Below are 57,671 nucleotides of genomic sequence, written 5' to 3' on the forward strand. Positions count from 1 at the left end.
AACAGGGTTAGTGTCGGCATCTGCTACATAGTAGCGAAGGTGGAATAGCTTGCTCTTCTCGTCGCGGTAGATAACCTCCTCGGTAGAGAGAACTGTCTGAGCCTTCGGATCCCAGTTTACCATGCGCAGACCGCGGTAGATGAGTCCTTTGTCGTAAAGGTCAACGAACACCTTCATAACGCTTTCCGAACGCTTCTCGTCCATTGTGAAGGCTGTTCTGTCCCAGTCGCATGATGCTCCGAGTTTGCGCAACTGCTTCAGGATGATGCCGCCGTGCTCGTTTGTCCAGTCCCAAGCGTGTTTCAGGAACTCGTCGCGAGTAAGGTCGCGTTTCTTGATGCCCTGCTCTGCCAATCGGTTTACGACCTTAGCCTCTGTTGCGATAGATGCGTGGTCTGTTCCCGGAACCCAGCAGGCATTCTTGCCGTCGAGACGTGCCTTGCGGATAAGGATATCTTGGATAGTATTGTTAAGCATGTGTCCCATGTGAAGCACACCTGTAACATTTGGTGGAGGGATAACGATGGTGTAAGGTTTGCGACCATCGGGCTTGCTGCTGAAAAGCTTGTTGTCAAGCCAGTACTGATACCATTTTTCCTCTACTTCAGAGGGATCGTATTTGCTTGCTAATTCCATATATAATTAAGTTTTTTATTTGCAAATTTCAAAACGCGGCAAAGTTAGTAAAAAAAAGCGTATCTTTGTACCTGAAAAACCAAATATATGCACAAAAAGATTCTGCAGATTGCCGTTCCGGCGATAATAAGTAACATAACCGTACCGCTTTTGGGGTTGGTCGATGTGGTTATTGTCGGTCATCTGGGCGCGGCGTCGTATATAGGAGCCATTGCCGTTGGGGGCATGATGTTCAGCCTGATATACTGGATTTTTGCCTTCCTGCGCATGGGAACGAGCGGCATGACGGCTCAGGCGTGGGGCAGGCGAGACCTTGGCGAGGTGGCACGACTTTTTGTGCGCTCTATGGCAATAGCCTTTGCCATCGGGCTGATTCTCATTGCGTTGCAGAAACCCATCGTCGGCTTGGTGTTCCGCTTTATCTCGGCATCCGACGAGGTGAGGCTTCTTGCCTGCCGCTATTTTGGCATCTGCATCTGGGGCGCGCCGGCGGCTCTGGGCTTGTTTAGTCTGTCGGGCTGGTACATCGGCGTGCAGAATTCGCGCCTGCCAATGTGGGTTGCCATCATTCAGAACGTGGTGAACATAGTGGTGAGTACGGTTCTCGTCATCTTCTTCGGAATGAAGATTGAGGGCGTTGCCATTGGCACTCTTGTGGCTCAGTATGCCGCTCTTCTGCTGGCTCTGGGCTTATGCCGGAAATACTACGGAAGGGTGGTGCGCAGGGCTGAAATCATGAGGTCGTTCGGGCGTGGCGAGATGATGCGCTTCTTCAGCGTAAACGGCGACATCTTTCTGCGTATGCTCTGCCTCGTTGCCGTAACGGTCTACTTTACCTCGGCGGGGGCGAGGAACGGCGATGTGGTTCTTGCCGTAAATACCCTTATAATGCAGTTCTTCACCCTGTTCTCGTACTTTATGGACGGCTTTGCATACGCCGGCGAGGCTCTCTGCGGAAAGAGCAAGGGCAGCGGCGATTATCCTCAGTTCCGTGCCACGGTAAGAGCCTTGTTCGGGTGGGGCGTTGCGCTTGCCGGCATCGTGTCTTTCGTGTATCTTCTTGGTGGCGAGGCGTTTGTTGGTGTGATGACCGACGACGCATCGGTCGTAGCCGAGTCGGCACATTATATTATGTGGGCGGGCGTGATTCCCGTAGCCAGTTTTGCGGCTTTTCTGTTCGACGGCATCTTCATCGGGATAACCGCCACAAAGGGCATGCTGGTGTCTATGTTTACCGCCATGCTTTGTTTCTTCGGCGTTGTTACATTATGTAATGATTACAATAACCATGTCTTGCTTTTTGCCTTCGTGCTTTATCTGTTTGTGAGGGGTGTTATTCAGTATGTAATATACAAGTTGTATATTATCCGCAAATTTATCTAATTTTGCAAAGTGGACTTTGAAAAATAAACCGACTTTCGTTAAAGACTTAAATTTTTGGGGCGTTTATGCTTCGTTTTTGTAAAAAAAGAAAAGCGTAATGTTTCTTATTTGATATAATGGGTTAATTTTGGCAACGCTAAAAATAGACTTAATATTATATAAAAAAACAACTTGTATTACGTAGTTAAATAAAGAAATGTTTAAAAACTTTCATGGATTCCATTTAGTAGAATCTTATCACAACAGTAAAGGCCAGAAACGATTCAGGGTAGTAGGCTATACCAAGGCTGTAATTGCAGCTATAATTTCGATTGTTATTGCATGTCTGCCGACAGAGGTTTTTGGCATTCCGAATCTTAATCCGGTACAGCAGAGAGTTATCGCGGTATTTTGCTTTGCCGCCATCATGTGGCTTTCAGAGGCTATCCCGTCGTGGTGTACCTCGGTGCTCATCATCGTGGTTATGCTCTTTACCATATCCGACAAGTCGCTGACCTGTTTCATGGCAGCAAAGGAGCAAGGCGCGCTGTATGTTCCTTACAAGAGCCTTATGCATTGCTTTGCCGACCCAACAATCCTTCTGTTCATCGGCGGTTTTGTGCTTGCCATCGGTATGACAAAGACTAAGCTCGACGTGGTGCTTGCCAAGAAACTGCTTGCTCCGTTCGGCACAAAGCCAACAACAATCCTTCTCGGATTCATTCTTGTAACAGCCATCTTCTCGGCATTCGTCAGCAACACGGCAACGGCGGCTATGATGCTTGCCTTCCTTGCTCCGGTATTGCGTGCAATGCCCGAGGGCAGCAAGGACCGTACGGCTCTGGCTCTTGCCATTCCTATCGGTGCAAACATAGGCGGTATAGCAACGCCTATCGGTACGCCTCCAAACACCATCGTTCTGGGCTACATGAACGAGACTCTCGGCATGAGCATCAGTTTCGGCGAGTGGATGCTGAAGATGGTTCCGCTGGTGGTTGCCCTTCTGCTTTGCGGTTGGATAATGCTTCGCTTCCTGTTCCCATTCTCTCAGAAGGAGATTAAACTCGAGATTGAGGGCGAGTTCAAGCCCGACACACATACATGGATTGTTATTGCTACGTTCATCGTTACCATCTTCCTGTGGTGCTTCAGCGACCTCTTGAAGTGGGGCTTGAACAGTAATATCGTTGCCATGCTTCCGATTGCGATTTTCGCCATTTCGGGAATCCTTACAAAGCGCGACCTCGAAGAAATCAACTGGGCTGTGCTGTGGATGGTTGCCGGAGGTTTCGCCCTTGGCGTTGCCCTCAACACAACCGAGCTGAGCAAGGTTTTGGTAGATGCCATTCCGTTCTCTCAGTGGAGTGCGCTGCTCGTTATGATTGTTTCGGGCATCGTATGTTTCGGATTCTCTAACTTCATCAGCCACTCGGCTGCCGCATCTCTTCTCACACCAGTCCTCGGCGTTGTTGCCGGAGCCATGGTTTCGGGCGGAGTGCTCGATATGGGCGGCGTGGCTCAGATGCTCATAGGCATCGCAATAGCAGCCAGCGTTTCTATGATTCTGCCAATCTCTACTCCTCCTAACGCCATTGCCCACTCAACGGGCTTCATCAAGCAGAACGATATGATGCTTGTCGGCGTTATCATGGGTGTGCTTGGCTTGGTAATAGGCTATTGCTGGATGTTCCTTGTGTTCTGAACATAAGTAATAAAAATAGATTTTTTTTCAGGCTCGCGTCTTTGTGAAAAGGTGCGGGTCTTTTTTTTGTGTGCCGTTTCTTTGATTTTTTACATAACCTCATCCCGAACGAATCCCGAAGGCATCCCGAAGAATCTATTTTTAGTGTGAAAAATAAATAGACAAGGTATAAAAATACCATAAAATATATTTTCTCGAATAAAAAAATATCGCTAATTTTGCAAACGAAAATTAAGGGTTGTATTCTTTGTACTTTTTTGTGCCATTCTTTTAGGGTGGTGTGACTAAGTTACTGATAGATAATTACTTTTATTTTCTGCTCCTCTGAGGGCATTTTCCATTAAAACAAGGATTAAGACTCACCAAACTCATTGTAATGTCCCTGCATCGTCCAGCCTCTGAGAGCATTTTCCATTAAAACAAGGATTAAGACAAGGAAGCAATGCGAGTTAGCAAGTGAATTGAGGTGTTTTCTCTGATAGCATTATCCATTAAAACAAGGATTAAGACACCATAAGGGTCAATATCATCAAAATCTCTGTCACTCTGAGAGCATCATCCATTAAAACAAGGTTTAAATCATCTTTTTTATCTGGCTTTATTTGTAGCTTTGCTATGTCGAGAATGGTTTTGCTTATCAACGCCAAGGATGAGTGAAAACTAACACATGGTAAGGCTATGGGGATTTTTTTGTTGCTTAGAAACATATAAAGGATGTTAACTAAACAGTAGCGTATTTTGCTTAAATATTTTATATTTGCCGTTGTTTATAATTGATAAAATCGTTAAATATGGGAAAACATTACACTTATACAATGAAAGTTGGCGATAAAAAATTAACTTTAAAAGACTTTAAACCAATATTCGATGAATATAACAAAAAATATTTTTATGGGAAATTAGGCGATTGCCGATTTATGTGGCTTCACCCTAAAGCCGCTTTAGGAAAATATATGTATGATAATGGAGTTTCAACAATTGGTTTTAATCGCAAACCAAACCATCCTGTCACAGATGAATATCTTGAAGAGGTCATGATACACGAAATGATACACATGTATGTCAGAACGATTGAAAACGTGAAGATTGATGGCGTGTGGGGTCATGGTTTTTATTTTAAAAAGCATTGCTTGCGTTTATATAAAAATTATAGAATAAAAATTGATATTATTTATATGGAAAAACGAAATAGTTGGTGGCGTAGAATATTAATGTATTTGTTCTGTTGGTAAAAATATGGTCGGAAACGACTGCATTTTTTGTCTAACGCTATGAATTCCAGAAAGAAAATTCCCATTGTAAATTGTTAATTGTCAACTGTTAATTCTCCAAAAAGTCCTCTTTTTTTTGATTTTTGAAAAATATTGTTATATTTGCATCCGAAAACTATCTCGATAATAGACTGGAATAAGTAAATATCTGACTTTCAATCTTATTAGTGATGCAAAAACTTTTTTAACATTTAATTCTAAAATCAAAAAGATGAAAACATTTTTTACAATGTTGATTGCCGTGCTGATGCTAAGCGTTCAGCCAGTTTCGGCAAAGGAAAAGGGCGTGGTGTGGGATCGTCCTGTGGTTACCGAGAAGAACGATAATATTGATGGGTATTTCAACACGCTTCTTGACATAAAGCGCGTTGAGTTTGCCGACGACGAAACGCGCGTGATGATGCACGTTGCCTTGCGTCCCGACAATTGGTTGCAGTTTGCCTCTGCCACTCGTCTGGAGTGCGACGGCAAACGATATGCCTTGAAAAAGTGCGACGGCATGGAACTCGACAAGCACGTCTATCTTAAAGGGCGTGGCGAAACAGATGTCGTGTTCCACTTCGAGCCGCTGCCATCATCTGCCACAAAATTCGATTTTGTAGAGGGCGATGCAGAGAGAGCGTTCGTAATCCGTGGCGTGCAGAACTTTGGTTCGGTGGCGCACCAGATGTATCCTACAAGCTGGCGAAACGAACAGACGGGCGACTGGGAGATTGGCTTCTACGAGGATTTTGCAATATACGACTGCAAGTTCTGGAACTATAAGCAGAAGCAGCAGAAGGGCGACAAATACATGTTTGTGCTCGAAAATGACGGCAAGGAAATCGTGGTGAATGCCGACAAGATAAAGGACGGCAAGCGCACAATTGCCATAGATGGCAAGAAAGCCATTTATTCGCTCCTTACATCTATTACTTTGCCCGACTATCCTACGAAAGACACGAATCCAACCTTCAAAAACACACATTTCAAGACCGATACCGTAACGCTTGTGGGCTGGCTCAGAAACAGACCGCGCGCCGAACGGTATGATGACAATTCGTACAATGTTAATTTTACCAATCCAATAACGGGCGAGGACGTAAATGTTTTCGGCAAAATGGATTCGCTTGGCAGATTTGTAGTAAAAGTGCCGATGCCAAACTCTTTCGAGGCGTTTTTCGATTGGGACAGAACATTCATCCGCACAATCCTTGAGCCGGGCGAGACTTACTTTCTGTTCTACGACTTCAAGTGCGGACACAAGTTCTTTATGGGCAAAAACTGCTGTCTGCAAAACGAGACGCTCGCTCATCCGTTCAGATGGCTGAACTTTAATCCTACGCGCGACATGACCGAGGACAATGTGAGAAAAATGTTTGACGGCCTGAAAAATTCTCTCTCAAAAAACATGGCAGAACTGAAGGAGATTGCCGAGAAGCACCCAACGGTTTCCGACCGCTTTTTTGCCTATCGCACCAAGTGCTACGAGGCAGAGGCAGCTTTTTATAATTTTGTTGCCAATTCATATTCTAGAAACTCCGGTATCGCTAAAGATATTATGGCGGAAAATGTCCGCGATTTGTGGGCAAAGCGCAACGAAAACAGCCTTATGTGCCGTGCGTTCTGGAATTTTCAGGGCTATTATGTATGGAGATTGATGGATTACAGCAAGTATGTTGTTAGGTCCGACAAAGGTAACGAATCGATTTACGAATATTTATATCCGCAGATTCTGCGACGCTATCGCGATGCCGGAAAGGTAAAGATTACAGACGACGAACTGGCTCAACTCGAGCGTAACGCCGCAGAGTGGAGAAGTACTTTGGAGGCTGATTACGACAAACGGAATGAGAAGCCGAACGATTATATGAAGAAGAGTGCCAAGATTCTGGAGCGCGAAGACATAAAGAAGGTTCTCGACGACGAAAATTCTTTGTTCGACTTATACATATTTCTTGAAATTGCCGAGTCTTTGAATATTGACAAGGAAACGCGCGACATTCTTGTTTCAAGATTTTTGTACGGCAGCATGACGGATACAGGCGAGCCGCTTAACGAAACGGCTGCGCGTTATGTAGACGAACTGGTGTCGCAGCCATCTGCCAAGGCCGCTATCAACACTTTGCAGAACAAGTATCTGGTTCTTGCCAAGAAAGATGTGTCTAAATACACAAAGTCGGCATCAGATGTTGCCGGAATGAGCGACGGCGAGAAGATTCTGCGCAAGATAATAGAGCCTTACAAGGGCAAGATTATTCTGCTCGATGTGTGGGGAACTTGGTGCGTGCCTTGCCGAATGGCTCTGCAACAAAGCAAGCAGGAGTATGAGAGTCTGAAGGATTACGACCTTGTGTATCTCTATCTTGCCAACCGCAGCCCCGAAGATGCTTGGAAGAATGTGATAAAGCAGTATGATGTAACGGGCGACAACGTGGTTCACTACAACCTGCCAGCCGACCAGCAGAGTGCCGTTGAACAGTTCGTTGGCGTAAATGGCTATCCAACCTACCGTCTGATAGACCGCAATGGCAACTTGGTTGACGTGAATGTTGATGCGCGCAGCATCGATGTCCTCAAAAAGGTGCTCAACAAGATTAAGTAACGGGCTGCCTTGATACAAAAAAAGTGCCGCGGCAATCAGTCTTTGCCGCGGCACTTTCTATAACCGTAAATAATTCTGTCTAAGACTCTCTGGCTGTCTGTTCTTTCATCATCTTCAGCCATTTAAGATAGCCGAAGACGGCGAAAGCCGTATATATTCCGTAGATACATGCCTTAAACGGAATGCCCTTGTGAATGTAGAGCGCAAAGCTGATGGCATCTACCACAAACCACAACAGCCATTGCTCAACATACTTGTGTGCCAAAGCCCACAGAGCCACTATGCTGAGTGCCGTGGTAAAGGCATCGCTCACCGGAACGGTACTGTTGGTGTAGTTGGCAAGAAACCACCATATAGCCAGCCAGATAACCAGCGTACAAACCGTAACAGGCAGATAATACGATTTTTTAAGATGCGTAATCGGCATGTCGCCTGCTCCGTGTTTGTCGTCCTTTCGCCCAAGTTTCCAGATGGCTACGCCGTAGACCGACGTAAGGCAGTAGTAGACAGCCATTCCGAAGTCGGCATACAGCCCTGCCTCGAAATATAGCACCATGTCTATTGCCGGCATCACTATGCTTGCAAGCCACAGCCAGATGTTTGCCTTGTATTCGAGATAAAGGTAAACAAGACCTACGACGAAGCCCAGAATGTCGAGGAATCTAAGTGTATCCATCTTTATGTCAGAATTTTAGGGTGATGTTGCCCATCATCGTAAAGCCAGCCATCGGAACGAATCCAAGCTCATAGTATCGGTTGTCGTTTGGATGTCCGTAGCTTTCGCAAATGGCAGAATAAACCCATCCGCTTGTGGCGTATCGTGCGTTGAACACGTTGTTGAGGTCAAGTCCGAAGGCTGCCTCCTTGATGTGCAACGGCTTTATCGGCATGGTGTAGCCCAAGTGAATGTTCGATACGCTGAACGCCGGCAGAGAACGGTCTTTGTTCGCGGTATTGTCGAGATACTGACGACCAACGGCAGATGTGTGCCAAACCGCCGTCATTCCCTTGTGGTGGAAACTAAGGAAGGCGTTGCCCGTAAAGGCTGGTGAGAAGGCGAGGGTAGAGTTGTCGTAGTGTATTGTTCTGAACTCATCCTTGCTGTCCCAGTCTTCAACCACCTCGTCGAAATCCTTAATCTTGTTCCGGCTAACCGCCATGTTAAGGTCGAGGCTCAGCCAAGGCGTGAAGTCGGCTCCGCATTGCAGTTCAATTCCGGCGCGATAACTGTCCTTGATGTTCGTTGTCAGCTTTTCGCCAATCTCATTCTCCTGTCCCGTCTGTACAAACTGGTCGGTATAGTCCATGTAATACAGGTTTATTCCGAGGCGGCATTTCTTGTTGCTCAGGGTGTAGCCCAGTTCGTAGTCCAAGAGCGATTCGGCTTTCGGAGCAGGATATGAGCCGTTGTCAGTAAAGTTGTTGCGCTCAGGCTCGCGGTGGCTCAAGGCTGCCGAACCGTAGACGCGGTGTTCGCCCAGAGTCCACGAGAATCCGGCTTTCGGATTGAAAAAGTCGTATTTCTTGTCGATGTCCAGTTTCTGGTTGTAGAAACCGCTCTCGTTGTCGTAGAACTTGTCGTTTATTCCGTCGGTCTTGTAGCCAACGTGGCGATACTGAATGTCGGCAAACACGTTCCAGTTGTCGGTTATGCTGAATGCCGCCTTTGCAAACGCGCTTCCGTCGGTCTTTGTCGCGTCAGAATCGTAATAGTCGTATCTGCCGTTTTTCAGGAATGTGGCAGCAATATCCTTGTCGGCAATATAAGTGATGTAGCCGAAGTGGTTTCCGCTGAAATACTGCATAGCCACGCCGCCTACGATGTCCCAGCGGTTGCGCTTGTAGCTTGTGTTCCATACAAGTCCGTAGGTGTTCTGTTCCAGACCTTTCTTGCGCACAAAGTCGCTTCTCTTAACTGCGTTGCCGTCGGCATCAGTATATTTCAGACCGAACTTGGCAAGTTTGTAGTTGTAGCGGAACTGGTCGTAATAGCCGTAGCCGTAGGTGTAGCGTGCCGATGCCGTTGTGCTCCAGTAGTTGTTTATGTCCCACGCAAACGACAGAATGTTGTGGTCTTGCCAGAAGTTGTCGGTCGTTCTGCTCCATAGCGAGCCGTCGTTCATCTCGTAACGCTTGGTTATGTATTTTCCGTTGGCATCCTTTGCAAAGTTTCCGCTTTCGTCGTAAACAAGACGTTCGTACAGAGAGTTGAAGCGTCCCAGTCCTACTTCGTACATGTCTTTGTATGTCTTTATGCCTGTGTTTGCGCCGTATGTTCCGTCCATCAGACTAAGGTCGTCGTCGCCGGCGGTAATGCCGCTCCAAGCTTGTCCGGTTTTCTCAAAGTTGCCTATGTTCTTGTATCTAATCTGAATACGGTCGTTCATCCATGTAATACCGCCGTAGTATGAGCCTGAGCGTCCGGCTGTTCCGTGAATGAATCCGTCGGTATTCGTCTCGTGGTATGCGCCGTCTATGATAAGGTGCTTGAACAGCAAGCCCGATGACAGCGAGACTCCGGCGTTCCAAGTGTTGTAAGAGCCGTATGAGCCCGAAACCTCGACTGTAGGTGTTGGCGAAGGCGCGGCCGTAGAGAGAGCCACCGTTCCGCCGAATGCGCCGTCGCCGTTGGTAGATGTACCAACGCCTCGCTGAATCTGTACCGAGCCGAGCATTGCTCCGTAACTGTTCATATTAGCCCAGAATACGCATTGGTCTTCGGGCGAGTTTAGCGGCATTCCGTCGAGCGTTACGTTTATGCGCGAGTCGCCAGCGCCGCGGATTCTCATATACGATGTTCCTGTTCCAACGCCGTTGTCGCTCCATGCAATAACGCCCGGAGTCTGCGAAAACAGCATTGGCAGTTCCTTTCCAGTTCGTGCAAAACTCTGCAACTCAGTCTTTCTGATATTCGTAATGGCATAGGGGGCATTTTTCTGCGCTCTTACGCCGTTAACAACAACCTCTTGCATCTGTTCAATCTTCAGCGAGTCGTACTGCGCATGTGCAGCCGTCGCCACGGACATTGTTGAAATGCCCAGCAATACAATCTTTTTCATGTTCATCTAAAAAAACGGGGGGGAGTCGTGTCCGAAAAACAACCTATCCATACCTACGTCGGCATTATCCGATTCAGGTTCGAGGGTATCATCTCAGCCAACAAACGGTTAGCACCCCTTGATAATCTGTTAAAAACGATGCAAAAGTACAAATTTTCTGCCAATCAAAAAACAAAAACTGTTCCGATTATTTTTTTCTAGTTGTGGAATTACATCGCAGGAATTCTGTTATCCGGCTTTTTCTGATGGCTTGTACAAAAAAAGAGGATTCCATTTTCTGGAATCCCCCTTTTTGAAAAATATGGTCAAATGTGATTCTATTACAGAATTGTCTTGACAGCCTCAAGCATACCCTTTGACTGGATAAGGTCGAGGTACTCTTTAACAAGAGCAGTAAGACCAGGAACCTCGTTGAGGTTCTGCTTGCTCTCCTTCCAAATAACGTCTGTTGCGCCAAGAACGCCCTCTGCAACCTTCTGAGTGTCGCCTGTAGCCCAAAGTTGAGTAAGAAGATCCATAATCTCCTGTGCATCGTTTGGCTGGATAGGAGCACCGTCCTCGCGAACGCCACCCTTGTAGTAAGTGATGATTGCTGCCAAACCGAATACCAAGCCCTTTGGAAGCTCGCCCTTGCGCTCAAGATAAATCTTAAGGCCTGGAAGGTCGCGAGTCTCGAACTTAGGGAATGAGTTAAGCATGATAGAAGTAACCTGATGGTCAACGTATGGGTTCTTGAAACGCTCAACAACATCGGCTGCAAACTTCTGAAGCTCGTCCTTTGGAAGGTCGAGAGTCTCCATCAACTCGCCAAACTGAACCTTCTCGATGTACTTGCCAAGAACAGGGTGGTTGCAAGCATCGCGTACGATGTTTACGCCGCTGAGGTAAGTAACAGGAGAGAGAACTGTGTGAGGGCCGTTGAGCAATGTAACCTTACGAGCGTGGTAAGGAGCCTCGCTCTCGGCAATAAGAACGTGAAGACCTGCCTTCTCTGCTGGGAACTCAGCACGAAGCTCGTCGCAAGTCATGTTGCTAGCCTTCTCGATAACCCACAAGTGGAAGATTTCAGCCTGAACAACCAAGTTGTCGGCATAGCCAATCTTCTCCTGAATGTCCTTGATTTCGTTGCGTGGGAAGCCCGGAACGATACGGTCAACCAATGTAGCGCATACATAGTTGTACTTCTCGAACCACTCCTTGAATGCTGCGTAGTCAGCACCGAAGTCAGCCTTCCAAAGCTCGATGTACTGCTCGATGCACTCCTTCAGGTGGTGACCGTTAAGGAAGATAAGCTCGCAAGGCATGATGATGAGACCCTTCTTAGGATCGCCGTTGAATGTCTTGAAACGACGGTAGAGAAGCTGTGTAAGCTTGCCCGGATATGATGATGCAGGAGCATCTGAGAACTTGCAGTTAGCATCGAAAGTGATACCAGCCTCAGTTGTGTTAGAGATAACGAAGCGGATTTCTGGCTGGTCTGCAAGAGCCATGAATGCTGCGTTCTGTGAGTATGGGTTAAGAGCGCGGCTGATTACGTCGATACGAGTAAGGCTATTTACTGCCTTGCCCTCGTCAAGACCCTGAAGATTAACGTGATACATACAGTCCTGACCGTTAAGCCACTCAACCATACCTTTCTCGATAGGCTGCACAACTACTACGCTACTGTTGAAGTTTGTCTTCTGATTCATATTGTAGATAATCCAATCTACAAAAGCACGAAGGAAGTTACCCTCACCAAACTGAATGATTCTTTCAGGCGCGCACGATTTTGGCGCTGTTCTTTTGTTTAATGCCTGCAACATAATAATATCTGTTTTTTTGTTAATAAATTTCTTAAATGTTTCTGATAAACACCACAAAAGTACGAATAAATTTTGTAATACCAAATTTATTTTATACTTTTGTGTGCGATAACACTAAAAAACGACGAATTTGGTGCTGTTTAACATTTAACGACATTTTAATCAAAAAAATATATAAAAATAATGAAACAGTTTATGGACGAAAACTTCTTGTTGCAGACTGAAACTGCGCAGAAGTTGTATCACGAGCATGCTGCAAAGATGCCTATCATTGATTACCACTGTCACCTTATTCCACAGATGGTTGCAGAGAACAAGCGTTTTGAGTCTATCGCACAGATTTGGCTTATGGGCGACCACTACAAGTGGAGAGCAATGCGCTCTAACGGTGTTGATGAGCGTTTCTGCACAGGCAAGGATACTACCGACTGGGAGAAGTTTGAAAAGTGGGCAGAGACTGTTCCTTACACATTCCGCAACCCTCTTTATCACTGGACTCACCTCGAGTTGAAGACTGCTTTCGGAATCAACGAAACTTTGAATCCTACTAACGCTAAGGCAATCTACGACAAGTGTAACGACCTCATCAAGAACGACCCTAAGTTTACTCCACGCGGCTTGATGGCTCACTATAATGTAGAGACTGTTTGTACTACCGACGATCCTGTTGACACTCTTGAGTGGCACAAGATTGTTGCTGCCGACCCAACTTGCAAGACTCGCATGATTCCTGCATGGCGTCCTGATAAGGCTATGGCTGTTGAGGTTCCTGCTGAGTTCAAGGCATACGTTGACAAGTTGGCTGAGATGGCTGGCATGACAATCTCTAACTTCAACGACTTTGTCGATGCTCTTCAGAAGCGTCACGACTTCTTCGCATCTATGGGATGTAAACTTTCTGACCACGGTATCGAGGAATTCTATGCTGAGGATTATACAGATGCTGAAATCAGCGCAATATTTAATAAGGTATATGGCGGTGCACAGCTTACAGAGGAGGAGAACCTCAAGTTCAAGAGCGCGATGATGTATATCTTCGCTGTTCAGGATGCTGAGGCTGGCTGGACACAGCAGTTCCACTACGGTGCTATCCGTAACAACAATACAAAGATGTTCAAGCAACTTGGTCCTGATACAGGCTTCGACTCAATCGGCGAGTTCAACACAGCCAAGAAGTGCTCTAAGTTCCTTAACCGCCTTAACATGGAGGGTAAACTTGCAAAGACTATCCTTTACAACCTTAACCCATGTGCTAACGAGGTTCTTGCAACAATGCTTGGTAACTTCCAGGACGGTTCTGTTCCGGGCAAGATTCAGTGGGGTTCAGGATGGTGGTTCCTCGATCAGAAGGACGGTATGCAGAAGCAGATGAACGCTCTTTCTGTTCTCGGTCTTCTGTCACGCTTCGTTGGTATGCTTACCGACTCACGCTCATTCCTTTCTTACCCACGTCATGAGTACTTCCGTCGTATTCTTTGTAACCTTATCGGCAACGATATCGAGAACGGCGAGATTCCATACGTTGGCTACGAGGCTGAGCGCATGAATCAGATGGTAGAGGATATCTGCTACAACAACGCTAAGAATTATTTCAACTTCTAATAGTTGGCAATAGTATATTAGGTTAAGGCGTACGCTCGCGCGAGTGTACGCTTTTTTTTATGTCGGTTCGGCTTGGATTCAATAATATTCATTATCCTTGATAAGGAAAAAACGGACTTTTTGCTGGTTTTGGTGCGGCTTGCCAGCCCGAACCTTCTCCGTATCTTTCCTCTATCTTGCTTTTGTGTTGAATCTACCTTGCTGTGATTTTTCAGTTTTCAACTCTTTGCTTGTCCAATTTCATTGAACATTGTTAATTTTAAATTTTCAACTTTCAAGTTCTCTCCATCATATTTTTATGATTACTGCGGCAGAAGTCATTTTTTTTGTCTAATTTTGCAACGGCTTATTGACTTGCCCCGAAACGGTGTTTGCCGGCGGCAGGTATATTGGATTAAAACAAAACGAAAGAAGTATGAAATATGCGCTTGTTACAGGTGCTTCGCGAGGATTGGGCAGAGCCATCGCCCTGAAGATTGCGAGCATGAATATTCCTGTAATAATCAACTATCAGAATAACGAGGAGGCTGCACAGCAGACTTTGGATGACATTGTTAAGAACGGCGGAAACGCAGAGTTGATGAGGTTTAATGTTGCTGTAAAGGACGAAGTTCAGGCTGCGCTGAATGCGTGGGAGGCTGCACACCCCGAAGATTATATTGCCTATCTGGTAAATAATGCGGGTGTGCGACGCGACAACGTGCTGTTTATGATGCCCGACAAGGACTGGCACGATGTTGTTGACACCACTCTCACTGGATTCTACAATGTAACGCAGAGTGTTATCGTAAAGATGATGATGCGCAAGCACGGCGGAAAAATCGTGAACATGGCGTCGCTTTCGGGCATTAAGGGAATGGCTGGCCAGACAAACTACAGCGCGGCAAAGGCGGCTCTGATTGGTGCCACTAAGGCTCTTGCTCAGGAAGTAGCGGTGCGCGGCGTTACTGTAAATGCTGTGGCTCCGGGTTTTATCGAGACTGATATGACCAAGGAACTCCCTGTTGACGAACTGAAGAAGATGGTTCCGATGAACCGTTTCGGAAAGCCAGAAGAGGTTGCCGAGCTTGTTGCCTTCCTGCTTTCTGATGCGGCAAGTTACATCACCGGCGAGGTGATTTCGATAAACGGCGGACTTTATACCTAATGTGAGAATTGAAAAGTGATGATTGCGTAAGAATCGCAATAAGCGCAGATAAAATAAAGTAAATGAGAAGAGTAGTTATTACAGGCATGGGAATATGGTCGTGCCTTGGATATAATGTAGAGGAAGTGAGACAGAGCCTTTACGAAGGCAAATCGGGCATCGGCCTTGAGCCTGAACGACTCGACTACGGATATCAGTCGGGCCTGACCGGCATTGTCAAACTTCCGCAGCTCAAGGGCGTGATTGACCGCCGTTTGCGCCGCGGATTCTCCGAAGAGGCGGAATTCGCCTTCATGGCAAGCAAGGAAGCCTTCGAAATGGCTAACATCAGCGATGAGTATCTGCTAAACAACGAGGTCGGCTGTATCTTCGGCAACGACTCGTCGGCAAAGCCTGTTATCGAGGCTTCGAAGATTATGGACGAGAAGCGCGACACCGAACTGCTGGGGCAGAACTTCATCTTTCAGGCAATGAACTCGACGGTTAACATGAACATGAGCACCGTGTTCCACCTGAAGGGCGTGAACTTCTCGATAAGTGCAGCGTGCGCCAGCGGAAGCCATTCCATCGGTATTGGCTACATGCTTATAAAGCAGGGCTTGCAGGACATGATTCTGTGCGGCGGAGCGCAGGAAATAAATTTCTACTCAATGGCATCGTTCGATGCCCTCGGAGCATTCTCTAAGCGCATGGACGAGCCTACGAAGGCATCGCGTCCGTTCGACCGCGACCGCGACGGACTCATTCCAAGCGGCGGAGCAGCGGCTCTCGTTCTGGAGGAATACGAACATGCCGTGGCTCGCGGAGCTACAATCCTTGCCGAGGTTTCGGGCTACGGATTCTCGTCTAACGGAACAGCTGTAATCAGTCAGCCGAGCGACGAAGGCTGCGTTATTGCCATGCAGCGCGCCATGAACGATGCAGGCATCTCTGCCGACGACGTCGACTATATTAACGCCCACGCAACAAGCACGCATCTGGGAGACATGTACGAGGCTATCGCCCTGAACCGTCTGTTCAACGGCAAGCACGCCCTCATCAGTTCGACAAAGGGCATGACTGGCCACGAATGTTGGATGGCAGGCGCGAGCGAGATTGTATATTCAACCCTTATGATGCAGAACAACTTTGTGGCTCCAAACATAAATCTCGAAAACAGAGACGAATATTCAGAGCCGCTGAATCTTGCCGACAAGACTGTCGAGACCGAGGTTAACACCGTTCTGAGCAATTCATTCGGCTTTGGCGGAACAAACTCGGCTCTGGTTATAAAGAAAGTATAGAAATTACCAAGTTAAATACAAATAAATTAAATTACAAAGACTATGAAGAAACTTTTGTTTTTGATGGTTGCATTGTTCTCTACAGTAACAATGTGTGCAAAGGATGATGTGAGATACAAGAGTGGCTCACTTTCTGAGATTAAGGCTGCTGGCAGCTCAAAGGTATTTGTTGTATGGGATTACACAGGCTCTACTTTGGAAGGAAAGCCTGTTGCCGAGTTCCTGAAAGAAAAGGGCTCAGACTGGGAGCAGGCATATCCGGGAGAACTTGCCGAGGCTGAGGCAGAATTTGCCAAGACCGTAAATGAAAGTAAATTTGTTAAAGTGACAACAAACAAGGCTGAGGCTCAGTATGTTATCACTATCAAGGTTAAGGATTTTCACTATGGTAGCACCGCTGCTTCTGTTTTGGTAGGCTTTGGCGCAGGTGATGCACACCTTGATGGCACTATGGAGTTTACTAAGAATGGCAGCACAGAAAAAATAGCGGTTCTTGATGTTGATGGCGTTCCGGGCTGTGGCTATGGCAATGAGCGTCGTCGCAGAAATACATACGAGGAGCTTGGAGAGTGGGTTGTTAAACTTATCAAGAAGGCAAAGTAATTTGTAATTATCCCCATTCATAATAATGAATTTATCTCCTTCATTAAAGAAGAAATATACTTCTGAACAGTTCTCGGCAAGAGACGCTCAGCGTCTGGCTGAGTTCATCGCTTGGGGACCTGTTGTGTTTCAGGCATCGCGACTGATGATTAAGTTCGGCATCTTGGAACACATCAGAAACAGCGACAACGGTCTGACCGAGGACGAGGTGGTTGAAAAGACTGGTCTGTCTAAGTATGCGGTGAAATGCCTTCTCGAGGCTTCGCTTTGCATCGGCACGGTCTTGATTGATGACGAGACAAACCGATACACAATATCGAAAACCGGATGGTTCTTGCTGAACGACCCTGCAACGAGAGTGAACATCGACTTTAACCACGATGTGAACTACGAAGGCTGGTTCAAGCTCGAGGAATCGCTCCAGAACGGCAAGCCAGAAGGTCTGAAGCACTTCGGCGCATGGCCTACAATCTACGAGGGCTTGTCGAGCCTGCCTGAGCAGGTGCAGAAAAGCTGGTTCGGATTCGACCATTTCTACAGCGACTCATCGTTCCCTGAGGCATTGCAGATTGTGTTCGGAAAGTACGGCGTCCGCTCGCTCTACGATGTTGGCGGCAACACTGGAAAATGGGCTTTGCAGTGCGTTTCTCACTCGGCAGATGCTCAGATAACGGTGCTCGACCTTCCGCAGCAGATAGGGCTGATGAAGAGCAACATCGAAGGCAAGCAAGGTGCTGAGCGCATCAGCGGATATGGCATCAACCTGCTCGACGAAAACAGCCTCTTCCCAAAACGCGAAGGCGGACTCGATGCCGTGTGGATGTCGCAGTTCCTCGACTGCTTCTCGGAAGATCAGATTGTAAGCATCCTGAAGCGCGCAAAGAACGCGATGGATGCTCACACACGCCTCTTCATCATGGAGACGCTGTGGGACAGACAGCGGTTTGAGCCGGCTGCCTTCTGCCTTACGATGACGAGCCTCTACTTTACTGCGCTCGCCAACGGAAACAGCAAGATGTATCATTCCGACGACTTCATCAGACTGATTGATGAGGCTGGATTGGGCGTGGAGGAGATTCACGACAATCTGGGACAAGGACACAGCATAATTGTTTGTAAACTAAAATAATAAATAACTTTTGTAAATTATGACAAGAACCGAAATTGAAGAGAAAGTAAAGGCTTTCATGATTGATGAACTTGAGATTGATGAGGAGAAAATCGCTCCAGAGGCAACATTGAAGGATGATCTTGGCATCGACAGCCTTGACTTTGTTGACATTGTGGTTATCGTTGAGAGAAACTTCGGCTTCAAGATTAAACCCGAAGAGATGGTTGGCGTAACCACTTTGGCACAGTTCTGCGACTATATTGAAAGTAAGGTAAACGCTTAATCCGTAGTGATTTATGGCTGATAGAGAATGGGCAGGAACAACCTATGGCAACGGATGGATGTTGCGCCATCTCATTGTTATGCTGAGATATGTAGACGTGCGCATTCTCTATCTTTTTTCAGCCGTTTTTGTTGTGCCCGTGTGCCTTGTGCTTAACCGCAGCCGAAAGACGGCTTACTGGTATTTCCGCCGCCGCATGGGCTTTGGCAGACTGAAAGCGGCATGGAGCACGTACATCAATCACTGTCTTTTCGGTCAGGTGGTGATAGACAAATTTGCCATGTATGCCGGTAAAAAGTTCGAGATTGAACTCGAAGGATACGACAATTTTCTGAGCCTTGCTGCCAAGCCCGAAGGCTTTGTGCTGCTTAGTTCGCACATCGGAAACTACGAGATTGCAGGCTACACTCTGGTGGCAGAGACGAAGGTGTTCAACGCCTTGGTCTTTGCAGGCGAGAAGCAGACGGTGATGGAAAACCGCGATAAGATGTTTGCTGACACCAACATCCGCATGATTCCAATCCTGCCAGACATGAGCCATCTTTTTGCCATCGACTTTGCCTTGCAGAACGGCGAGATTGTTAGTATGCCGGCCGACCGAATTCACGGTTCGGCAAAATCGGTAACGGCTCATTTCCTTGGAGCCGAAGCCTGTTTTCCTTACGGAGCATTCTGCGTGGCAACTCTGCGCAATACGCCGGTTCTTGCCGTTAATGTAATGAAGCGGAAGCACAACCGATACAAAGTATATGTAACTCCGTTGGACTACGACACCGAGGCATCGCGCAAGGACAAGATTGCGCAGGTTTCGAAGGCATACGTTGCCGAACTTGAGCGTATGTTGCGGATGTATCCTACGCAGTGGTATAATTTTTTTGATTTTTGGAACTGATGAATACAGAACAGCCTACCGAGGAGTTTCTGCGCGGCATCGATATTCACGAACTTCTGCCGCAGCAAGAGCCTTTCGTAATGATTTCGAGCCTTGTGCGCTTCGACATGCAGACAACCGTTACCGAGACCGTCGTTTCGGCAGATAATCTGTTTGTCGAAGACGGCGTTTTTACCACTCCGGGCATTGTGGAGAATATTGCCCAGACGTGTGCGGCTCGCATCGGCTATGTAAACAAATATATTCTGAAGAAGGGCATTCAACTTGGCTTCATCGGAGCAATCCGCGACCTGAAAGTTAAGGATTTGCCGAAGGTCGGTGATACAATCACGACAACTATCTCCGTGATTGACAGCGTCTTCGGAATGACTCTCGTTGATGCCGTGGTTTTGAACAACGGTGCGGAAGTGGCTTCTGCCCAGATGAAAATTGCCGTAAAAGAATCTGAATGATGGAACTTGTTGCTGAAAAGAAGATTGAGATAAGGTTTAGCGAAGTCGATGTCATGAACGTGGTGTGGCACGGCTCATATCCGCTGTATTTTGAGGATGCGCGCGAGGCTTTCGGCGCAAAGTACGGTCTGTCGTACAAACGATATATGGACGAGAAGGTTTTCGCGCCCATCGTTGAGCTCGACATAAAATACAAGCGTCCTATTCTCTACGGAATGACTCCCGTGGTGCGGATTGTCTACCGTCCAACCGAGGCGGCAAAGATTGTGTTCGACTACGAAATTGTTGATGCTGAGACAGGTACGGTGTTCGCCACCGCCCACAGCGTTCAGGTCTTCATGGATATGAACTACAATCTGATGTGGGACAATCCTGGTTTCTTCGTCGAATGGAAAAAACAGTGGGGGATTCAGCATGGTTAGCATTCTGGCAGACAATATCGTTTCTCCGTTGGGCTTCACAACCGAACAGAATTATAGCAGTGTAAGGGCAGGAGAGTCTGCTCTTAAGTTGTATAGCGGCAAGTGGAATCTGCCCGAGCCGTTCGTTGCTTCTCTCTTTACGGAAGAACAGAACCGCCAGCTCCATATTGACGGACTGACGCGGTTTGAGTCTATAGCCTTTGCTTCGGCATCGCGTGCCATCAGTAGTGTTGATATTGATGTTTCGAGTCCGAAGTCGATATTCATTCTGAGCACCACGAAGGCGAATGTCGAACTTCTCGGCTCTGCGGATTGCGATTCGGAGCGCATTATGCCTGCTTCTTCTGCCCGACTGATAGCCAATAAACTCGGCTTCACCACCGAGCCGATTGTAGTGTGCAACGCATGCATCTCAGGACTTTCGGCGCAGACTCTGGCATTCCGCCTGCTTAGTGCCGGCGAGTACGACAATGCCGTGGTGTGCGGAGCCGACTGTCAGAGCGCCTTCATCGTGTCTGGCTTTCAGTCATTGAAGGCCGTTTCGCCCGAGCAGTGCCGTCCGTTCGACATTGAGCGCATGGGATTGAACCTTGGCGAGGCTGCGGCAACCATCGTTCTAAGTACGGCGAAAACTGGAAAATGGAGTATCGAAGACGCTTGTGTGCGCAACGATGCACATCATATAAGTGCTCCGTCGCCGAAGGGCGAGGGGGCGTTCCGTGCAATGAATTATGTTCTCGGCGATGCCGGAAACGTGGCTGTCGTTGGAGTTCACGGAACGGCAACGATGTTTAACGACCAGATGGAGTCGAAGGCGGTTGAGCGTATGGGCTTGTCGGACATTCCGCTGTCTGCTCTGAAAGGCTATTATGGCCATACGATGGGTGCGGCCGGCGTGCTCGAGACAATCCTCACGCTTCGTGCTCTCGACGATGGCATCGTGCTTCCGTCGCGCGGTTTCTCCGAACTTGGCGTGAGCGGAAAAGTCAGCATCTCTGCCGAAGAACAGAAGACAAACAAAGGCGGTATGCTGAAGATTCTTTCGGGTTTTGGCGGATGCAACGCGGCAATGCTCGTCAGGAGAACTGAAGACTGCAAGCCTCGCTTGGCGGCTGAAAAGACCATTAGAAAACGCTGCTCGGTGCAGATTTCAGAAGAGGGCGTTGTGGTTGACGGCAGTGCGCTGAAAACAGAATCAAGAGGCAAGGAACTCCTTACCGAACTTTATAAAAATCATATCTCAGACTATCCGAAATTCTACAAAATGGACGCGCTCAGCAAGTTGGCATTCGTGGCTTCCGAACTATTGCTCGCCTCTGCCAAAGCCGACGAGGACGAGGGCAGAGCCGTTATCCTTTTCAACCGTTCGTCGTCTGTGGCGTCGGACAAGGCTTATCAGCAGTCTATCAGCAATGCCGACGATTTCTTTCCAAGTCCGTCGGTTTTCGTCTATACTCTGCCTAACATCATGACGGGCGAGATTGCCATTCGCCATGGCTATCGCGGCGAGACATCGCTCTACATCCTTGCCGAGAAGAACGAAGAGCAGATGCGCCGCATCGTGCAATCGTCATTTGCCGATGCCGAGATGCGTACCGCCATAGTTGGCTGGGTTGATTGCGAGAGCGACGACTGTTTCTGTGCCGATTTGGGATTGTATGTAGCATCGGTTTGATGTCTGCATCTGCAAGAAAATGTCAATGTTCAAAAACTAAAAAACATTTGTTTTTTGTGATTTTTTTAATATTTTTGCAAATGAATGTAATCTATATATAATATGAAAAAAATCTTATTAGCTATTTTTGCGTTGACACCAATGTTGGCAAGTGCCTACGATGCCAAGATTGATGGCATTTATTACAATCTTAACACAAAAGAAAAAACAGCAGAAGTTACATGTCTGAAAAATACTGAAACAGAAATTGTTTCGGACTATTCTGGCGATGTTACAATTCCTAAGGCTGTTTTGTACGACGGCACGGAGTATAGCGTTACTTACATTGGACAGTATGCATTCATAGGCTGTAGTGAATTGACTTCGGTTAGTATTCCAAATAGCGTTACTGGTATTGGCTTTTGTTCTTTCTATGGTTGCGGTAGCTTGACATCTGTCGTAATTCCTGAAGGGGTGACAATTATCGAAAATAGCGCGTTCTATGGCTGTAGCAGTCTGGCATCTGTAACTCTTCCAAACAGTTTGACGCAAATTTATGGAAATGCTTTTGAAGATTGTAAAAGCCTTACTTCGGTTGTCATTCCAGAGAATGTTAAATGTATAGATAGTGGGACTTTCAGATATTGCGAAAATTTGGCTTCCATAACTCTGCCAAATGGTTTGAGAAAAATAAATAGTAATGCTTTCTACAGTTGCAAGAATTTATCTTCTATTACTATACCAAATAGTGTTACTGATATTGGAGAAAGTGCTTTTGCTGGTTGCGTTAGTCTGACTTCTGTAGTTATTCCTGATGGTGTTGAAGTAATAAAGGCGAGTCTTTTTCAAGGTTGCCATGGCTTAAAGTCTGTAACTCTTCCGAATAGTGTGTCTAAAATTGAGATATGGGCTTTTGTTGGTTGTGAAAGCTTGACTTCTATCGACATTCCAACTGGCGTAACTGTAATTGATGCAATTTTCCAAGGCAGTGGCTTGGTTTCGGTAAACATTCCAAATGGTGTTACTGAAATTTTACCTTCAGCTTTTTATGAATGTGAAGATTTGACATCTGTGGTTATTCCAGGCACTGTAACAAGGGTCGTTTACGCATTCACTGGGTGTAAAAAACTAAAAGACGTTTATTGTTATGCCGAGAATGTACCTGTTGCGTATGTAGAAGATTTTGTTGTGAGTCCTTTTTTGAGTGTCGACCTTAGTGCAGCAACGCTCCACGTGCCGGCATCATCAGTCGATAAATACAAGGCTGATGAATATTGGGGTAAATTTGGCACAATTCTGCCTATTGAGGGTGGAACAACCCGAATTGACGCCACATCAAGCAACTGCGACATTAAGGCTTATGGTGGTGCGATAACAGTTTCCGGCTGTCGTGATGGCGAGAGCGTTTCTGTATATTCTGTTAGCGGACAGTTGATTGGCGCAACAACCATTAAGAATGGTTCTGCCGTAATAAAAACAAATCTTCAGGCAGGTTCGGTTGTAATTGTTAAAATTGGACAGAAGAGTGTAAAACTTACTTTGAATTGAGAAACGGATTTTTTAGTGATAAAGACCGCACTTTGATTGAGTGCGGTCTTTTTTGTGTCTTGTAATAAAATGAAGATTTGCCTATGTCAGTTCAGCTTAGATTCAAAAATATCGTTACAGTTGATGGCTTATGTCTGACTCCCTTTCTCGTATCTTCCGGCTTGCTTCCACGTACCTTGAACGTACCTTCCCCGTTGCTACCCCGTAGCTACCCCGTACTTTGCCTCTATCTTGAAGTCGTTTTTTTCGGTTCTTTCTGCATAACGATTCATTGCTTTGCATATGTGTTGTAGAATTGCTTATGCCGAACTTGTGTATTGTCAATTTTTTACTGTCGTCAAGTCGTAGATATTTTTTCTGTCAGACAACCAAAAGATTATTTGTCTGAGTATTGTTTTTCTGATAATAATATATAGTTTTGGCGATATTTTCTGAATAAATAAATTCTTTTGGAAGATATTTCTAAATGCCGTAATTTTGCAAACATAAATAATCATTACCACGAACTGATGCGGAGTCAGTTTTTTAACCATAGAATGGCACTTATGGCGGAATCGGCATCGTGGCTTTGGGATATCTTTGAAAACATTCTACAAACAAAAATAAAACCAAAATAATATGGCACAGATAGCACATAGTTTGATTGAGTTAATAGGCAATACGCCGCTGGTTGAGTTGGCGGGGACCGAGCGCGAGCTGAAACTAAATGCCCGGATTATTGCCAAGTTGGAATACTTTAATCCAGCACGAAGTGTGAAGGACCGCACGGCAAAGGCCCTCATTGAACAGGCCGAACGCAACGGACAGCTTAACCCCGACACCGTCATCATAGAACCTACGAGCGGCAATACGGGAATTGGTCTGGCATTCATTGCCGCCATCCGTGGCTATCGCCTCATCCTCACGATGCCCGATTCGATGTCGGTTGAGCGTCGCACGCTGCTGAAGTCGCTTGGTGCGCAGATTGTTCTCACACCATCTTACGAGGGAATGGCAGGAGCAATACGCAAGGCGCAGGAGCTGAAGGAGGAGATTGGCAACGCCTACATTCCGCAGCAGTTTGAGAATCTGGCTAACCCCGAGGTTCACCGCCGCACCACCGCCGAGGAGATTTGGCGCGACACCGACGGAAAGGTAGACATCTTTGTTGCAGGTATAGGCACAGGCGGCACGATAACAGGAGTGGGGCAGGTTCTGAAAGCATATAACAGCAGCGTAAAGGTTGTTGGAGTTGAACCTTACACCTCGTCGGTGCTAAGCGGCGAGAAGCCCGGACCTCATAAGATTCAGGGCATCGGAGCGGGATTCCGTCCTAAGGTGCTCGATTCTGGCATTTACGACGAGATTCTGCGCATAAAAGACGATGAGGCTTTTGCCGTGGCGCGTCTGCTGGCAACAAAAGACGGTGTACTGACTGGCATCTCGAGCGGTGCTGCCGCTGCTGCCGCCATCAAGTTGGCTCGTCGTCCCGAGAACGAGGGCAAAAACATCGTTGTTTTGCTGCCAGATACTGGCGAACGCTATCTGAGTACCAAATTGTATAACTTCGAGAATGAATAACTATGGCTGAAAGCAAGAAACTGAGTATCATCGCCTTTAGTGGCGATTTTGACAAACTTACGGCTGTGTTTACGTTGGGAACTGGCGCGGCAGCCGTGGGCTACGAGGTGAACATCTTCTTCACTTTCTGGGGACTCGATGCCATAAAGCGTAAGCAGGGGCGCAGTTTTACCGGCGGAAACTGGCTCACCAAAATCTTCGGCTTTATGATGGGCGGACTGAAGGTTACTCCGACGAGCCGCTTCAACTTTCTGGGTGCAGGACCGAAAATCTTCCGCTATCTTATGCGAAAGAACAATGTGGCTACGCTCGAGGAACTTGTTGAGGCTTCGAAGGCTCTCGGCATCAATTTGTATGCCTGCGAGATGGCGATGCACGTTCTGGGACTGAAGAAGGAGGATTTTATTCCCGAAGTGAAGGATGTGCTCGGCGTGGCTTCGTTCTTGAATCTGAGCGAAGGAGGACAGACACTATTTATATAATTCACAATTCATAATTCAAAATTGACAATTCATAATTGCTTTTTGAATTGAAAATTGAAAGTTGAAAATTGAAAAAATCATAATTCAAAATTCACAATTCATAATTGACAATTCGAAATTGAAAAATCATAATTCAGAATTTTTGAGATTCTATCATTTTTAATGAAAATATTATGGCAACAAAAGTATTAGATATCACAAAGGAGCACTGCCCGATGACCTTCGTCAAGGTCAAGATTGAGCTTTCGAGACTTCAGTCGGGCGATATTCTTGAGGTGCTTCTGAGCGAGGGCGAACCCCTCGACAATGTTCCGCGCAACGCCAAGGAGCAGGGCTACAATGTGCTCGGCGTGGAACATGTTGAAGGAACAACACATAAAATCACAATAAAAAAGTAAAACCTTTAAAACTAAAAAGATTATGGCAGATTCAAATCTACAGCGTAGTGTTACTACTGCAACCGCCAGAAAACTGGCTACAACAACCAAGACAGCCCCTCAAATGGGCTCGATAACTCCAAGACTGTTACTGAAAATCTTGCCTTGGGTGCAGGTTAGCGGCGGAACATTCCGCGTAAACCGCACAAAGGTCGAACTGCGCAAGAGCGAGCGTCTTCCGATACAATATCTCAACGGCGAACCGTCGTTTTCGGCTAAGAGCCTGAAGACTATTCCGCTGTTTTCTGAGTTCGACGACGAGATTGTAAACCGTCTTGCACGCTCGTTCGAGACAAAGGAGTTGGGCATCGGTCAACTATTTGTTCAGGAAGGCAAGGACAAGCAGAAGTTCTTTATTGTTGCCAACGGTCAGGCTGAGGTTATCAGCAGCGGTCCTCACGGCGAGGAACTGCGCATCGCTCTCCTTGGCGAGGGCGAATATTTTGGTGAGGCAGACCTTCTCGACGATGCCGAATCTACTGTCTCTGTGCGTGCCGTAACACCGTCGGTTTTCCTCGGACTGAAGCAGAACGAACTCGAAAAGTTCATAAAGGAAGTGCCTGATTTCCGCGAGACATTCAACAAGGCTGTCGACAAGCAATTGAGACTGAAGGCAACCGTGAACGACCATGGCGAGAAGCACATCGACCTTGTGAGCGGTCATGAGGAGGACAATATCATTCCTGAGACATACATCGACTACGAGGAGAATCCAACCGAATATCCTCTGAACACTTTGCAGACTGTTGTCCGCGTACATACTCGCGTGTCAGACCTCTACAATAACCCTTACAACCAGTTGGAAGAGCAGTTGCGCCTGTCAATCGAGAGCATCAAGGAGCGTCAGGAGTGGGAACTCATCAACAACAAGCAGTTCGGTCTGTTGTCTTCGGTTAATCCGGCTTACCGCATCACCACACGCTACGGCTCGCCAACGCCCGATGACCTCGACGAACTTCTCTCTTTGGTATGGAAAGAGCCTGCCTTCTTCATTGCTCACCCAAGAGCCATCGCTGCCTTCGAGCGCGAATGTACATGGCGCGGCGTTCCGCCTGTAACAACCGATTTGTTTGGCACAAGAGTGATTCTGTGGCGCGGTGTGCCAATCATTCCGAGCGATAAGGTCGAGGTTGAAGGTCAGTATCTTACAGGCCGCGGCGTAGGCACAACAAAGATTATCCTTGTGCGCGTGGGCGAGAAGAACCAAGGCGTCATTGGCTTGCACCAGAGCGGCATTCCGGGCGAGATTGCACCGTCGTTGAGTGCCCGTCTGATGGGACTCGACAAGTTCGGCGTGGCATCTTATCTGCTCACAAAGTACTTCTCGCTTGCAGCCCTTACCGACGATGCCATCGCCGTTCTTGAGAACGTTGAGGTGGGATATTATCACGACTATCAGCATCGCAACAAAGTAGAGAAATAGAACCCTGAAAAAGAAATTTTAGAACAATTTCTTTATGATAGATATACAGAATATTAGTGGCTTTCCGACACAGACCGACGGCTCGCTGGCTCTGCTCAGGGAACTCGCACAGAAATACTGCCCTGAGGATTTGCAGACTGAGCGCAAGGCTGTCCTGCCCGACGAAAGTCTGAACCTCACGGAGTTGGAGGCTGGCTTTAAACAACTTCTGGCTGGCGGTAGCGGCTATGGCGAGTTGCCTTACATCGGCGATGCTGATCTTCAGTCTTCGTCGCTCCCGAAGGACGATGGCTTCGGTGTCGGTATTCCCGAAACGCAGAAGTTGCGCGACCTTCACTACGAGGAGGCTGACACGCTGAACTCTGAGCAGGTGAAGCGCGACTTCCCGGTGTTGCAGCAGAAGGTGAACGGGCATGACCTTGTGTGGCTCGACAACGGCGCAACAACGCAGAAGCCTAATCAGGTGATTGACAAGATTGCCGATTACTATCGCACCTACAACTCTAACATACATCGTGGCGCGCACACGTTGGCTGCTCGTGCTACCGATGCCTACGAGGAGGCGCGCGAGAAGGTGCAGAAGTTCATCAACGCCGCATCAACCGAGGAGATAATCTTCGTGCGCGGCACAACCGAGGGCATCAACCTCGTGGCACAGACCTACGGCAGGCAGTTCCTCACTCCGGGCGACGAGGTGATTGTGTCTGAACTCGACCATCATGCTAACATCGTGCCTTGGCAGCGCGTGTGTCAGGAGCGCGGTGCAACGCTTCGGGCCATTCCTACGGATAAGAACGGCGACCTCATCCTTTCTGAGTTCGAAAGACTTATCACGCCTCGCACGCGTTTCGTCAGCGTAGGACATGTAAACAACACTTTCGGCACGATAAACGATGTGCAGCGCATAATAGAGATTGCCCATGCACACCAGATTCCGGTGCTGATAGACGGCGCGCAGTCCATTGCCCACACGCCAGTCGACGTGCAACAGTTGGGCGCAGATTTCTTCGTCTTTAGCGGACACAAAATCTACGGACCTAACGGCATTGGTGTTGTGTACGGCAGAAAGGATTTGCTCGACAAGATGCAGCCTTGGCAGGGCGGCGGCAACATGATTAAGGATGTTACGATAGAGCGCACGGAGTACAATGTTCCGCCGGCACGTTTCGAGGCAGGAACGCCTAATGTGGCTGATGCCATCGGACTGGGTGCCGCGCTCGACTATGTCAGCCGCCTCGGCATACGCAATATCGAGCATCACGAGCATCAGCTTACCGAATATGCCCGCGAGCAACTCGCCTTGATTCCGGGCTTGACGCTCATCGGCAATCCTAAGAACCGTGTGTCGGTGGTTAGTTTTGTGCTCGACGGCATTCCTGTTCCCGAGGTTGGCACGCTGCTCGACAAGGAGGGCATTGCCGTCCGCGCCGGACATCACTGCGCCCAGCCAGCCTTGCGAGCTCTCGGCTACGAGATGAGCGTCCGACCAACCTTCGCACTCTACAACACTCGCGAGGATGTTGACAAACTCGTTATTGCGGTTCGTAAAATCGTAGGCGAAAGATAATGTCGCAAATCATTAGAATTGGAATAAAAAAATAAACACGAATTGCCGCGAAATTCTCATCTGCAAGAATGAAAATTAGCGGCGGTTCGTGTTAACTGAAAAATAAAATGGAAAAAAATATCAATGAAACATTGATGCGTAACGTCAATCTGCTGTCGCGACTAACCGAACTCGAGGTAAAAACGATGCCTCAGACGCAGGCACCTCTTCCTTCGGTGGAGCAGGTTAAGCAGATTATCTGTCTGGTAAAGAGCATCATCTTTCCCGACTACTTCAACAAACGTCAGGGCAACGAGACAATACGCTCCTATTATATTGGCGTACACATGGAAGAGCTGCTGAAGCTGCTCACAAAGCAGATTGCCAACGGACTTCAGTTCTGCGAGAACCGTGATTCGGTAACGTCGAAACAGCAGATTTTTGATGAGGCAGGACAGCTTGCCTTGCAGCTCATCGACTCGCTGCCTGAGATAAAGCGACTGCTCTATACAGATGCGCAGGCTATGTTCGACAACGACCCGGCAGCCCCAAACTACGGCGAGGTGATATTCTGCTATCCTGTTATGAATGCCATGACGCACTATCGCATTGCCCACAGGCTTCACGAACTGAAGATTCCTGTAATTCCGCGCATCATAACCGAGCTGGCACATTCAAAGACGGGCATCGATATTCATCCCGGTGCGCAGATAGGCGAATATTTCGCCATTGACCACGGCACGGGAGTGGTGATAGGAGAGACTTGCGTTATCGGCAATCATGTAACACTCTATCAGGGTGTTACGCTCGGTTCGAAGAACTTCAAGCACGATGCCGATGGCAATATCCTCAACATCCCTCGCCATCCGATAATCGAAGACTATGTTACCGTCTATTCAAACGCCAGCATCTTGGGTCGCATCACCATCGGACACCATTCGGTTATTGGCGGTAACATCTGGGTAACTCACAACGTGGCTCCTAATTCGCAGATTCAGCAGACAAAGGCTGTTGAAATGAACTTCGAGGCAGGATTGGGAATATAAAAACGTGCAAAAATACATTATCATGGTATGCAAATGACATATTTATGGGATTGTAAAACCTTTTAAATCACCTTACTTTTGCAATGTAAACATTAATAACAAAACATATAAGGATTATGGCTAAAGTAGCAAAACAATTGACTGAGTTGGTTGGTAATACACCACTTCTTGAACTCAACAGATATTCACAGGCTAAGGGACTCGATACTCCCGTAATTGCCAAGGTAGAGTTTTTCAATCCAGGCGGCAGCGTGAAGGACCGCATAGCACTGGCTATGATTGAGGATGCCGAGGCTAAGGGCATTCTAAAACCCGGTGCAACCATCATCGAGCCGACAAGCGGTAACACAGGCGTAGGATTGGCGTTGGTGTCGGCTGTCAAAGGCTATCACCTTATCCTTACCATGCCCGAGACCATGAGTGTTGAGCGTCGCAACCTTGTAAAGGCTTATGGTGCCGAGGTTCATCTTACATCGGGAAAGGGCGGAATGCCGGGCGCAATACGTGCTGCCGAGGAGTTGCGCGATTCTATCCCAGGTTCTGTAATCTTGCAGCAGTTCGAGAATTCGGCAAATCCGGCAAAGCATTATGCTACAACTGGTCCTGAAATATGGCGCGATACCGACGGAAAGGTCGACATCTTTATTGGTGGTGTGGGCACAGGCGGAACAATCAGCGGCACGGGCAAATATCTGAAGGAGCAGAATCCTAACGTTAAGATTATCGCCGTTGAGCCAAAAGATAGTGCCGTCCTAAACGGTAAACCAAGCGGTCCGCACAAGATTCAGGGCATCGGCGCAGGCTTCATTCCTAAGACATACAATTCTGATGTCATCGACGAGGTTTTCGATGTCGAGAACGATGATGCCATCCGTACAGGTCGCGAGGTAGCCCAGTCCGAAGGACTTCTCGTAGGCATCTCGGCAGGTGCTGCTCTCTATGCTGCCATTCAGGTGGCAAAGCGTCCCGAGAACAAGGGCAAGAAGATTGTGGTTCTGTTGCCCGACACAGGCGAGCGCTACCTCTCAACCGTTCTCTATGCCTTCGAGGACTATCCGCTATAATCTAAAGAATAAGTTGAACAAAATTCACATATCTAATTTCAAAGACCGTGCATCTTTCCAGAGTACGGTCTTTTTTTGATTCATACAGAACTCATCATAAACGCTGAAAGTGTCTCTGCTCACCAACCGTTGCTTGGAACGTACTGCGGAAAAAATACCAATTGTTATCAAAATGTTGCGTCTATATAGCGTAGGGTGGGGGTAATATAGTTAAGTCCCGTCGTTAATCCGAATTTCCGTGCCCAACCTATAGTTGCTTGCTATCCACCTGCCGTTCTGCCGAATTTGCAATTTGGCAGAGAAAAAATTCGGGAATTTGCCGCTCGAACTTGTTCGCTTGCTACCGAAGGGACGCAAGAATTCCCACCGCTGAAAAAACATCAGTTTACAATAACTTTTTGTCGCACAGCGACAATGCGAGTTGCAAACTCGCGGTATAATGATGCTGCCGAATTCGGAAATTCGGCAGGACGAAGGGTTGCTTTTTTTTAGAAAGACCCCGAGGCACATATTTACTGGGCTTCGGGGAGGATTTTTATTGCCTTTTGAGTTTTACCGGACAGCAATATTACAAATTACTTTTTATCTCCAAAGAGCAGTTTCAATTGTTTGTCAAAGTCGCTCATAATTTCACGGTCTTGAATGGCACGGAACTTGTCATATTCCGTGAGTGCTTTTTCAAACGCTTGTTCGTGAGTCACACGACCAGAATCAGGAAGTAAAGGACGGTTGTTTAAATCCATATAGCGTTGTAGGAGAGCAGACCAGTCTGCCATTGTCATCAGAATATGGTCTTCTGCACGTTGCTCCGCAATGTCAATGAAGGCATTGCTCAATCTGTTCAACGAATCCACTTCTTTCTCGCTGAGATAGTTTTTGGCTACAGTGACATCTGATTTCACGACTCTTCCGTCTGGAGCATTCTTCCATGTTGTCAATCCCATGTGAGGGCGTTCAGCATCGGCGCGATCATAGATAATCTCGGCAGCTGTCTGTTTAGTCACGGCATAATGCATCATATTCTGCACTGTCTTGAAGAACACTTGTGTCTCCTCAGAATCCTTGTCATAGTCGGAACTACACTCGCTATATATATCAGTAATCTTCTGGTAATAACGTCGTTCACTGATGCGTATCTCGCGGATGCGGTCAAGCAAATCATCAAAGTAATCTGCCCCGAATATGTTCTTTCCCTTCAGACGTTCGTCATCCAACACAAAGCCCTTGGTAAGGTATTCTTTCAGGACTTGTGTAGCCCAGATACGGAATTGGGTTGCCTCGTAGCTATTCACGCGATAGCCTACGGCAATAACGACATCAAGATTATACATCATCACCTCACCAGACCATTTGTCCGAAGGTATTCGAATTTTTCTAATAGCATCGGACAAATGGATCTCCCCACTTTGTTCTATTTGGTCAAGATGATAATTTATGGTAGGAACGGTCACTCCAAACAATTCTGCCATCCTTTGTTGTGAAAGCCAAAAAGTATTGGTATCGAAGACTACTTGAACCTGCACCTTTCCTCGTCCGCTTTTATACATCAGGATGGAAGATTCCATGCTTCTCACTGCAACATCTGGAGTCATGGTCGCACTGAAATACTGCTGTGCTGCCTTCACCATCTCTTTCTTTTGGTCGGCATTCATAGCCACAGCCATACAGGCCGCACGAGACAGACGGATGCTCGTCACTTCTCTGACTGCGCCACTACCCAGTTCTGCCATCTCCGTTATCTCTACGAAATGTTCACCAAGATGATAGCCCTTCTGCGAAGTCCATGCCAGTGCCTTGGCTATGACACGCTCGAAGTTCCAGTATTTGCCATAGCCCATCACTCGCGCCAGCCTACGTGAGTTCCACCATTCCTTGCCATCAGCATCAACCTCTCTTAACTGATCGAAAGGAGATTGGAGTTCTGGGATGTTGTTTGTATCTTGTATATTACTCATTTTTGTCTATATTACTTCCTTGTTGAATAGAATCTTCGACGATTTCCCAATAGCCATTTCTTTTACCATTCACTCTACGTAGAATGTTCTTCTCTTGTAACGCTATGGTAATTGATTTGACTGTTCGCTCAGATTTTCCAATTTCAGCAGCAATCTCTTTTTGGGTAGCAGATGGATTCTTTTGCACTATGCGGAGTAGAGCGACTTCTTCCAAAGTGCAATTTTTGCACTTTGGGGGTAATTCTTCGCCAGCTTTTGCACTTTGAACTTCGTTATTTGCACTTTGAGATATGGTTTCGTTTTCAACTTTGTTCCAATCAACGTGCATAATCCTGTTCCTAAGGTTATGTTCCTCTCCAAGCAACATACTGCGAAATTTTCGTAATTTCCTACCATACAGGCAGCAATCTCTCTATTACCTCCACATCTGCAGGGAGCCATTTCACGCTTGGCAGTTCCTCCCTTCCGAGCCACTTGATATGGCAACATGCTCCACTGGTATATGTCGTGCTGCGAAGCCTGAGTCAATTTTCCCACTATCTCGTTAGTGTTACGAGACAGAAAGTCCGTAATGGAATCTGAGTAGTAATATCTTCGTGCTGCCATAGTTCATTTCTTTATTATAGGAATTTTTGACGATGCGTATTCAAATGGAATCTTCTCTTGCTCTAAGCGATAATTACCCTCCTTCAAGAAGTCAAACATTTTTTCCTCTTCAGGGGTGAGGAACAGATTTTTTTCCACATTTGTTTCCGTGCCAAAACCACTTTCATAAAACAGGTCGAACGTCTCTCTGTCCATCAGGAAGCTCTCAACTTGCGGAAAGTGAGTCTTTATCTCCGACAGTATCTGGAACCCTTGCGCATCCAAATCACCCCAATAGAAAATCTTTTTCGATTTCAGCCACGTAACATCCTTGAGTAAATCCACTCCAAATCCATGTCCCCACACAACGATGCTCTTTTGTATAGGAGGGAACGTCAGCATATTCATCTTGTTCTCGACTATGTATACCACCTCTACAGGAATCTCAACTTCCTGGAATTGGTTGATTGGAACACTCAAATCATCAATACCCGAGAATAGCATCTGACTCATTGCCTTATCCAAAACTCTGAACCGAACCACAGGCTCATCATACCGTAGATTGAAATGCGTTTCAAAGCGCTTTTCGTCCGGGTTAACAGACTTCGCAATGATTATGTCCAGGAGTTCCTTAATAATCCCCTTGTTTCTCTCAATGAATTTGGTGTCCACCTGAATAGGCAACTCACGGATGAACATTTGCGGTTTGGAATTGCTTCTAAAATAGGTACAAACCTTAAGTAAATCACCCCAAAGCTCGTGATTGTCCAAGACTTTATTTGGGAATCTACACGCCCATTTGACTAACTCAGGAAAAGCAGAAAGAATTTGTTCTATATCTTTTCTAAAGTCAGCGGTATCCTGCTCCTTGCCAATATACTTCAAGAAATCTTGCTCCGTCAAAAAACTGATTGATACGGGAATGTCTTGTTCCCCGTGTTTTCGCGTCTTTACCTTCTGGTATTCTATAAAATAGCCATAGCCTTTCTTTTCCTTTGAGTGCGCTATCAATTCCGTCAGTTCTTTTTCGAACTGAGCTGTATCGTCACTAGGCTTTTTATTGCCAACAATGACAATAGGTTCAAAAGCCTGTCTTTCGATAACTGATCGCAAGAAGGTCAAATACTTATTCTCTGCTTTCTTCCGTATTTCAGTTGGCGTTATCATGGGCTTGGTACTTTTCGCGTTCTTGTCTGAAAATTTCTATCGGCATATCGAACAGACGTGATTCATTGCCATTTCGTTCCACATAATGTACAAAGGATATATCGTTCTCCACAATGTGAATATTATCGCTCGGAGTGACCACCAGGAGTTGCAGGTTCAATTGCTTGCAGAGCGAAATCAAGTATCTCGCTTTATCTTCATCCTGCGCCTTGAAAGCCTCGTCAATGGCAATAAACCGCAAGGATTTAGCCTGCAAACCATCCTTGGTCAGACCAAACTGATAAGCGATAGCTGACCCCAAGATGGTATAGGTCAATTGAGCTTTCTCGCCACCGGAAAGCTGACCCATACTTTCGTATGTCTTAAACTTCTGATTGGTTTCCTTATAGAATTCCTCCGCCCTATACGAATACCAGCTCCTGACATCCATCACTTTTCTACGCCACTGCTCGTTTTTAAGCTGTTCCATCAACGGCTGAATCTTTTTCTCGAAATGAGTACGCTTGCCGTCAATCGTAGAGTTTATTTCGTGAATATTCGGAATAGCATTCTCCAACTTTTGCCTAAATTCCGCCACTTCCACATTGGTTCTTTTCGAGTTGACAAGTTGGATAAAAGTAACGGGAGTCGTACTAAAATCAATCTCTGCAAGTGATTGATTCAGCATCTGAATGGTATCCTTTATTGACTTCTCCCAGTTATTGAAGAACATACGGAAATCCGACACTTTGTTGATTACTGTTTCTTGCAGGTACTCATCAAACTTTTTTTCGTGGCGCACCAAATCCTCTTTGACCAAACGGTCATACAGTTTTTGATATTCACCTATAAGGTTGATGTTACTGGCTTCCGGCAGGGCATGCACGTCGGAGCGCCAGTCTTTGAAGCGCAAAGTTATCTCTTCAGATGGATTCTTAAATTTTCGTATCAGATCAGCAGCCTCGCCTTCGATACGAGATTGTTCTGATTCCTTTTGGTTTTCTTGCCTTTGAATTGTTTCTTGAAAAGCATTCCTCTTCGATTCTATAGTATCGTAATTGACATCAATCCAATTCTGATTCCTTTCTTCGAAACCTTTGACATCTATTTCACCAAGACTGTCAACTATCGGTTTGTTGCTACTCAGCCTCTGAGTGGCATTAGCCAAATCGACTTGTTCAATTTTATAGATTTCCTTATCCTTTGCTTTAATCGTTTCGTTCTCAAGTATCTTCAATGATTGTTGCACATCTTTAAGTTGCTCCTCCAAGGCTTTTACCTTGTCATTGGTTGCCTCCAGCTTCTTCTTTTGCTCCTCTTTTTCCTGTATCGAACGAGCGGTTTCTTCCCAGTTGATTTCTTCGAACTTAGTATAATTCTCAAACAAATCATGAAAACATAGCCTACGCTTATCAATAGCCTTTGCCTCTGCTTCGATACGTCGTATATCTTCTTTATTCTTCTGCTGTTGCTCTTGCAAATCCTTTACAATGGTGCGTATAGCCGCAATTTTTTCTTTGTTATCCCAACCCAAAACATAATTCTCGCGGTTGTTCGTATGCGGGCGGTCATCCTTTTCGTGTTTATTATGTACGGACTTAATCAGTCCTTCCTTTGTAACTGTTTTTTCCTTGTAACGATAGAATTCCTCCAATTTTTCGACACAGGCATAATTATAGTGGTCGGAGATAGCATCCTCCACCCATGACGAATATGGACTCTTTTGGTTAAACTCAAGTTTGTTCAACATACAATTCACAGGAGGATTCTGGAAACCGCGCAGAGAGGATGTCTCTTCGTAGCGGTGATATACAATCCTTCCCCGCAAGTCGTGGGTGTTAACGTAATCGCTGACAGCCTTGTAATACTTCTCTGGCACAATCAGGCGCAAGCCAAAATTATGCAAGATTTTCTCGATGGAGTTTTCCCAGTCCCTTTCTTCGTCTTTCACACGAATCAGTTCCCCGACAAACGGAATTTCATTCGCTGTCGCCCCAATGGCAGCCAGTATCTCGTCTCTTATTTCTGCTTCACGCCCAGATATGTTATTTTTGTTCTTCAGAAGGGTTTTTATGATTTCAGTATTTTCTCCGATCTCATGTTCAATGCGCTCCTTTTCATTTAAAGCAAGGCGTGATTCCTCATTCTTTTTGCCTAACTCAACCTGACAATTATCTCGTTCGATTTTTGCCTTTTCACGATTCTCATCAAAAGAGTTTTCAGTTGGATTGTCAACAAGTCCCACCTCAACAACTTTTTTATTGTAACTATTGAGCTTCGCCTGACGCGTTTGCTTTGTACTATTCAGTCCTCTTATATCCCTTTCAAGATCTTTTATCTGCCTACCAACATCATCGTTTTCAATAGACAACGACAAATCACGCTCCTGCTGTTTTAGACGTTCTTTCTCCTCCTCCAATTTAGCAAGTTCTTCTTTTAGCCTCGCCAATTTCCCATTCAATTCAGCAATTTTGGCATCAGACAATTCAACATTCCTCTTGGCAAAATAATACACGGCTAACTCTCGTGTGTTTTTCAAATCCTCCAGAGCTATACTGATTTCCTCAAGGTTCTTGGCCTTCTCATCAATAGGCTCCAACTGAGCTATCTGTTCCTTCACCTTCTCTATCGTGGTCTTCGCTTCCATCAAGGTGGCGAAGCTTTCACTCAACCGGATGTATTCACTTTCCGCATCCCGCTGCTCAAGCATATTATTGCGGATGAACTCGTCCAAGTCATTGAGTACTTTCACCCCAACAATCTGGTTGAAGAGCGTTAGCGCCTTGTCCGAACGAAGCCCGAAGGAATTGATTATTCTGTCCTTATAGTCTTTAATGGTATCGTAGAATTCAATCTGCTTCTTAGGCACATTGGCATTATATCGTTTCTCCAGCGTTTTCTTCCAGTCTCCCTTGCTCCCGTTGAAATCAGAAAAATCGCCTTTGATACTCAGTGTTTTTGAGGAAACGCCGTATGAGCATTTCAACTCACCGTTCACGAACCAGCGCACTTGAAACAGCGTAACCACCTGTTCGTGATTGTTGGCAAATGAGGCCAATATCACAGAGTACGTTCTCTTGTCTCGAAGCTGCTGTGTTTTGGTGGCCGATTCGCCCTCTGCCTGGATGTTGCCATAGTTGCCGAGCACGTAAGTTTCTTCAGTCCGGTCTCCCTTACGTTCGTTTCCTGAGGACTGATTGTAGAACCTATCCTTCTTGGCAGGAACGAGTAGCGTCAGCAGCGCATCAATCAACGTACTTTTACCGGAAGCGTTGGCTCCGGTCAGAAGAGAATTGTTTCCCTCTGGGGCTATTCTGTATATTCTCTTGTTGAATGTGCCCCAGTTATAAACTTCCATATAATTCAACCGATAACCGGCCGTTCCGGCATTGGTCGTAAACAAATCATACTGTTCCGGCATACTCTTCCAGTTTTTTCTTAAATGCATCCAAATCTTCCAGCATCACCTTCTCCTTGATGATGCGATGAATCTTGTATCGTACCTCATCCCCATTTCGCTTTACCTCTTTCAGAAATCCCAAATCGACAACTCGCTGAATATAGGTGTCCAACTCTTTCTCCAACTTCACCCGATTGAAGTCTTGCGGCAGGAATAGCCTAACTTCATCTTTTATCTCATTACTCGTAATGATTCTGTCTGTAGATTGTGTCTCGATAGGATTGTTGTCGTAATCTTCCAATAACTGTCGTAGCACAATCACAACTATGGAAACTTCGAAGCCCAGCTGGCGCCTTGAGACCAGATTCAATGTGGTGTCATCATCAAACACGATCTGCTTGACAAAGGCAAAGCCTTCATCCTTCTTCAAAATCAGCTCGAGTCCTATAACCGCCAGATAGTCTTGTATCTCCACCTGATAGTTGATGATATCCTCCCACACAGGAGACCCTTTTTCTACGGTCTTTTTCAGCAGGAGGATGATTGCTTTAGAATATGGTTTTTGCTCGCTCATATAGATATGATGATTTCCGGAATACGGATTCGTTTATTATTCTCATAGTCAAACACAATGGCCTGACGCTTCTCTTCGTCAACAGACTTATGGGGAAACTGCCCCAATGCACCAAAATAAGCGAACAGTTCAGGAAGGCCCTGCTTCAAGGGAAATTGCTCCACGACATCTTGTAGTGTCACTTGGCTCTTATCCTTCATCGCCTCACGAATGTTTCGCACCAGCACTTTGCGATCTACATAGACATTGCAGAATACTTTGCCCAGTTCGCCCAGTTCTTCTATTGAAAGCGTGTCGGTCTCCGGCATGGTGTTATACTCAGTATTCTCACCCTGCTCAAATGTTATTTTCCTGTCAAACGGAATGTTAATCTCCATCCCATCATCAACAGACAGCGATATATCAGGCTTCTGGCCTTTTTTTGATATTTCAATCAGCGCGTTCTTGATTTCCTGAACCACCCGTTTACAAACATCTGCGCGCGACATCTCATTTTCCCGAATGATGCGGCTCAGTTTATCAGCCATCTTGTCGTTGGTCTGATAAACTTTGCGTCCCGATTCGTACAGGTATTCCACCATGTTCTGTAAGAACATATCCCCACCATCGATATTCTTTTCCTTCAACGTCCTAAACAACTCTGCAATCAACGTGTCCAGTTCCGACTGCATTTCACGCGCAAGCAGGAACTCCCAGAACGCATAAAAACTCTTGCCTTGCGAACTGGACTTCAATTCGTCTAGCGCATCAAAAGTGTATTGCAAAATGCCACCTTTCTGTAAGGTCGGGTCTATCTGTTTCTGATAGATTTCCTTGATGATGTTCTTGAAATTGTCGTCCACATCCTTGAAGTCCGTCAATAACTCCTTGGCCAATTTGTTGATTTGCAGGAACCTCGGGACAATCTCATATTCCTCATACACCTTCACGTCCTCGCCCATCTGTAGCTGCTGAATCTGATGCTCAATTTCCATCTTCTTGTCTTCCAGCAACTGCAAACGCTTCTCCCTGTCCTCGTTGGTATATTCTACCAACTCTCTCAGCTGACTGATTATCGACTTGAACTTTGATTCTGTGCCGATGTACTCTTCTTGCTTCAACCCCGCCAGCCAGTCTATCACCTTGCTTGAGTGCGATGATAACTCATAATAGATTTCCCCGTCTTCATTTCTGTAGTTGGCCAGAAAACCGCTATCCGTCCACTTTCTGATATATTTGGTCGCCTTTTCTTCATATGTATCTGTATAGAGGATATCGCTCTCATCATCCTCATCGAACCCATGACTGTTCAGGTATTCCGCCAACAGACTGTGTATATTCTCGTGAGAAACAGCCGCCACATCACCATAGACTCTCGTCAAGAAGTCAATGATGATGCCGCTGCTCCTAGCCTTCAGTAGCGCCACGCTCGGAGAAGTTTTTAGAATATCTAATATATTATTCTGATTTACCATGTCAGCAATAGTCGTTTTCCTTTACTTCCCTTAATAACCAATATCTCAGGTGTCACACCATGCGACCGTGGAAAAAATTGAAAGTTTATCATATTACTATGTATTTCATTTATTTCTGCTTATAACACTAACTTTGCAAAGAATCGTACTCGCGTGATTCTTTTCATAGGTAGCATGAACACTCGTTTCGAACTCATTAGCCCAAACCACTCGGAATCCCGTCTGTTCAAATCCGAGGTAAAGACCTCCACATCCAGCAAAGAATGATACTACATTCATCGTGATTATATCTTTTATATTCTATCTGCTATAAATAACTATTGACGATTCTTGCAATGGTTATAACCATTCATCCTCTATTCAATATTGTCCGCCTTGCTCATCAACCGTTTCGCCTCCCGTAACTCCTTTTGCAAAAGGCGCACACGCTCGGCCAATTGCTCTTGGCTTGGGAGGGCATCTTTAATTCTGATGTTGTTGTATGTTGCAACACCCATCGGAGTGCTGAGGCCTTTGAACGACCATTGAACGTCAATCTTATCCATGTCGGAGCAAACAAGTAAGCCTATTGTCGGGTTATCGTCATCTGTCTTCAACAATTCATCTACGGCATTCACGTAATAGTTCAACTTGCCAACAAACTCTGGCTCAAACGGCTTGGCCTTCAGTTCACATACAATGTAGCAGCGCAGACGTATGTGATAAAACAACAAATCTATCTTGCGTGAACGACCTCCAACAACAAGTTCCTTCTGCCTACCAAGGAAGGCAAACCCCGTTCCCAACTCCAGCAAAAGGTCAGTCACATTCTTTGTAAGCGCCTCCTCCAGTTCAGCCTCGTTATAAATCTCATGCTCAACCGTGGCAAAGCCGAAATCATAGTTTTCTTTCAGAACTTCCTGAACGAGCTTGCTTTGCAATGCCGGCAGATGGTCGGTAAAGTTGTTGACTATCTTGCCTTGATGCTCATAGAGGTTTGCCTTGATGCAGTTAGCAAGAGAATTACGACTTAATCCTTGCTCAATGGTTTTACCGACATAGAATAATGCTTCATCTATGGATTTGCATTTCGTTATGATATCAACATGATGCCCCCAAGGTACCAACGCAAATAGCAATGGAAATTCTCCATCAACCTGTTGGAGTTTCTCAGAACTAAATTCAGCACCAGCTTGGTGCAGTTTTGTTATATATTGATTTTCAACCTTTTGTAATTCTCCAACAGCTCGTTGGAGTTTTCCTTCTGAATCATCATCGGTATAGAACAGATACCACTTTTTCATGTACCATAGATTGGATGTAGAGAATCCATCCGCATCAGGAAACTCTCGCTTCAAATCTAAGCTTACTTGTTCTACAACTCCTGCTCCCCAGCGTTCTTCGGCTTTCTTCTGTACCAAGTCACGGCCAAGTTGCCAGTTGAACAGAAGTTTCTCCGCATTCACCTTGATAGCAGCTTTTACCTGTGCAGAACGATAGCGACTCTTAATGTCCGCTATCCAATCCGCATAGTCATTGTCAATGTGAATGTCGTGCGACTTCACGATATATGGTTCTGCCTGTGGCTGTATATCTTTATCTTGCATCTTCTGTCATTATCATTTGGCTTGTTTTCCTTGATTGAATTCATTCTGTCTTACCAACTCATGCACAGGCACTTCAAGCGCATTTGCTATTGCTATGAGGGCTTCAAGGCTGGGTAGGGTGGTATTGGTAACCTACTTGGAAATAGTGGCATTCTCCTTACTGAGTTTGTCGGACAGCCACTTGTTGCTCAAGTCACATTCTGCGAGAAAGACTCTTATTCAATTTAACTTTGCTATGATAGATTTTCTCTTGTTTGAGGGCAAAATTACTAAAAAATATCGAAATAAATGCTGATATACTCAAATAACAAGAATAAACAAAAAATGATAAATTAAACAATGAATTGGTGCATACATTGCAAACTGTGTGCATTAACGTTATAAATGATATGTGGCATTTTACTAATTATAAGCGAGATTGGTAAGCCTGTATCTCGAACCCAAAGCCTGATTTTCGCACATTGAGGGGACAATGTTGTCATCGCCAACCTTGTTCAGACTCAGTTGAGACTTTCCCCGAATCGTTCTCGAACCTTCCGGCTTGCTTCGACGTACCTTGAATCTATCTTCCTTCTACCTTGCCGCTATTTTGTATTTACCAAAAGGCAAAAAAGTTCACTTTTTCTACAATTATGGATTTTATTTACTGCTTCATCTTTGTCAATTTGTTTTTTTGCCAATATAGAAACGATTAGTATCTACTTTATTCAATTTCAATTGAATAAGGCGATTGATAATCTGCTCATATATACCAGTCGGGATATTTTGACTTTGCATAAATAACTACTTTATAGACGTTATCTTCCTATTATTTGTTAGTTGTCGACAATTTCCCAATGACCAGTCTTTCTGCTGCCCACAAATTTAATGAGATTCATTTCTCTCAATACATCTAAATCACGCCTAATAGTTTTTTCTGAAACTTGAAACAATGTTGTTAGATTAGGGACATTTATCTGGTCATTTATTTGGACATTACCCGTGCTACGTTTAATTACTTTGTAAATATTTCGTTGTCTATCAGTAAGTTTTGAAATATTTACTTGGGCATTTACCGTATCATCTATCTTGGACGGTACTTGGACGGTACTTGAACGGTCAAACTCTTTTTCGGATGTCCACTCTGCCATCAATGTTGCTTTCAAGATGAATGCATCAACATGAAACGATGGGATAGTACAACCTTTAGTTTCCAACTCGCTACAGATACGGTCAATACCCTCGCCAAACTCCTTGACATACTTCCTTCTACCTTGCCGCTATTTTGTATTCACCAAAAGGCAAAAAAGTCCTCACTTTTTCTACAATTATGGATTTTGAATTATTGTCAACTGTGAATTATGAATTGTAATTCTTCGTCGAACCTTCCCCCTTGCTACCTTCTTGCTACCCCCTTGCTACCCCCTTGCTACCCCCTTACTACCCCCTTACTACCTTCTTGCTATCCCCTTACTACCCCCTTACTACCTTCTTGCTATCCCCTTACTATCCCCTTACTACCTTCTTGCTATCCCCTTACTATCCCCTTACTATCGGCTTACTTCAATTCTTATTTTCTACTTTCACAGAACTTCCACAACATATAGCCAACATATAGCTAACATATAGCCAACATATAGCTAACATATACTCTACATATAGCTTGCATATACCCTGCATACAGCTTACATATACCTTGCATATACCCTGCATATACCTTGCCGCTATTTTGTATTTACCCAAAGACAAAAAAGTTCACTTTTTCTACAATTATGAATTGTCAATTTTGAATTTTGAATTGTAATATTTGTGTGCCTTATCGTTCCAAATCCATACATCGTAAGTCAGATTGCCGTATCCGTTAGCCGTACCTCTGCACACCTGAAGGTCGGGGATGCCGTCGAAGTTCCAGTCTTCCTCTTCGATTGTGCCAATGTTTTCTTTAGACCAAGACATCGTGTCGAGTGGTTGCGCCTGACTGTAAAAAATCTGGGTCTTGTTTTTACTGTCGGTAAGGTATATCACTATCGTGTCCTAACGAACATTGCCATCTTCTGTTGTTGTCCGCACTTCTGTTCTGAATGTATAGTCGGAGCGTTTGGGAATGTAACCGCATGATGCTGTGATATAGTTATACACAATCACGGTTAAGGCTAAAAGCAAGAAACTTCTTTTCTTCATTTAAACGTTATTTTAAGGTTTTGCTTCCAAGTTTAGAAAAAGCGGTTGTAAAGTTACGAAAAATCCGTTTCGACTGTATCTTTTTTAGATAAGAAATGTCTGAATACCCATCGGAAAGACAAGGTTTTCGACCCTTTTCTTGCATATTTCAAGAAAAATTGCGAATATTGCAGTTTATTCGGCGACTGATGGCTTGATTTATCGCTTTTTTTTGAGGCTAAAATATTAAGCATCAGTCCGATAAGTATGTATAATAATTTTAATATCTCTGTAAAACGGGTAGAAAATGGATAGTTTAATAAACCAACTGAAATTGCAGATAATTGACGTGTTGAATCTTGGCGAGATGAGTGTAGAAGAATTTGATACCGACGCACCTTTGTTTGGCGAAGGCCTTGGACTCGATTCTATCGATGCGCTCGAACTCATCGTTCTTCTTGAGAAGGAGTATGGCATTAAGCTGGCAAGTCCTGCCGAGGGCAAGGAAATCTTCAAGAGCGTGAGAACAATTGCCGAGTACGTCAGCAAAAATCGCAAAAAATAACACCGCTTTCAGGGGATGAATATTTCTGTAACTGGTTTTGGAATTGTATGCGCCATCGGAAACGATGCCCATGCCGTGTGCCGCTCGCTGATGGACGGTAAGTCGGGCGTTGCCCCTCTGCACTATCTTCGGTCGGCTCACAAAGAACTGCCGGTTGGCGAGGTTAAACTTTCCGACAGCCAGATGAAAGAAATGCTCGGCATTGACCAAGACAAGGTCGTGAGCCGAACAACGCTTATGGGAGCAGTGGCTGTGCGTCAGGCTGTGGCAGATGCCAACGTCTGTTTCGCCGGAAAGCGGGTAAGGCTCGTTACGGGTACAACCGTTGGAGGCATGGACGCAACTGAACGCTACTATGCCAGCATGAAGGAGAGCGACGAGTATCTCTATCTGGCAGCAAAGCACGACTGCGGAAGCTGTACCGACGACATCATCGGCTACGCTCATCTTGACGGGGCCGAGGGATATACCGTCTCAACCGCTTGCTCATCGTCGGTAAACGCCATAATCGTTGGTGCTGAGATGCTTCGCAACAACGAGGCTGATATCGTCATCGCCGGCGGAACGGAGGCTCTTTCGGCTTTCCACCTAAACGGATTCAAGTCGCTGATGATTCTTGACGAGAAGCAATGCCGTCCGTTCGACGAAACGCGCGCCGGACTCAACCTTGGCGAGGGTGCGGCATTCATCGTGATGCAGAGAGATGCGCCCGATGCCGTGGCTTACATTGCCGGATACGGAAACAGATGCGACGCCTTTCATCAGACAGCCTCGTCGGAAAACGGCGAAGGCGCGTTCTTGGCGGTTTCTGATGCCCTTTCTATGGCATCGCTCAAACCGTCGGACATCGACTACATAAACGCCCACGGAACGGGCACACCTAACAACGACAACAGCGAGAGCACGGCTCTTAAACGCATATTTGGCGACAAGATGCCGCCAATATCAAGCACCAAGTCGTTCACCGGACACACAACGTCAGCCTCGGGCGCGATAGAAACGGTTATCTGCCTTCTGTCTATGACTCACGGATTCATTCCGGCAAACCTCGGCTGGAAGAATCAGATGCCGGGCGGAATCATTCCGTCGGCAGGCGAGAGCGGCGTAACGCTCAACAAGGTGCTGTGCAACTCGTTCGGCTTTGGCGGAAACGACTCGTCGCTCATCTTGAGCAGCAGTCCTGTCGATGTAGAGCCGAATTCTGTAAAGCCAGAGGCTGAAATAATTGCCGAAGACGCGGTTACCGATGCCGCCGAACTTGCCGATTTGCGCCAGTTCGTGTCGCCAATGGAATCGCGCCGCATGGGCAGACTGATGAAGGCTGCCACGCTCACGTCGCTCCGTGCCTTGCAGAAGGGCGGAGTGGAGTGTCCCGATGCCATCATCACAGCCACCGCCTACGGAATGTTGGAGGACAGCGAGATGTTTCTCGAAGACATGGTTAATAACGGCGAGGAACTTCTAAAGCCGACGCTCTTCATGCAGAGCACGCACAACACCATGGGCGCAGCAATAGCCATTCGCATAAAGTGTCACGGATACAACATAACATATTCGCACGGAAGCCGCTCGTACGAGATGGCAATGCAGGATGCCAAGCGACTCATCGCCTTGGGCAAGGCTCGCACGGTGCTCGTAGGAATGCACGATGAGTCTACGCCTACGTTCAACGGCTTCTGCCGCCGGTTGGGACAGCCTGAACTGGTTGACCTTTACTCGCGAAGCGTTCTGCTGCGTGCAAAAGACTAAGGATGCTAAATTCGTTGATTGTCAAAGCAATAGTGCAATGCGTGCTGCTCGTCAGCGGTCAGGTGTTCCTGAAGATAGCCTTGCAGCGCATGGAGCCCTTCGGCTGGAATATGACGTTCTTCAGGTCGGTGCTCCTGAACTGGCAGTTTGCCCTCTGCGGAGCGTGCTATGCTGCCGGAAGTCTGCTGTGGCTTCACATCGTAAAGCACTATCCGTTCAGCATGGCGTATCCGATGATTTCGCTCAGCTACGTTCTGGGCATGGTGGTAGCCATTATCTTCTTTCACGAAACTGTCGACTGGGTTAAGTGGATGGGCGTGGCGTTCATTGTGCTTGGATGTTTTTTAATAGCAAAGTAAGATTTGATAATGAGAAAGATATTGTATTTTCTGCTGATTGCCTTTCTGCCTGCCGCCGCGATGGCGCAGACCAAGAACGAGCAGCAGATAATTCAGACGATAAACAAGGCGAGTGCCGGACTAAAGTCGATAGAGTGCGACTTTGTGCAGACAAAGCACCTTAAAATGCTCAACGACAAGATGGTGGCAAACGGAAAGATGTACTACAAACAGCCCGACAAACTGCATTGGGAGTACACATCGCCATACAAGTACACCTTCATCTTGAACGACAACAAGGTGGTTCTGAAGAAGAACGGTCGCAACGATGTCATCGACATAAACCAGAACAAGATGTTCAGGGAGATCGCCCGACTGATAATGAACACCGTTATGGGCAAGAGCCTCGGCGACGGCAAGACGTTCAAGGCATCGGTAAAGGAAACGCCTTCGGAATGGACGGTTACGCTCGTTCCGCAGAAGAAGGAGATGAAGCAGATGTGGACGACGATAATCCTTACTTTCAGCCGCAGCCAGCAGATGATTAGCAAGGTGCGCATGTGCGAGAAGAACGGCGACTACACGCTCATCGAGATGAAGAACGTGAAACAGAACAAACCTGTATCAGACGCGCATTTCAATGTGCGGTAAGGGCTTATGAGGCATCTGGTAAAAAGACTGTCGGTTCTTTTGGCCGCTTTCTGCATCTCCGTCGGACTGATGGCACAGAACGCGCGGCATTTTCCGCAGGCAGACGGCGAGCGGGCGCGATACAACGTCCAAATCGACTTCAGAAAAGTCTATATCAGCGGAATATGTATGATGCTTAACGATGGCGGAGCGGTTAACTGCTGCGTTTTCAACGAGTTTGGCGTGCCGGCGATATCGTACACCTACAACATCGCCACCGGCAAGGTGAAAATCGTCAGCATCATCGGGAAGATGAACCGCTGGTACATAAAAAAGATGATAAGGCGCGATTTGGCGCAACTTATGTCCGTCTTGCAGAAAGACGGCGACGGAGAATATACAAACAGCCGCGTTGGCGTGAAGTATAGCTTTACAATTTTAAACGACACGGATAATGGAACTTCTGAATAACTTCTTTACGATAAAAAGCGTTGAGACGGCTGGCGAAAGCGCAAACTACACCGTTTCGCTTAATGCCGGACACGCAATTTACAAGGCTCACTTTCCCGAAATGCCAGTTACGCCGGGAGTGTGCATAATACAGATGGCAGTAGAATTGCTGTCGCATCAATTAGAAAAGAAACTGAACATACAGACAATAAAGAACGTCAAGTTCCTCAGCGTTATATCGCCTGACGAGACTCCAGAGGTGAGTTATTCAATTCAGGGCGTGAAAGAGGCTGACGGCATGGTTGAGGCAAAGGTTACGGTTGCCTCGGGTGAGAAAACATTTGCAAAAATATCGCTTATATGCAAGACGGCGTGAACAGTTCGCAACTGAAGGAACAACGGCAGACTCTGCGCGACAGAGGCATCTGCGTGGTTATTCCGACGTACAACAACGGCTCTACGGTAGAGGGTATCGTGGAGCGCGCCTTGTTGCAATGTGCCGATGTCATTGTGGTTGATGACGGCTGTACCGACAATACCGCCAATGCCCTTCAGCAACTTTCAGACATATACGAGAGTCTTCATGTCGTTACGCTTAGAAGAAACAAAGGCAAGGGCGCGGCTTTGAAAGCCGGTTTCAGAAAGGCAAAGGAACTGGGATTTGCCTACGCCATTACGCTCGATTCCGACGGACAGCATTTTCCCGAGGATATTCCGCTGATGCTGAAGGCGAATCAGCAGAATCCCGGCGCGCTTATTGTTGGCGAACGCCAGAATCTGGAGAAGATGGAACGCAGCGGCGGCAGTAAGTTTGCCAACAAGTTCAGCAACTTCTGGTTCTGGGTTCAGACAGGATATAACCTGAAGGACACGCAGACGGGATACCGCCTCTATCCGCTGAAGAAACTGCACGGACTGTGGCTCCTAACATCGCGCTACGAGGCAGAACTCGAACTGATGGTCTTTGCCGCTTGGCACGGCGTAAGGCTTGTGAGCACGCCTGTAAATGTGTTCTATCCGCCGCGTGAGGAGAGGGTATCGCACTTCCGTCCAGGAATTGATTTTACGCGCATCTTCATACTGAACACGATTCTGTGCGGACTTGCCGTGGTTTACGGACTTCCGTTGCGCGTTATGCGGTTTGTTCTGATGATTTTGCGGACGGTCTACTCGCTGCTTTTCTTCTCGTTCTTCAGTCTTGCTGTCGTAACTCCATTCACGATGCTTTATCTGAAAATCGGCAAGGAGACCGATGAGAAGAAACTACGTCTGCACAAACTTCTTAACTTCATGCTTAGGTTCATCGTCTTCTACCACAAGATTCCGGGCGTGAAGATTTCTATCGGCAACAACAGCGGCGAGACGTTCGAGAAGCCGGCGGTTGTGATTTGCAACCATCAGTCGCACCTCGACCTCATGATGCTGCTTGCCGTAACTCCGAAGATGATTGTGCTTACAAAGGACTGGGTATGGAACAATCCGTTCTATGGCTACATAATCCACAAGGCCGAGTTCTATCCTGTTTCGGCAGGGCTCGACAATATAATGGGTAATCTCAAATCGTTGGTAGACAGAGGCTACAGCATCGCCGTCTATCCCGAAGGCACTCGCTCGCCCGACTGTCGTATAGGCCGCTTTCATCAGGGAGCGTTCTACTTGGCTAAGTCGCTCGGCGTAGACGTTGTTCCGCTGGTGCTCTACGGCGCAGGAAAGGTTCTTCCGAAGAAGGGACGCCATCTGAACAAGGGCATCATAAGGCTTGAGATTGACAAACGCCGCTCGATTGACGAACTGAACGGCATGGGAACGCTGAAGGAAACGGCTTCGGCTTTCAGAAAATATTACAAAGACAGATACACCGAAATGTGTAACAAGATAGAGCAAAATGTTTGATAGGAAAAGAGTTGTAATTATTGGCAGCGGACTTGGCGGACTCTCGTGCGGCACGATTTTGCAGAAGAACGGCTTCGACGTGACTGTGGTTGAACAGGGCACTCAGCCGGGCGGATGCCTCCAATGCTTTGAGCGCAAGGGAGCAAAGTTCGAGACGGGCATGCACTTCATCGGCTCGGCTCTGCCGGGGCAGACAATGCACTCTTTGATGAACTATCTTGGATTGCTCGATGATGTAAAACTTTCGCAACTCGATGAAAATGGCTACGACATCGTGTCGCTCGCCGGGCAGAATTTCAGTTTTGCCAACGGCAGAGAGCCTTTTATCGAGACAATGGCATCGTACTTCCCTAAGGAGAAGGATAACATCAGAAAATATTACGATATTGTAAAACTGATTGCCAGTTCGTCGGCGCTGCACTCGCTCACGTCGAGCCATCGCGACGATGCCATTCATGCTGAATATCAACTTAAAAGCATAAACAACGAACTCGACCAAATCTTTGGCGACGAGATGCTGAAGAATGTCATCGTCGGAGCGTTGCCGCTATATTCGGCTCAACTCGACAAAACGCCGTTTGCACAACACGCGCATATTGCTGATTTCTACAATCAGAGCGCGTTCCGCATTGTTGGCGGAAGCGACCATATAGCCCGCTCGCTCGTGGCAAACATCGGGCGCATGGGCGGACAGGTGATTACGCGTTGCAAAGTTCACCGCATCGTCTGCGATGAGCGTCAGGCTGTTGGAGTGGATACTGACAAGGGCTTCATCAATGCCGATATCGTTGTTAGCACTATTCACCCTATGCGTACGCTCGAGCTTCTTGCCGGCACAAACATACTTCGTCCGGCATTCTGCAAGCGCATAAACAGCATGCCGCAGACAAACGGCGGATTCTCGGTATATCTCAAGTTCAAGAAGAACACCGTTCCGTACATGAACTCGAATTTCTACGCATATCGTGGCAACACTCCGTGGAACTGCGAGCAATATACCGACGAGCAATGGCCAAAGGGCTTCCTCTACATGCACATGTGCCACAAGGAAAATCCTGTTTGGGCTGAGAGCGGAATCATAATCTCGTACATGAACTACGACGAGGTTGCCAAGTGGCATGGCACGAAAATAGGTCGCCGCGGCGATGATTACGAGCGTTTCAAGAAAGAGCGTGCCGAGAGGCTGATAAACGATATTGAACGCCATTTTCCTGGCTTTAAGGACTCGGTTGATAGTTTCTACACATCAACGCCGCTGACGTATGTCGATTATACAGGCACCGAACAGGGCTCGATGTACGGCATAGCCAAGGACATTTCGTTGGGCGTTGCCGGCAGGGTGCCTTACAGGACCAGAATCCCTAACTTGCTTCTGGCAGGACAGAACGTAAATTCTCACGGAATGTTGGGCGTTCTTGTCGGAACGATTATCGCATGTTCCGAACTCATTCCGGCTCAGACTATTTACGGTCAGATTCAGCAATCAAAATGCAGGTAGAGATGGGCAAGAAGGTAGTCATAATAGGCGCAGGACTGGGAGGATTGTTTACCGGAGCAATCCTTGCCAAGGAGGGACTTGAAGTAACCGTCGTCGAGAAGAACCAGACTGTCGGCGGCGGCTTGCAGAGTTTCGTGCGCTTTGGCGAGGTGTTCGACACCGGAATGCACGTCATTGCCGGAATGGGGAACGACGGAAGCATCAGGAAAATTTGCCGCTATCTGGGCATTGCCGACAGCATCAGAATAAAGAATGTTGACCGCAACTGCATTGACCGACTCTATTTTTCGGAAGACAAGAAATATTACGATATAGCCTGCGGACGCGAGGAATATGTCGATACGCTGTCGCGATATTTTCCGCATCAGCGCGACAATCTGAAACGGTATGTCGATGCCATGTTCCGCATAACCGACGAACTCGATTTGTTCAGACTCAGGCGAAGGACGCTGCAAATGAAAATGCACTCCGAGGAGTTCATGCTTTCGGCATCCGAGTTCATTGCCAAGTACATCAGCGACGAGAAACTGCGAAGCGTGGTGGCTTACATGAATCCGATGTATTCGGGCAGGTACGACAGCACTCCGGCATTCGTACACGCCATAATATCGGTGCTCTACATAAAAGGTCCGAGCAGGTTCGAGGGGGGCTCGCATCATTTTGCCGATGCTCTCGCCAAGGTCATTACCGATAATGGCGGAACAATCGTCACTTCCGACGGCGTAAAGACGATTCTCACCGCCGGTGGAATGGTTTCGAAGATTCGTACGCAGAAGGGACTCGAACTTGAGGCAGACTATTACATCTCCGACATTCATCCGTGCGCGCTGATAAAATTGCTCGACGATGAGAAGGCTCTTCCGAAGGCATACCGAACGCGTCTCGAAAGCATCCCGAACTCGTATTCGGCTTTCACGCTCAACATAAAGCTTAAGCCCGGCACGTTCCGCTACTTCAACCACACGGCTTACTACATGAGCAAGTATGCCGAAATATGGAACTTCGGCAACGACGACAACGGCTGGCCTCGCGGATTCCTCTTCATGACTCCTCCAAACCAGAATCAGGGCGAGTTTGCAACGAAGGTAATCATCACCGCCCCGATGCCGTGGCATTATGTAAGCCGATGGGAGAACACTAAGGTTGGCAATCGCGGCGCGGATTACGAAGCTTGGAAAGAGGAGTGCAAGGAAAAACTCATCTGCCAGATTGAGGAAATTTTTCCCGATTTCAGAAATTATATCGACAAGATAAATACCGCCTCGCCGCTCACCATTCGCGACTATTTCGGCGCAAAGGAAGGCGGAATGTGCGGATTCTCAAAGGATTGCCGAAATATAGTGCTTTCGCAGGTCCCGGTTGTGACTAAGATAAAGAACCTTCTGCTCACGGGGCAGAACTGCAACTTGCACGGCTTCTGCGGAGTTCCGCTTACGGCGATAACTACGAGCGAGGTTATCCTCGGACTGAATCACGTTATTGACAAGATAAATATGATGGATTTTGACGACATACGCCCTTATTCTGAGGACGAGATTCCGGCGGCGATGCAGCGTATTGCGCAGAGCGAATCGTTCGGAATGCTCGCCGGCTTCGTCTTTCCCGACAGAGATGTCGAGGAGGTGCGTGCCGAGGTTGCCGGCTACAAAACCGTACGCGACTTTCAGCTTGGCGTTATGTATTGGGCAAACAAGCAGATTCTGAAGCGCAGCACAACCGATTTCTCGTTCGGAGGAATAGAAAATATAAGCAAGGACAAGAATTATCTCTATATCTCCAACCATCGCGACATAATGCTCGACGCGTCGCTCCTTCAGAATGTGCTGACGGACAATGGCTTGGATACTTGCGAGATAACCTTCGGCGCAAATCTGATGCAAGGACAACTGGTCATCGACATAGGCAAATCGAACAAGATGTTCCGCGTTGAAAGACCGAGCACAAACATCAAGGAGTTTTACAAGTCGTCGGCGCATCTGTCCGACTATATCCGCACGGTTCTCACGGCAAAGAAGCAGTCTGTATGGATTGCGCAGCGCAACGGTCGTACAAAGGACGGCATAGACCGCACCGACCAAGGCATCATCAAGATGTTTGGCATGAGCGGCCGAGGAACGAATCCTGCCGAGTCGCTCGCCGAACTGAACATCGCGCCGATTGCCATCTCGTACGAGTGGGAGACGTGCGACTATCTGAAGGCTCTCGAACTCTATCTCCGCCAGAAAGGTCCTTACACCAAGAAGCCGGGCGAGGATTTGAACAGCATCATCACGGGCATCGTACAGCCAAAGGGACGCGTGCACATAGAGTTCTGCAAGCCCCTCACGGCCGACGAACTTAATGCCGTGGCATCATCGTGCGCCCCGAAGGAGTTCAACAAGCGCGTGGCTGAGCTGATAGACAGTCGTATTTGTGCGGCTTATCATCTTTCAGAAAACAACTTTATTGCCCACGATATGCTTAATTCTGCCGACGAATATGCCGATAAGTACGACGCGGCTCAGAAAGAGGCCTTCGTGCGCCATCTCGAAGGCTTGTCGCAGTATGCCGATGGCAACGACATTGCCGAGATGCGCCGCATCTTCCTCGGCATCTATGCAAACCCGGTTGACAGCAAGAATTTGTATCGAAAATGATTTTACGGATATACGATTATTTCAGCAAGCACAAGCCGATGCTCTTTGCATCGCTGGCACTCATTACGATAGTGCTTGTAGCCTCTGTCGTCCGCCTTTCGTACAAGGAAGATATAAGCGATTTTCTTCCCGTTGGAACGTCGGACAGAGAGTCGCTTGCCGTGTATCAGAACATATCTGGCGCAAACCGCCTGTTCGTCGTCTTCCGCAATACGGCGGATGCCGACAGCACAATCAGTCAGATTGACTACTTTGAGGAGCGCGTAAGAGAGCGCGACACTCTTGGCTGGTGCTCTGACCTGACAACGAAATTCGACCTCGACAAACTGTCCGAAACATCTGAATTTGTCTACGGCAACATTCCGTATTTTCTTACGGATGCCGATTACAGCCGCATGGACAGCCTTCTGGCACAGCCCGATTTTGTGCGCCAGAGGATGGCTGCCGACCGCGAGATGCTCTTGTTCCCGACGGGCGATTTGCTGTCTGAAAACATGTCAAAAGACCCCCTTGGACTTTTCGCGCCGGTGGTTTCGAGTCTTCACGGTGCATCGGGCAACATGAAGTTCGAGATGCACGATGGCTACATCTTTACGCCCGACATGAGCCGTGCCATTGTTATGCTCACATCGCCTTTCGGCAACAGCGAGACCGATATGAACGCGCGTCTTACCGAACTTCTGAAGCAGTCGGTAGATGACACCCGGAAGGCTTTCCCCGAGACCGATGCAACCGTTGTTGGCGGTCCCGAGATTGCCGTCGGAAACGCTTCGCAGATAAAAAACGACAGCCTCATTGCCGTGGCTCTTACTTCGGTGCTGATAATGTGGCTGTTGCTCTATTCGTTACGTTCGGTTCGCAACATCGTGCTCATTCTGCTTTCCGTTGGATGGGGCTGGCTTTTCGCCCTTGGCGCGATTGCCTTGCTAAACGATAGCGCATCGATTATTGTTATTGGTATTTCGAGCGTAATTCTCGGAATAGCAGTCAATTATCCGCTGCATCTCATTGTTCATTCTGGGCACGAAAGGAACGTTCGCAGCGCGATGAAAGAGATTTTCGTTCCGCTTGTGATTGGCAATATCACCACCGTCGGAGCGTTCATGGCGCTCGTGCCGTTACAGTCTACCGCCTTGCGCGACCTCGGACTTTTTGCATCATTCCTTCTTGTCGGAACAATCCTTTTTGTGGTGGTGTATCTACCTCACTTCGTGAAAATTAAGGCTGCTGGTAGCGAGACGAAGATGCTCGACCTCCTTGCCCGATTCTGCCCCGAAGAATACAGAGGCATCGTCCGCCTTGTGGTTATTCTTACGCTCGTATTCGGATGGTTCAGTTTTGGTGCTGAGTTCGATTCGAACATGGCGAACATCAACTATATGACCGACGAGCAACGCTCGGAAATGGCTTATTTCCAGCAGATTCTGTCGGGCGATTCAGCTACGAACGTGCAGACGGTCTATGTCGTTTCGTCCGATTCGACCTTCGACGGCGCGCTTGCCGAGAGTCAGAAGAAGCAATCGGCAATCGACAGCCTCGTCTCAGCCGGAACGGTTGCGAGCCATGCCGGAGTGCGCCAGTTCATCGCCTCGGAAAGCGAGCAAAATCGCCGTATAGAACGCTGGAAACGTTTTGTTGGCGAGCATCGCGATGTCTTCGGGCGCGTTCTTTCCGAAGAATCGGCAAAAGCCGGATTCAGCGCAGATGCCTTCAGCGAATTTCAGATGCTTGTTGCCGACACAGCCTCGCTTTCAGCCAAGCCTTTCGAATATTTTGCGCCGCTCACTCAGCAGGTTTTCAGCGGTAATCTGAGTTTCGACAAAGAAACATCGAAGTGTTCCGTTGTCGATATTCTGAAAGTTGATGAAAGTAGGGTGGGCGAGGTCGAGGCTCTCTTCTCGCATAGTTTCGACGTGCAGAGCATGAACAGCGCGATTTCCGACAGCCTTTCCGACAATTTCAACTACATCGGCTGGGCTTGTTCGCTCATCGTATTCTTCTTTCTCTGGTTCTCGTTCGGACGGATAGAACTCGCCATTCTGTCGTTTTTGCCAATGGCGGTCAGTTGGGTTTGGATTCTCGGCATAATGGCCATTTTCGGCATCAAATTCAACATCGTAAACATAATTCTCGCCACATTCATCTTCGGACAAGGCGATGACTACACCATATTCATGACCGAAGGCTGCCAGAGCGAATACGCCTACCGAAAGCCGATTCTGGCATCGTACAAGAGCAGCATTATTCAGTCGGCTCTGATAATGTTTGTGGGCATCGGAACGCTTGTTGTGGCAAAGCATCCGGCACTTTTCTCGCTCGCCATCGTCACCATCATCGGAATGTTCTGTGTGGTTTTCATGGCATATCTTCTGCCGCCATTGCTGTTCGGCATAGTAACCGCGCCAAAGCGTCCTGTTTCGCTTGCCAGCGCGTGCAGCACGCTTCTACTTGGCATTCTTCTTGTTGTCGAAATACCGCTTATTGCCATGCTTCGCCCGATGCGAATGTCGCTCAGAAACAGCGGAATATCGTTGCTTCATCGATTCAATATCAGACTTCTCTTTGGGATGAAAATCAAGCGGATAAAAGCCGCGAATGATGCGTTCAGAAAGTCCTCTGTCGTGGTCTTCAACCATCGTTCAATGCTCGATGCCATGCTCATCGTTGCGCTAAATCGCAACATAATTTTGAAGTCGAAGATGCCTGAATCAATCTGGCAAAAAATCTTCCTTTGGCTGTGCGGATGCTCGTGCGACAACGTTGATGTCTTGCTCGGTGCTGGTTGCTCGGTCGCTCTGCTAACAGACGAAGCCTCGGCTTGCGAGGTTGCAAAGACCCTGAAGGCTGATATTCTGCCAGTTGTGATTCACGGCTCGGACAAGATAATATCAGACGAGAGCCTCGTAATCAACAGCGGAACTGTCACGATTTCGGTCGAGAAGAAGGTCTCGTATTCAGATACTTCGGTTCCCGAAAAGATTTCTGCCCGATACGATGAACTTTGCCGAAATATCGAGAAATCAAATTATTTCGTCGGTCTTGTAAAAGATTTGTACATGTATCGCGGCGTTGATATAATGCGTTCGGTAAATAGGAATCTGAAGCGCAACGGAAACTATTCAGTCATCGTAGATGCTCCTGTTTCTGCCGCAAAGGTGGTGATTAACGGCGTTGGATACGGTGAGGCAGCATTGCTTTTCGCCCTCGTTCATCCTGATGTTCAGGTTGTTGCCGTTGAGGCTGATGCCGACAAACGCACGGTTGCGCAGAACTGCATCGGCGAGGTGGCACCGAATGTAGAAGTTGTGGAATCGTGTTTGGCAGATGATTCTGCCTTGGTTATAAATTTGAAAAAATAACGAATAAAATATATGAAAGAAAAGATTGTTAAATTATTGACTGACGCTTTGCCGATAGTCGATTTGGATTCTGATTTTTTGTTCAGCGAGTTAGATTCGCTCGGCGTTACAACCATTTTGATGGTGCTTTCCGAAGAGTTCGGAATTCATCTCGAATCAACCGATGCAACTCCTAAAAATCTCCGAAACATCGACAGTATCGTCAAGATGGTCGAGGAAAAACTGAAGGAAAAATGATTCGTCTGATTGACCTTATTGCGCAGAACGCGGCACAATATCCCGACAAAACTGCTGCCGTCTACAACGGCGAGCACCTTTCTTATGCCGATTTGCTTGGCAAGATTGATGCCGAGTCGGCGGCGATAATGCGGTCCGACGGTTATGCGAAAGGCTCTGGCATTGTGGTTAAGAACACGCAGAACGCCGATTTCATAGTGCGATATTTTGCCATTCACAAAGCCGGATGCGTTGCTGTGCCTGTTGAGAAAGACATTCCCGAGGCGCGTCTTGAACAGATTACGCGGATTGTAGCCGCCGAGAATTTTTCTGACGAGATTGCCGATGTGCTCTTTACCACAGGTACTACAGGCATGTCTAAGGGCGTAATGATTAGCCATCGCACAATCATAGCCAATGCTGAGAATCTGATTGATGCACAGGGCTTTGCACACGATGTTACGTTCGTTGTCAACGGTCCGCTCAATCACATCGGTAGTCTGTCTAAGATTTATCCAACCTTG

Annotated in this window: 49 protein-coding genes, 1 pseudogene and 1 riboswitch (2 of these 51 only partly in view); of the genes and pseudogenes, 35 read left to right on the forward strand and 15 right to left on the reverse strand. The window is 46.9% G+C overall.

The genetic code is table 11. The features are described 5' to 3' along the window. Window positions 1-636, reverse strand: the 5' end (the start) of a protein-coding gene (locus T538_RS0101960; RefSeq protein ID WP_031531820.1) for a valine--tRNA ligase. 2,073 nt of this gene lie to the left of the window's left edge; only the first 636 of its 2,709 coding nucleotides appear in the window; its start codon is at window positions 634-636; its stop codon lies beyond the left edge, outside the window. An 87-nt stretch (window positions 637-723) separates the two neighbouring features. On the opposite strand from T538_RS0101960, the gene T538_RS0101965 reads away from it, so the two are divergent. From T538_RS0101965 to T538_RS0101985, 4 genes are all read left to right on the forward strand, one after another. Beyond that, a complete protein-coding gene (locus T538_RS0101965) occupies window positions 724-2,019 on the forward strand; it encodes an MATE family efflux transporter (RefSeq protein WP_031531821.1) in 1,296 nt (431 codons plus the stop codon). 196 nt (window positions 2,020-2,215) lie between these two features. Further along, complete coding sequence (locus T538_RS0101970) at window positions 2,216-3,700, forward strand: SLC13 family permease (protein ID WP_031531822.1); 1,485 nt, start codon at window positions 2,216-2,218, stop codon at window positions 3,698-3,700. 815 nt (window positions 3,701-4,515) lie between these two features. Next, the gene (locus T538_RS0101980) at window positions 4,516-4,932 is read left to right on the forward strand and encodes a SprT-like domain-containing protein (protein ID WP_031531824.1); all 417 of its coding nucleotides are present in this window, start codon (window positions 4,516-4,518) and stop codon (window positions 4,930-4,932) included. Between the two features lie 250 nt (window positions 4,933-5,182). Continuing rightward, window positions 5,183-7,555, forward strand: coding sequence for a TlpA family protein disulfide reductase (locus T538_RS0101985; protein ID WP_031531825.1), 2,373 nt, complete (start codon window positions 5,183-5,185; stop codon window positions 7,553-7,555). Window positions 7,556-7,634: 79 nt separating this feature from the next. On the opposite strand, the gene pnuC is transcribed toward T538_RS0101985, so the two are convergent. From pnuC to T538_RS0102005, 3 genes are all read right to left on the reverse strand, one after another. Then, the gene (gene pnuC / locus T538_RS0101990; protein WP_031531827.1) at window positions 7,635-8,231 is read right to left on the reverse strand and encodes a nicotinamide riboside transporter PnuC; all 597 of its coding nucleotides are present in this window, start codon (window positions 8,229-8,231) and stop codon (window positions 7,635-7,637) included. 7 nt (window positions 8,232-8,238) lie between these two features. Further along, a complete protein-coding gene (locus T538_RS0101995; protein WP_031531828.1) occupies window positions 8,239-10,614 on the reverse strand; it encodes a TonB-dependent receptor in 2,376 nt (791 codons plus the stop codon). 32 nt (window positions 10,615-10,646) lie between these two features. Further along, a riboswitch (TPP riboswitch) is annotated at window positions 10,647-10,743 on the reverse strand. 191 nt (window positions 10,744-10,934) lie between these two features. After that, window positions 10,935-12,419 (reverse strand): tagaturonate reductase, encoded by a 1,485-nt coding sequence (locus T538_RS0102005; protein WP_231497052.1) that lies wholly within the window; start codon window positions 12,417-12,419, stop codon window positions 10,935-10,937. Window positions 12,420-12,602: 183 nt separating this feature from the next. Here T538_RS0102005 and uxaC point away from each other — a divergent pair, with 183 nt between their 5' ends. The 18 genes from uxaC (at window position 12,603) to cysK (T538_RS0102100) (ending at window position 30,974) form a co-directional block, all read left to right on the forward strand. Then, window positions 12,603-14,021, forward strand: coding sequence for a glucuronate isomerase (uxaC, locus tag T538_RS0102010; RefSeq protein WP_031531830.1), 1,419 nt, complete (start codon window positions 12,603-12,605; stop codon window positions 14,019-14,021). Between the two features lie 415 nt (window positions 14,022-14,436). Then, window positions 14,437-15,168, forward strand: a complete 732-nt coding sequence (gene fabG / locus T538_RS0102015) for a flexirubin biosynthesis SDR family reductase FlxB (RefSeq protein WP_031531831.1) — start codon at window positions 14,437-14,439, stop codon at window positions 15,166-15,168. Window positions 15,169-15,230: 62 nt separating this feature from the next. Next, the gene (locus T538_RS0102020) at window positions 15,231-16,451 is read left to right on the forward strand and encodes a beta-ketoacyl-[acyl-carrier-protein] synthase family protein (RefSeq protein ID WP_031531832.1); all 1,221 of its coding nucleotides are present in this window, start codon (window positions 15,231-15,233) and stop codon (window positions 16,449-16,451) included. A gap of 42 nt (window positions 16,452-16,493) precedes the next feature. Then, window positions 16,494-17,054, forward strand: coding sequence for a hypothetical protein (locus tag T538_RS0102025; RefSeq protein WP_031531833.1), 561 nt, complete (start codon window positions 16,494-16,496; stop codon window positions 17,052-17,054). Window positions 17,055-17,079: 25 nt separating this feature from the next. Then, window positions 17,080-18,183: a FlxJ family methyltransferase gene (locus T538_RS0102030; protein WP_031531834.1), complete on the forward strand. Its 1,104-nt coding sequence runs from the start codon at window positions 17,080-17,082 to the stop codon at window positions 18,181-18,183. A gap of 19 nt (window positions 18,184-18,202) precedes the next feature. Beyond that, complete coding sequence (locus T538_RS0102035; protein ID WP_031531835.1) at window positions 18,203-18,448, forward strand: acyl carrier protein; 246 nt, start codon at window positions 18,203-18,205, stop codon at window positions 18,446-18,448. A gap of 13 nt (window positions 18,449-18,461) precedes the next feature. Next, window positions 18,462-19,340: an LpxL/LpxP family acyltransferase gene (locus T538_RS0102040; protein WP_231497053.1), complete on the forward strand. Its 879-nt coding sequence runs from the start codon at window positions 18,462-18,464 to the stop codon at window positions 19,338-19,340. Continuing rightward, window positions 19,340-19,792 (forward strand): pseudouridylate synthase, encoded by a 453-nt coding sequence (locus tag T538_RS0102045; RefSeq protein WP_031531837.1) that lies wholly within the window; start codon window positions 19,340-19,342, stop codon window positions 19,790-19,792. The genes T538_RS0102040 and T538_RS0102045 overlap by 1 nt, the downstream gene beginning before the upstream one ends. Next, window positions 19,789-20,214, forward strand: coding sequence for an acyl-CoA thioesterase (locus T538_RS0102050; RefSeq protein WP_031531838.1), 426 nt, complete (start codon window positions 19,789-19,791; stop codon window positions 20,212-20,214). The genes T538_RS0102045 and T538_RS0102050 overlap by 4 nt, the downstream gene beginning before the upstream one ends. Next, complete coding sequence (locus T538_RS0102055; RefSeq protein WP_031531839.1) at window positions 20,207-21,889, forward strand: beta-ketoacyl synthase N-terminal-like domain-containing protein; 1,683 nt, start codon at window positions 20,207-20,209, stop codon at window positions 21,887-21,889. The genes T538_RS0102050 and T538_RS0102055 overlap by 8 nt, the downstream gene beginning before the upstream one ends. 102 nt (window positions 21,890-21,991) lie before the next feature. Continuing rightward, window positions 21,992-23,416 carry a leucine-rich repeat domain-containing protein gene (locus tag T538_RS17520; RefSeq protein ID WP_051655817.1) on the forward strand — a complete coding sequence of 475 codons (1,425 nt, stop codon included), beginning with the start codon at window positions 21,992-21,994 and terminating at the stop codon, window positions 23,414-23,416. Between the two features lie 618 nt (window positions 23,417-24,034). Continuing rightward, entirely contained in the window at window positions 24,035-24,976 is a 942-nt protein-coding gene (cysK, locus tag T538_RS0102070; protein ID WP_031531841.1) for a cysteine synthase A, read from the forward strand. Between the two features lie 2 nt (window positions 24,977-24,978). After that, window positions 24,979-25,458 carry a DsrE/DsrF/DrsH-like family protein gene (locus T538_RS0102075; protein ID WP_031531842.1) on the forward strand — a complete coding sequence of 160 codons (480 nt, stop codon included), beginning with the start codon at window positions 24,979-24,981 and terminating at the stop codon, window positions 25,456-25,458. A gap of 173 nt (window positions 25,459-25,631) precedes the next feature. After that, window positions 25,632-25,856, forward strand: coding sequence for a sulfurtransferase TusA family protein (locus T538_RS0102080; protein WP_031531843.1), 225 nt, complete (start codon window positions 25,632-25,634; stop codon window positions 25,854-25,856). Window positions 25,857-25,878: 22 nt separating this feature from the next. Further along, window positions 25,879-27,318 (forward strand): family 2B encapsulin nanocompartment shell protein, encoded by a 1,440-nt coding sequence (locus T538_RS0102085; protein ID WP_031531844.1) that lies wholly within the window; start codon window positions 25,879-25,881, stop codon window positions 27,316-27,318. Between the two features lie 34 nt (window positions 27,319-27,352). Next, window positions 27,353-28,885 carry a SufS family cysteine desulfurase gene (locus T538_RS0102090; RefSeq protein WP_031531845.1) on the forward strand — a complete coding sequence of 511 codons (1,533 nt, stop codon included), beginning with the start codon at window positions 27,353-27,355 and terminating at the stop codon, window positions 28,883-28,885. Between the two features lie 107 nt (window positions 28,886-28,992). After that, a complete protein-coding gene (locus T538_RS0102095; RefSeq protein ID WP_031531846.1) occupies window positions 28,993-29,910 on the forward strand; it encodes a serine O-acetyltransferase in 918 nt (305 codons plus the stop codon). A gap of 116 nt (window positions 29,911-30,026) precedes the next feature. Beyond that, window positions 30,027-30,974 (forward strand): cysteine synthase A, encoded by a 948-nt coding sequence (gene cysK, locus T538_RS0102100; protein WP_031531847.1) that lies wholly within the window; start codon window positions 30,027-30,029, stop codon window positions 30,972-30,974. A 575-nt stretch (window positions 30,975-31,549) separates the two neighbouring features. Here cysK (T538_RS0102100) and rhuM read toward each other — a convergent pair. The 11 genes from rhuM to T538_RS18310 all read right to left on the reverse strand — a co-directional run bounded on the left by rhuM (window position 31,550) and on the right by T538_RS18310 (window position 43,834). Beyond that, window positions 31,550-32,920 carry a RhuM family protein gene (rhuM, locus tag T538_RS0102105; RefSeq protein ID WP_031531848.1) on the reverse strand — a complete coding sequence of 457 codons (1,371 nt, stop codon included), beginning with the start codon at window positions 32,918-32,920 and terminating at the stop codon, window positions 31,550-31,552. Between the two features lies 1 nt (window position 32,921). Further along, entirely contained in the window at window positions 32,922-33,296 is a 375-nt protein-coding gene (locus T538_RS0102110; protein WP_031531849.1) for an Lrp/AsnC family transcriptional regulator, read from the reverse strand. Window positions 33,297-33,538: 242 nt separating this feature from the next. Next, window positions 33,539-34,681: a Wadjet anti-phage system protein JetD domain-containing protein gene (locus T538_RS0102115; protein ID WP_031531850.1), complete on the reverse strand. Its 1,143-nt coding sequence runs from the start codon at window positions 34,679-34,681 to the stop codon at window positions 33,539-33,541. Then, complete coding sequence (locus T538_RS0102120; protein WP_031531851.1) at window positions 34,665-38,081, reverse strand: ATP-binding protein; 3,417 nt, start codon at window positions 38,079-38,081, stop codon at window positions 34,665-34,667. The genes T538_RS0102115 and T538_RS0102120 overlap by 17 nt, the downstream gene beginning before the upstream one ends. Then, window positions 38,065-38,634 carry a DUF4194 domain-containing protein gene (locus T538_RS0102125; RefSeq protein WP_031531852.1) on the reverse strand — a complete coding sequence of 190 codons (570 nt, stop codon included), beginning with the start codon at window positions 38,632-38,634 and terminating at the stop codon, window positions 38,065-38,067. Before T538_RS0102125 ends, T538_RS0102120 begins: the two co-directional genes overlap by 17 nt. Then, window positions 38,631-40,088 (reverse strand): DUF3375 domain-containing protein, encoded by a 1,458-nt coding sequence (locus T538_RS0102130; protein WP_031531853.1) that lies wholly within the window; start codon window positions 40,086-40,088, stop codon window positions 38,631-38,633. Before T538_RS0102130 ends, T538_RS0102125 begins: the two co-directional genes overlap by 4 nt. Before the next feature lie 105 nt (window positions 40,089-40,193). Then, complete coding sequence (locus T538_RS17950; RefSeq protein ID WP_081834826.1) at window positions 40,194-40,367, reverse strand: DNA cytosine methyltransferase; 174 nt, start codon at window positions 40,365-40,367, stop codon at window positions 40,194-40,196. Window positions 40,368-40,444: 77 nt separating this feature from the next. Next, window positions 40,445-41,674 (reverse strand): PDDEXK nuclease domain-containing protein, encoded by a 1,230-nt coding sequence (locus tag T538_RS0102135; RefSeq protein ID WP_031531855.1) that lies wholly within the window; start codon window positions 41,672-41,674, stop codon window positions 40,445-40,447. An 815-nt stretch (window positions 41,675-42,489) separates the two neighbouring features. Then, window positions 42,490-42,804: a DeoR family transcriptional regulator gene (locus tag T538_RS0102145; RefSeq protein WP_031531856.1), complete on the reverse strand. Its 315-nt coding sequence runs from the start codon at window positions 42,802-42,804 to the stop codon at window positions 42,490-42,492. A 619-nt stretch (window positions 42,805-43,423) separates the two neighbouring features. Beyond that, complete coding sequence (locus T538_RS0102150; RefSeq protein WP_031540752.1) at window positions 43,424-43,609, reverse strand: XAC2610-related protein; 186 nt, start codon at window positions 43,607-43,609, stop codon at window positions 43,424-43,426. A 78-nt stretch (window positions 43,610-43,687) separates the two neighbouring features. Next, a complete protein-coding gene (locus tag T538_RS18310; RefSeq protein ID WP_155992953.1) occupies window positions 43,688-43,834 on the reverse strand; it encodes a hypothetical protein in 147 nt (48 codons plus the stop codon). 286 nt (window positions 43,835-44,120) lie between these two features. On the opposite strand from T538_RS18310, the gene T538_RS0102155 reads away from it, so the two are divergent. The 13 genes and pseudogenes from T538_RS0102155 to T538_RS0102210 form a co-directional block, all read left to right on the forward strand. Continuing rightward, window positions 44,121-44,378 (forward strand): phosphopantetheine-binding protein, encoded by a 258-nt coding sequence (locus T538_RS0102155; RefSeq protein WP_031531858.1) that lies wholly within the window; start codon window positions 44,121-44,123, stop codon window positions 44,376-44,378. A 15-nt stretch (window positions 44,379-44,393) separates the two neighbouring features. Beyond that, window positions 44,394-46,127, forward strand: coding sequence for a beta-ketoacyl-[acyl-carrier-protein] synthase family protein (locus T538_RS0102160; RefSeq protein ID WP_031531859.1), 1,734 nt, complete (start codon window positions 44,394-44,396; stop codon window positions 46,125-46,127). Between the two features lie 2 nt (window positions 46,128-46,129). Then, the gene (locus T538_RS0102165) at window positions 46,130-46,486 is read left to right on the forward strand and encodes an EamA family transporter (protein WP_031531860.1); all 357 of its coding nucleotides are present in this window, start codon (window positions 46,130-46,132) and stop codon (window positions 46,484-46,486) included. Window positions 46,487-46,495: 9 nt separating this feature from the next. Then, window positions 46,496-47,116 carry a flexirubin biosynthesis/transport protein LolA2 gene (locus T538_RS0102170; RefSeq protein ID WP_031531861.1) on the forward strand — a complete coding sequence of 207 codons (621 nt, stop codon included), beginning with the start codon at window positions 46,496-46,498 and terminating at the stop codon, window positions 47,114-47,116. Between the two features lie 6 nt (window positions 47,117-47,122). Beyond that, window positions 47,123-47,566, forward strand: a complete 444-nt coding sequence (locus tag T538_RS0102175; protein WP_051663815.1) for a hypothetical protein — start codon at window positions 47,123-47,125, stop codon at window positions 47,564-47,566. Then, on the forward strand, window positions 47,550-47,921 hold the full coding sequence (locus T538_RS0102180) for a hotdog family protein (RefSeq protein WP_031531864.1): 372 nt from the start codon (window positions 47,550-47,552) through the stop codon (window positions 47,919-47,921). Before T538_RS0102175 ends, T538_RS0102180 begins: the two co-directional genes overlap by 17 nt. Then, complete coding sequence (locus T538_RS0102185; RefSeq protein ID WP_031531865.1) at window positions 47,906-49,438, forward strand: glycosyltransferase; 1,533 nt, start codon at window positions 47,906-47,908, stop codon at window positions 49,436-49,438. Before T538_RS0102180 ends, T538_RS0102185 begins: the two co-directional genes overlap by 16 nt. Next, entirely contained in the window at window positions 49,431-50,936 is a 1,506-nt protein-coding gene (locus tag T538_RS0102190; RefSeq protein WP_031531866.1) for a phytoene desaturase family protein, read from the forward strand. The genes T538_RS0102185 and T538_RS0102190 overlap by 8 nt, the downstream gene beginning before the upstream one ends. Before the next feature lie 2 nt (window positions 50,937-50,938). After that, window positions 50,939-51,796: pseudogene (locus T538_RS19190) on the forward strand (phytoene desaturase family protein); the annotation flags it as partial. A gap of 633 nt (window positions 51,797-52,429) precedes the next feature. Continuing rightward, window positions 52,430-53,572 (forward strand): 1-acyl-sn-glycerol-3-phosphate acyltransferase, encoded by a 1,143-nt coding sequence (locus T538_RS18745; protein ID WP_231497054.1) that lies wholly within the window; start codon window positions 52,430-52,432, stop codon window positions 53,570-53,572. After that, window positions 53,569-56,931: an MMPL family transporter gene (locus T538_RS0102200; RefSeq protein ID WP_031531870.1), complete on the forward strand. Its 3,363-nt coding sequence runs from the start codon at window positions 53,569-53,571 to the stop codon at window positions 56,929-56,931. Before T538_RS18745 ends, T538_RS0102200 begins: the two co-directional genes overlap by 4 nt. Before the next feature lie 12 nt (window positions 56,932-56,943). Beyond that, window positions 56,944-57,168, forward strand: a complete 225-nt coding sequence (locus tag T538_RS0102205) for an acyl carrier protein (RefSeq protein ID WP_031531872.1) — start codon at window positions 56,944-56,946, stop codon at window positions 57,166-57,168. After that, window positions 57,165-57,671 carry the beginning of a class I adenylate-forming enzyme family protein gene (locus tag T538_RS0102210; RefSeq protein WP_369794958.1) on the forward strand. The gene runs 816 nt beyond the window's last position, so only the first 507 of its 1,323 coding nucleotides appear in the window; it begins with the start codon at window positions 57,165-57,167; the stop codon falls past the right edge of the window. Before T538_RS0102205 ends, T538_RS0102210 begins: the two co-directional genes overlap by 4 nt.

The sequence above is a fragment of the Bacteroides sp. Ga6A2 genome, from assembly GCF_000702225.1.
Lineage (GTDB): Bacteria > Bacteroidota > Bacteroidia > Bacteroidales > Bacteroidaceae > Ga6A1.

Excerpts from the sequence above, each read along its gene's own strand:
- T538_RS0102135 (WP_031531855.1), bottom strand. The coding sequence starts at position 41,674 with ATGCAAGATAAAGATATACAGCCACAGGCAGAACCATATATCGTGAAG.
- T538_RS0102190 (WP_031531866.1), top strand. The coding sequence starts at position 49,431 with ATGTTTGATAGGAAAAGAGTTGTAATTATTGGCAGCGGACTTGGCGGA.
- T538_RS0102020 (WP_031531832.1), top strand. The coding sequence starts at position 15,231 with ATGAGAAGAGTAGTTATTACAGGCATGGGAATATGGTCGTGCCTTGGA.
- T538_RS0102200 (WP_031531870.1), top strand. The coding sequence starts at position 53,569 with ATGATTTTACGGATATACGATTATTTCAGCAAGCACAAGCCGATGCTC.
- T538_RS0102125 (WP_031531852.1), bottom strand. The coding sequence starts at position 38,634 with ATGAGCGAGCAAAAACCATATTCTAAAGCAATCATCCTCCTGCTGAAA.
- T538_RS0102110 (WP_031531849.1), bottom strand. The coding sequence starts at position 33,296 with ATGTTGCTTGGAGAGGAACATAACCTTAGGAACAGGATTATGCACGTT.
- T538_RS17950 (WP_081834826.1), bottom strand. The coding sequence starts at position 40,367 with ATGAATGTAGTATCATTCTTTGCTGGATGTGGAGGTCTTTACCTCGGA.
- T538_RS0102095 (WP_031531846.1), top strand. The coding sequence starts at position 28,993 with ATGGAAAAAAATATCAATGAAACATTGATGCGTAACGTCAATCTGCTG.
- T538_RS0102120 (WP_031531851.1), bottom strand. The coding sequence starts at position 38,081 with ATGCCGGAACAGTATGATTTGTTTACGACCAATGCCGGAACGGCCGGT.
- T538_RS0102170 (WP_031531861.1), top strand. The coding sequence starts at position 46,496 with ATGAGAAAGATATTGTATTTTCTGCTGATTGCCTTTCTGCCTGCCGCC.
- T538_RS0102145 (WP_031531856.1), bottom strand. The coding sequence starts at position 42,804 with ATGGCAGAGTGGACATCCGAAAAAGAGTTTGACCGTTCAAGTACCGTC.
- T538_RS18310 (WP_155992953.1), bottom strand. The coding sequence starts at position 43,834 with ATGAAGAAAAGAAGTTTCTTGCTTTTAGCCTTAACCGTGATTGTGTAT.
- T538_RS0102155 (WP_031531858.1), top strand. The coding sequence starts at position 44,121 with ATGGATAGTTTAATAAACCAACTGAAATTGCAGATAATTGACGTGTTG.
- T538_RS0101980 (WP_031531824.1), top strand. The coding sequence starts at position 4,516 with ATGAAAGTTGGCGATAAAAAATTAACTTTAAAAGACTTTAAACCAATA.
- uxaC (WP_031531830.1), top strand. The coding sequence starts at position 12,603 with ATGAAACAGTTTATGGACGAAAACTTCTTGTTGCAGACTGAAACTGCG.
- T538_RS0102030 (WP_031531834.1), top strand. The coding sequence starts at position 17,080 with ATGAATTTATCTCCTTCATTAAAGAAGAAATATACTTCTGAACAGTTC.
- T538_RS0101970 (WP_031531822.1), top strand. The coding sequence starts at position 2,216 with ATGTTTAAAAACTTTCATGGATTCCATTTAGTAGAATCTTATCACAAC.
- T538_RS0102185 (WP_031531865.1), top strand. The coding sequence starts at position 47,906 with ATGCAAGACGGCGTGAACAGTTCGCAACTGAAGGAACAACGGCAGACT.
- T538_RS0102150 (WP_031540752.1), bottom strand. The coding sequence starts at position 43,609 with ATGTCTTGGTCTAAAGAAAACATTGGCACAATCGAAGAGGAAGACTGG.
- T538_RS0102115 (WP_031531850.1), bottom strand. The coding sequence starts at position 34,681 with ATGATAACGCCAACTGAAATACGGAAGAAAGCAGAGAATAAGTATTTG.
- T538_RS0102180 (WP_031531864.1), top strand. The coding sequence starts at position 47,550 with ATGGAACTTCTGAATAACTTCTTTACGATAAAAAGCGTTGAGACGGCT.
- T538_RS0102130 (WP_031531853.1), bottom strand. The coding sequence starts at position 40,088 with ATGGTAAATCAGAATAATATATTAGATATTCTAAAAACTTCTCCGAGC.
- T538_RS0102035 (WP_031531835.1), top strand. The coding sequence starts at position 18,203 with ATGACAAGAACCGAAATTGAAGAGAAAGTAAAGGCTTTCATGATTGAT.
- T538_RS0102160 (WP_031531859.1), top strand. The coding sequence starts at position 44,394 with ATGAATATTTCTGTAACTGGTTTTGGAATTGTATGCGCCATCGGAAAC.
- T538_RS17520 (WP_051655817.1), top strand. The coding sequence starts at position 21,992 with ATGAAAAAAATCTTATTAGCTATTTTTGCGTTGACACCAATGTTGGCA.
- T538_RS0102080 (WP_031531843.1), top strand. The coding sequence starts at position 25,632 with ATGGCAACAAAAGTATTAGATATCACAAAGGAGCACTGCCCGATGACC.
- T538_RS0102085 (WP_031531844.1), top strand. The coding sequence starts at position 25,879 with ATGGCAGATTCAAATCTACAGCGTAGTGTTACTACTGCAACCGCCAGA.
- pnuC (WP_031531827.1), bottom strand. The coding sequence starts at position 8,231 with ATGGATACACTTAGATTCCTCGACATTCTGGGCTTCGTCGTAGGTCTT.
- T538_RS0102040 (WP_231497053.1), top strand. The coding sequence starts at position 18,462 with ATGGCTGATAGAGAATGGGCAGGAACAACCTATGGCAACGGATGGATG.
- T538_RS0102045 (WP_031531837.1), top strand. The coding sequence starts at position 19,340 with ATGAATACAGAACAGCCTACCGAGGAGTTTCTGCGCGGCATCGATATT.
- T538_RS0101985 (WP_031531825.1), top strand. The coding sequence starts at position 5,183 with ATGAAAACATTTTTTACAATGTTGATTGCCGTGCTGATGCTAAGCGTT.
- T538_RS18745 (WP_231497054.1), top strand. The coding sequence starts at position 52,430 with ATGATGGATTTTGACGACATACGCCCTTATTCTGAGGACGAGATTCCG.
- fabG (WP_031531831.1), top strand. The coding sequence starts at position 14,437 with ATGAAATATGCGCTTGTTACAGGTGCTTCGCGAGGATTGGGCAGAGCC.
- T538_RS0102175 (WP_051663815.1), top strand. The coding sequence starts at position 47,123 with ATGAGGCATCTGGTAAAAAGACTGTCGGTTCTTTTGGCCGCTTTCTGC.
- T538_RS0102205 (WP_031531872.1), top strand. The coding sequence starts at position 56,944 with ATGAAAGAAAAGATTGTTAAATTATTGACTGACGCTTTGCCGATAGTC.
- T538_RS0102055 (WP_031531839.1), top strand. The coding sequence starts at position 20,207 with ATGGTTAGCATTCTGGCAGACAATATCGTTTCTCCGTTGGGCTTCACA.
- T538_RS0102050 (WP_031531838.1), top strand. The coding sequence starts at position 19,789 with ATGATGGAACTTGTTGCTGAAAAGAAGATTGAGATAAGGTTTAGCGAA.
- T538_RS0102025 (WP_031531833.1), top strand. The coding sequence starts at position 16,494 with ATGAAGAAACTTTTGTTTTTGATGGTTGCATTGTTCTCTACAGTAACA.
- T538_RS0102165 (WP_031531860.1), top strand. The coding sequence starts at position 46,130 with ATGCTAAATTCGTTGATTGTCAAAGCAATAGTGCAATGCGTGCTGCTC.
- cysK (WP_031531841.1), top strand. The coding sequence starts at position 24,035 with ATGGCACAGATAGCACATAGTTTGATTGAGTTAATAGGCAATACGCCG.
- T538_RS0102075 (WP_031531842.1), top strand. The coding sequence starts at position 24,979 with ATGGCTGAAAGCAAGAAACTGAGTATCATCGCCTTTAGTGGCGATTTT.
- T538_RS0102005 (WP_231497052.1), bottom strand. The coding sequence starts at position 12,419 with ATGTTGCAGGCATTAAACAAAAGAACAGCGCCAAAATCGTGCGCGCCT.
- cysK (WP_031531847.1), top strand. The coding sequence starts at position 30,027 with ATGGCTAAAGTAGCAAAACAATTGACTGAGTTGGTTGGTAATACACCA.
- T538_RS0102090 (WP_031531845.1), top strand. The coding sequence starts at position 27,353 with ATGATAGATATACAGAATATTAGTGGCTTTCCGACACAGACCGACGGC.
- T538_RS0101965 (WP_031531821.1), top strand. The coding sequence starts at position 724 with ATGCACAAAAAGATTCTGCAGATTGCCGTTCCGGCGATAATAAGTAAC.
- T538_RS0101995 (WP_031531828.1), bottom strand. The coding sequence starts at position 10,614 with ATGAAAAAGATTGTATTGCTGGGCATTTCAACAATGTCCGTGGCGACG.